This is a genomic window from Microvirga puerhi (assembly GCF_020089865.1).
Lineage (GTDB): Bacteria > Pseudomonadota > Alphaproteobacteria > Rhizobiales > Beijerinckiaceae > Microvirga > Microvirga puerhi.
Genome location: NZ_JAIRBM010000002.1, coordinates 1 through 57,671, shown reverse-complemented (window position 1 = coordinate 57,671; position 57,671 = coordinate 1). Strand labels below are relative to the sequence as shown.

Sequence of the window (57,671 nt, the reverse complement as noted above, 5' to 3'; positions counted from 1 at the left end):
ATCGTTCGGAAACACGGCCTTCGCCCAGGCGGGCGTGGCCGCGGACACGATGGTCCAGTTGGTGTCGAAGCCGGCGATCAGGTTCAGGGCCGGCATATAGGCCTTCGAGCGCGCCCGGTTGGCGCGGGAGACCTTTTCCGGATCCTGCTGCGCCAGAAGCGAGGGATCCTCACCGACGATCGCCAGGCGGGCAGCCCCGTTCTTGAAGGCCGAAGCCATGCCCTCGTAGAGCCAGGCGGAGGCGGCATCGAACGTCTCCTCGTGACCGTAGCGGAACCGCATGAGCGTCGCTTCCTCGTCCGAGAAGAGGGTCGTGACCAGCGAGGCACCGGCCTTGTAAGCATGCTCCGTAATCCGCCGCGCGAGGGCGACCGTCTCCAGAGGCGCCGTCATGACGACCTCCTGGCCCGGCTTCAAGCCGAGGCCGACCCGCACGGCCACCTCGGCCAGCCGGTCGAGGCGCTGCTCATGAGTCGTGGCTTCGGACGGGTTCCGGAATTGATCGTTCATGACCTGCCTCTTGGAATGCAATTTGGAATGGAATTTTCCCGGCGCAAGCTACACCCCCTGGCCCGGCGTGCAACCCTTTAAGGGCCGTCCTCGCCACGGGGCGCCTGCGTGACGACGTCCCTGTCCAGCGCGACGCTTTTGACGATGGCGTAGACCACAACGCCCGGCGCTAGGCCAAGGTCCTCGACCGACTTGCGGGTGACACGGGCCATGAGCCCCTGACCTCCACAATCGAGGCTCACGTCGACACCCGGCCCGCCCGACGCCGTCAGAGCAGTGATACGACAGGGCAGAACATTCAAGGCGCTCATCGCGTGGGGCTGTTCGAGGGAGAGGATCACGTCGCGCGCGCGGATGCGCACCCGCAACGGACAACCGGCAGGCAGCGCCAGGCGCGGAACCGTCAACGGACCCGCACGCGTTTCGAGAAGCGTGAGCGCAAACGCATCCTCATGACGCAGCACGCGTGTTTCGAGGAGAGCACCGGCTTCGGCGATGTCATGGTGCGGAAAGAGATCGCTGCGACGCAAGATTTCCGCGGCCTGCCCGGACGCCGCCACGCGGCCCTCTGAGAGCACCACCACCGACGTCGCAAGGCGCGCGATTTCCGGCACCGAATGGCTGACGAGCACGATGGGGACACGCCCGTCGTCGCGCAGCCGCTCGATATAGGGATAGATTTCCGCTTTCCTCTCCTCGTCCAGCGACGCGAGCGGCTCGTCCATGAGGAGCAGGAGCGGATCGGCCAGAAGCGCCCGGCCGATGGCGACCCTCTGCTTCTCGCCACCGGACAAGGTGGGAGGCCTGCGGGACAGGAGATGCTCGATGCCGAGCAGCGCCACCATGCGGTCGAAATCGGCGCGCCTGTCCTTCCGGGGCGTGAACCAGCGGCCGAAGAGAAGGTTCTGCCGCGCGGTCAGGTGGGGGAACAGACGCCCTTCCTGGAAGACGTAGCCGATCCGGCGACGATGGATCGGAACATCAATGCCTTGCCCGGCATCGAACAGCACGCGGCCATTCACCGAGATCCGCCCTTCCGAAGGGCGGACGAGACCGCCGATGGCATTGACCAGCGTCGTCTTTCCGGCACCGGAGCGTCCGAACAGCGCGGTCAGACGCCCTTCCGAATGGAACTGGGCATGAAGCGTGAAGCTCCCCTGACGATGCTTGATGTCGACGTCGAGGGTCATCCGACCGACAGCCTCCGCCGGACGCGCCGTGCCAGCCACTCAGAACCCCAGAGGGCCGCAAGCGACAGGAGGACGGAGACGAGGGTGAGACGAAGTGCGCCGCTCTCCCCGCCCGGGACCTGCGTGAAGGTGTAGATGGCCGACGGCAGGGTCTGCGTCTCACCGGGGATGTTGGACACGAAGGTGATTGTCGCGCCGAACTCACCCATCGCCTTGGCGAAGCTAAGCACCATGCCAGCGAGAATGCCGGGCAGGATCAGGGGGAGGGTCACGAGCAGGAAGACAAAGATCGGATGAGCGCCCAGCGTCTCCCCTGCTCGCTCGAGCTTGCGATCCACCGCCTCGATGGACAGCCGGATGGCGCGGACCAGGAGGGGAAAACCCATGATGGCGCAGGCCAGCGCCGCGCCGGTCCAGCGGAAGGAGAACACGATGCCGAAATGCTCCGCCAGAAATGCACCGACCGGCCCGCGGCGACCGAAGGTCAGCAGAAGAACATAACCCACCGCCACCGGCGGAAGAATCAGGGGGAGATGAACGACGGCGTCGAGAAGGTGACGTCCCCAAAAGCGTCCGCGGGCCAGCAGCATCGCAACGGCGATCCCTGGCACAACGCTACCAACCATCGCGGTCGTGGCGACCTTCAGGCTTAAGGTAACCGCTGACCACTCTTCAGGGGAAAGCCACTCGCTCAAGAACCCGAGACCGGCTTATCGATGATGGAGAACCCTTGCTGCTCGAAGAAGCGCTTCGCCTTCGCAGAACGCAGGAAATCGAGGAAGCCTCTTGCATCCGGGTTCGTGGAGGCTTTGGTCAGAGCGATGGGATAGGCAATCGGCGGATGGCTTCCTTCGGGAAAGGTCGCAACGATCCTGACGCTCGGATCGGACGCTGCATCCGTGCGGTAGACGATACCGAGCGGCGCCTCGCCCCGCGCCACAAGAACCAGCGCAGCGCGGACGTTATCGACCTGCGCGATGCGATCCTTGACACTGTCCCAGAGACCCAACTTCTCCAGCGCCGCCTTGCCGTATTTTCCAGCCGGAACGGCCTCCACCTGACCCATCGCCAGGCGCCCATCCTTCAAGGCACCGACGAGATCGGCGTTTGGACCAAGAGTGAGGTCGCGGGCATCGTCCTTAGGGGCGACGAGCACGAGGGCGTTGCCGAGAAGGGTAATGCGCGACCGCGGCTCGATCAGGTTCTTCGAGGCGGCATAGTCCATCCAGTCGAGATCCGCCGAGAAGAAGAGATCGGCTGGCGCTCCCGCTTCGATCTGCTTGGCCAGAACATTGCTGCCGGCATAGGAAATGACCGCCTTCTTTCCCGTCTCGCGCTGCCAGGCGCCAGCGGCATTGTCCAAGGAGTTCTTGAGGCTCGCGGCCGCAAAAACCACGACGCTTCTCTCCTGCGCGACCATCGGAAGCGAGGCGCTGAGCAGGACCGCGGCGGCGATCAGCACAGACCGCAGAAAGCCTGTTCCGGTGTCGAAAGCGCGTTTCATGAGGTCCATCCTATCGCCGAAGGTCCGCCCATATCCTAACGGAGCGGTCCACGGGGCTTCAAGCGGCGCGACGGGGGGAACGGGGCTGCGGTGCGATCTTCCTGTAGAGGGATCGGATGAGGCGGTATCCCAGCAGGGCGAGGACGATGGCCGTATAGACCAGCGGCTCCGGCGGCCAGGACTTCACGACCAGCAGGAAATGGAGCACCGCGCCGATGGCCGCGACGTAGACGAGACGGTGTATCTTCGCCCAGACCTGCCCGCCGAGCCGGCGGATCGCGGCATTGTTCGACGTCGCTGCCAGTGGGATCAGAATGATGAAGGTCGCCATACCGATCGTGATGTAGGGCCGCTTCACGATATCCGCCCAGATCGCTGCGAAATCCAAACCCTGATCGAGGACGAGATAAGTCGTGAGATGCAGGACTGCGTAATAAAAGCAGAGCAGGCCCAGCGCACGCCGATAGCGCAGCAGATTGACGTTGAGGATCTGGCGCAGGGGCGTGACGGCGAGCGTCGCCACCAGGAAGCGCAGGGCCCATAACCCCAGCGACTGCTCCAGGTAGCGCATGGGATCGGCGCCGAGATTGTCGTTGATGCCATGGTAGAACAGCCACGCCGCCGGAATGAGGCCGACGAGGTAGAGGGCGATCTTCGGCACCTGGGGAACGGCAAAGCCGCTCTTCGCCGCTCCGCGCGGGCTGCGGGCGTCCATCAGTAGAACTTCCGGAGGTCCATGCCGGAATAGAGCTGCGCCACCTGCTCGGCATAGCCGTTGAAGAGAAGCGTCGGCCGGCGCTTCACGAAGAGCCCGCCCTCCCCGATCCGCCGCTCGGTCGCCTGGCTCCAGCGCGGGTGATCGACGTTCGGATTCACGTTAGCGTAGAAGCCATATTCGTCCGAAGCCTGCTTATTCCAGGACGTTACAGGCTGCTTTTCGACAAAGCTGATCCGCGTGATCGATTTGATGCCCTTGAAGCCGTATTTCCACGGCACGACGAGGCGAATGGGAGCGCCGTTCTGGTTCTGCAGCCGCTCTCCGTAGAGACCGACGGCAAGAATAGCGAGCGGGTTCATCGCTTCGTCCAGGCGCAATCCCTCCACGTAGGGCCAGTCGAGAACCGGGAACATGGATTGCAGGCCCGGCATCTCCTCCGGCCGATAGGCCGTCTCGAAGGCCACGTATTTCGCGTTTCCGAGCGGCTCGACGCGCTTGATCAGGTCCGCCAGAGGGAAACCGTCCCAGGGGATCACCATGGACCAGCCCTCGACGCAGCGCATCCGATAGATCCGCTCCTCGAGGGTCGAGGACTTGATGAGATCCTCGACCGAGAACTCCCCGGGCTTGCCGACGAGGCCATCGACCTTCACGGTCCAGGGAGATGTCTTGAGGGTCTTGGCGTAGGTCGCAGGAGCGCCCTTGTCGACGCCGAATTCATAATAATTATTGTAGCTCGTAACGTCCTGGAGACTTGTGAGCTTCTCGTCCGTCGACAACGGGCTCTTCACCGTTTCCAAGGTCGCCGCCTGTCCCCTTCCGGAAAGGCCGGCCGCCAGCGCGAGGCCTGCGGCCCCGCCGAGAAGCTGGCGCCTATTGAGATAGACACTCCGAGGGGTGATCTCGGAGGGCAGGATGTCTGCGGGACGACGGATCAACACGACGGCACCTCGCTCGAAACCGAGTTAACATGGGTACACCCGAGCACGCCCAAGATGCTCTCACGTTTGCGTTATAGTGTCCTTTATCCCTCGGATTACCGCAGCATCACCGTTCTGTTCCCTAGCGTCAAAGGCCTGCGACGCGCTGCCCGCGCTCGTCGAAAAGATGCACCTGCCGGGCGACCGGCTGCAGCGCGACGGCCTCCCCCGGCCTGAGGGCGACCCGGTCCCGCACGACGATTGTCAGGTTCCCGCCCTCCGCCTTGGCGATCACGGTCGTGTCCGATCCCGTCGGCTCGACTACGGCAACCTCGGCCGGAATTGCACCGGGGGTTCCGGCCGGGACAATCTGCAGGTGCTCCGGGCGAACCCCGTAGGTCGCCTTCGATCCGGCCGGCAGCGCCGGCTGGCCGTCGAGGGACAGCACCGCGCCGCTGGGCAGGCGCAGCCCACCGTCCGTCAGGACACCATCGAGGAAGTTCATGGCCGGCGAGCCGATGAAGCCGGCAACGAACCTGTTTGCCGGGCGGTCGTAGAGCTCGAGCGGGGCCCCGATCTGCTCTACGATCCCGTCATGCATCACCACGATCTTGTCGGCCATGGTCATCGCCTCGATCTGGTCGTGGGTGACGTAGACCGTCGTGGTCTTCAGGCGCTGGTGAAGCTCCTTGATCTCGGCGCGCATCTGCACCCTGAGCTTGGCGTCGAGATTGGAGAGCGGCTCGTCGAACAGGAACACCTGCGGATCGCGTACGATAGCGCGGCCCATGGCGACACGCTGGCGCTGGCCGCCGGAGAGCTGGCGCGGATAACGGTCGAGCAACGGCAGGAGGCCGAGGGAGGCGGCGGCATCCTGAACGCGCTTCGTCTTCTCGGCCTGGGGCGTGCCCTTGAGCTTGAGCGAGAAGGCCATGTTGTCGGCGACCGTCATATGCGGATAGAGGGCATAGTTCTGGAACACCATGGCGATGTCGCGATCCTTCGGCGGAACGTCGTTCACGACTCGCGGACCGATGCGGATTTCCCCATCGGTGATGTCCTCCAGGCCGGCGATCATTCGAAGCAAAGTCGACTTTCCGCAGCCTGAAGGCCCGACGAGGATGACGAACTCGCCGTCGTCAATGTCAACGTCGACACCTTTGATGATGGCAACGGACCCGAAGGACTTCCGGATGTTGCGGATCGATACATTAGCCATGTTTCACTCCGTGACAGATCTGCGCCTTCTCACGGGGCGCTGGTGTTTTCCTCATACGCCCATGGCTGTGTTGCCTGAACGAACTTTTTCGTGATTTCGCGCGGATTGGTGATCGCCGTTCCGACCACCACCGCATGCGCGCCCCGCTCGAAGGCTGCCGCAACCAAGTCCGGTGTGTCGAAACGCCCCTCGGCCACCACGGGAACGGACACTGCCGCAACGAGGGCGGAGATCAGCTCGAAGTCCGGCCCCTTGCCATTCGTGGCGGCCGTCTCATCCGTGTAGCCGGACAGGGTGGTCGCCACATAGGTGGCCCCGAACGCCGCAGCGGCCTTTCCTTCCTCGAACGTCGAAACATCCGCGAAGACCTCCCGTCCGAGCTCCTTACGGATACGGCCGATGAGGTTTTCGACGGGCCCGCCGTTGCGGCGGCGCGGCGTAGCGTCGAGCCCGATGATATCGGCGCCCGCGTGGGCGATGCGCACGGCGCTCTCGAAGTCGGGCGTGATGTAGACCGGGAATTGGTCGTCGAAGACCTTGTCGATCCCGATGATCGGCATGGTCGTCAGCGCGCGGATGGCAGCAACGTCGTCCTTGCCGTTGGCGCGGAGCCCCTTCGCGCCGCCAGCCATCGCGGCACGGGCCATCGCTGACATGAAGATCGGTCCATGAAGCGGATTATCGGCGCGGGCCTGGCAGGAAACGACGAGCGCGCCCTTGGGGATATGCATGGTCGATCTCCTATTTCACGGCGCCGGCCGTCATACCCTGGATGAACTGGCGGGACAGCGCAATGTAAAGAAGCGTGATAGGAGCGGCCGCGATGGTGAGGCCCGCGAACAACATGCCCCAATCGGTGGTGTATTCACCCATGAAACTGGTCAGACCTTGCGGCAGTGTCTTTGCCGAGTCCGACTGGATGAACACGAGGGGAAAGAAGAAGTCGTTCCAGATCGGCACCGCGTTCTGGATCGCCGCGATCGCCATGGGCGGCCGCGCCAGGGGCAACATGACGGACCACATGATGCGCGGTTCCGATGCTCCGTCGATCCGCGCTGCGTCTTCCAGCTCGGCAGGAAGAGAGCGGAGGAATCCCGCCATGATGAACACCGCCGAAGGCAGTCCGATCGCCGTATAGGTGACGATCAGGGCCCAGCGGCTGTCGAGAAGATTGAGATCACGCAGCAAGATGAACAGCGGAATGACCGCGAGCTTCAGGGGCAGCATGAGCCCGGCGAGGAAGAACAGCAGCACGAAGGTGTTCGTCCGAGACTCGTAGCGTGCCACGGCGTAGCCGGCCATAGTGCCGAGCGCCAGGATGAGAATGATCGACGCGCCGGTGACGATGATCGAGTTCACGAAGTAGGTCGGCATCGACGTTTCGCCGAGCACCCGCGCGAAGTTCTGCACCTGCGTGAAGTCGGGCAGAGCGAAGGGATGCTCGAAGATCTCGCCGGTCGTCTTGAACGCCGAGAACACCATCACTACCACAGGGTAGAGCATGATGAAGGAGTTCAGGATCAGGATGATCTGAGCGAGAAACGCGAACGAGATGGGCTGTCGCTGTTCGGTCTGGGTCATGGCGGTCAAAACTGGATCTCGCGGCGGCGCAGCCACAGGGTCAGCATCGAGGCGAAGACCACGATGAAGAGGAACAGAAGCGTGGCGAGGGCCGAGCCCTGGCCGAAGTTCTGGATGCTGGCGCTCTGATTGCCGAAGGCCGTGCGGTAGAAAACGAGGCCCAGCACGTCGGTCGTGCCATAGGGCGACCCGTCGAGGCCCACCATCACGTAAGGAATTTCAAACCAGTTGAAGGCGCCGATAAAGAGAAGCGTGAACAGGATCGTCGTGCTCGGCGCCACGAGCGGCCAGATGACATTCTTCAAAAGCTGCCATTCGCTCGTGCCGTCGAGGCGTGCCGCCTCAATGATCTCGGACGGAATGCGCTGCATGCCCGCAAGATAGACGAGGGTCGGAAAGCCGACGAAGTGCCAGGCATTCGCCAGGATAAGGGCGCCAAGGGCGGTGGACGCGTCGCCAAGCCAGGGCTTGGCGAGGGAATCGAGACCCACCGTGAAAAGCGCCTGGTTCACGATGCCGAAATTCGGATTGAGAAAAAGCTTCCAGAGAAAGCCGACGATGATCGTCGACAGCACGACGGGAACGAAGACCGCCACGCGGTGGAAACGGAAGCCGAACGGCTCTTTGTAGAGCAGCCAGGCGAGGAAGAACCCACCGCCGTTCTGGATGATCATCAAGGCCACGAGCGCATAGACGTTGTGGAGGAACGCGTTCCACACCACCGGGCCCATGATCGGTCCGATCAGGACTTCCTTGAAATTGGCGAGGCCAACGAACTCACCCCGCGCCAGACCGCGCCACTCATAGAACGCGTAAGCGAAAGCCGAGAGGATCGGATACACCACGAACAGGGACATGAAGACGATCGGCGGGATGACGAGAAATGCCACCCAGCTGCGATGCTTCAGCGTTCGGGCCTGTTTCGGTGAGACGGGCATGAGCGAAAACTCTAACGGAAAAGGCGGCGGGCTTCCGGCCCGCCGCCATGATCGATCTTACTTCTGGAAAGGCTTGTAGTAGGTCGCAATGCCCTTGTTGATCTCGGCAGCGGCCTGCTCAGGGGTCTGCTGGCCGGCGAGCATCTTCTGCACGTTCGACTGCAGAAGAACCGATCCGCTCGGCTCCTGATAGCGGAAGTGCACAAGCATCAGGTACGACATGGAATGGTCGGCGAGCTTCGCCACATCCTGCGTGATCGGGTCTTCGATCTTGATGCCTTTGATCGGCGAGAGGTTCTTCAGCGTGTTGGTGAAGGCCGTGCCGTATTCGGGCGTCGCGAGGAAGCGCACGAATTTGACAGCCGCGTCCTTCTTCTCGGTCTTGGCATTCACCGCGTAACCGCCGTCATAGTAGGTCGCGATGAGCGCCTCGTCGCCGGCCTTCAGCACCGGAGCCGGGAAGACGCCGAGATCGAGGGTCGGGTTCTGACTCTTGAAGTTCGCCACCTCGTAGGAACCGCCGGCGAACATCGCCGCGCGGCCCGCCACGAAGAGCTGCTGCGAGGACGGATAATCGACGCCCGTGAAGTTCGGCGCGAAGTACTGGCTCACCTCCTTCAGCTTGGCGAGCGCATTCACGAAGCGCGGATCCGTGAAATTCGCCTTGCCGGAGACGATGTCCGCCTCGAACTGCTTGCCGATCATCGAGGACAGCAGGCCACCGACGATCGTCTCGTTCTGCCAGGCGGTCGCGGTGCCGTTCGAGAACGGATTGATGTTCTTTGCCTTCAGGGCCTGGCACAGAGCGATCAGCTCGTCCCAGGTCTTCGGCAGATTGAGGCCCGCGTCCTTGAGGATCTTCTTGTTGTAGACCACGAGCTGGGCCTGCATCGCGAAGGGTACCGCATAGACCTTGCCGTCGGAGCGCAGCGTCTCAGCGGCGAGCGCGGAATCCGGGAAGTTCGCCAGCTCCGGCACATTCTGCTTGTCGAGGGCGAGCAGGTAACCCGGCGTCGCGATCGCCTCGAGGTTGCCATAGGCACGCGCCTGGATCACGTCGGGGCCGCGGCCAGCCGCAAGCGCCGTGGACAGGATCGTCTGATAGTTCTCCGGCGCATAGGTCTCGAACTTGACCGAGATGTCCGGCTCCTTCTCCTGAAACTTCTTGATGACGTCCTGGTAGAAGGCCTTGTCCTCCTGACGCCAGCTCCAGAAAGTCAGCTCGGTCTTGGCCATGGCGGCCCCGGCCGAGAGAAGGTAGCCGCCCATGGCGACGCCCATCAGCATACGTCTCGTCAGATTCATCGTGAGTCCCCTCATTGTTGAGCTCTCCTCCTTTAACACCGAAAAACTCGCCGTTTGAGGTCCATCTTTCGGAATTCCATCGGCTCAGGCCTCCGCAACGACCACAAGGGCGGTCGCGTCGTCATGAGTCTTTACGCGCCGAAACAGCCGGCCGGCCTCGTCGCCGCGCTCGCGTTCGCGAAGTTCCTGCAGCAGCGCGCTGCCCCTGCCAGCCGCCATCGCATCATAGAGAGAGGCGTCCGTATAGGCGCCGAACACGTCCACCAGCCGCATGAAACCGTCGGTTGCGAGCACCACTGGCGCCCCGGCCGCGATCTCGGCCGAGAAATGCAGCTCCCGCCCGTTCCAGGACCGCCGCGGGTTCACGACCCAGTATCCATCGGGCTGGTTGAGTTTCGCGCGGTTTTCAAGAATTTGGCGCCTGACCGCCTCCGGTGGCTGACCCGTCCGCGTATCTCCGTCTCCCAGTGCCGCCAGGGTACGCCGCTCGAACGGCTTTGCCCTCTCATCCGTCCAGCGGAGAATGCCGCCCTGTGAGGGGACGAGCGCCACGACGTCGCCCAGAAAGAAGCCGTCCAGCCGAACGATCCCCGATCTCGCCGACGCGGCGGCCATGACCAGTCCGAGGCAAGCCGACGGCCCAACGGATTCTTCAGCGCCACCGACGCTATCGAATGCGCGGGCGATCTCACCTTCGAGTTCTTTGAGAAGCATTGCAGGGTCGCGCCCCGCCTCGCTCAGAGCGCTCAGCTTGGCTCCAAGCAACTCCGCGAGCCACGCCGCATCGCTTTCGGCGGACGTAATTTGTCCGTCGGAGACGCCCGTCGCGCCGTCCACGATCCAGGCATAGGGCCCGTGCAGACCACTGCCGTCCTCGTTGACACGAGAACCGGGCAGCGATTGCCGGAAAAGGGACCGGAAGTGGATATGAAGACCAGTTTCGCTCACGCTTCCACTGGTCTCATATTGGTCGCTTCCTGTCCATAGTGGTCTTATGGCCTATTCACATTCCAGGAGCATCGCTCCTGCATCTTTCGGCTTAGGCCGCGTCTTCGGTCAGGGCGTCCACCGCCGTCCATTCGTGGGTGATCTCGGCGACGGCTCCGAGCATGATCGACGCGGAACAATATTTCTCCTTCGAAAGAGCAATGGCGCGCTCCACCTTTGCCGGAGCCAGATTCTTGCCCGTCACCCGATAGACCAGGTGGATCTTGGTAAAGACCTTCGGATCCGTCTCCGCCCGCTCCGCCTCGACCTCCACCACGCAATCAGTCACGGATTCCCGTCCACGCCTGAGGATCTGGACCACGTCGAAGGCCGTGCAGCCTCCAAGGCCGATGAGGAGCATTTCCATGGGCCTGATGCCGAGATTGCGCCCGCCATATTCCGGTGCACCGTCCATGACGACGGCATGCCCGCTGCCGGATTCTCCCACGAAGGTCATTCCATCGATCAGTTTCACTCTTGCCTTCATGACTCTTCCTTATGCTGTCAGCCTTTCGCGTGTCGTCTTATAGGCCAGCCGCTTGTGAAACCAGAAGTGTTTCCGCGGCGGCGAAACGAGCCTCTCCGACTCCGATCAGCCCTTGCTTGACAGGTCTGGATGGACTGCCCAGTCTCAGCCCGGGCCACGCCATTTCGCCCACCCAGCCGCATTCTTCCAGGATTCCCCCATCGTGTTGTCTTCCATCCATGCCGGCCGTCCGTTCCTCAAGATGCACGGGCTGGGCAATGACTTCGTTGTGGTCGATGCTCGCACCGCGCCCTTTCGTCCCTCGACCGACGCGATTCGCTTTATCTGCGACCGTCATGTGGGCATCGGCGGCGACCAGTTGCTGGTGATAGAGCCTCCGACCGTCGAAGGCGCCCATAGTCGGATGCGGATCTACAACGTGGATGGAACGGAAGCTCCGACATGTCTGAACGCCACGCGATGCGTCGTCTGGTTGCTCCTTCAGGAAGGTGAAAACGGCAGTCTTGTCCTCGAAACGCTCGGCGGCCTTATCGAAGGCCTCCAGCCCGCGGAGAGCCAGATAGCGCTTCGTCTCGGCGCCCCGCGATGGAACTGGGAGGCTATTCCGCTGGCGGCGGCGTGCGAGACCCTGTTTCTCGACCTTGAATCTGGACCGCTCGCGAAGCCCACCGCGGTGAATGTCGGAAACCCGCATCTCGTGTGCTTCGTCGAGAGCCGCGACGCTGTCGATGTCCCGCGCTGGGCGCCGGCTCTCCAGAACGCCCCTCTCGTACCGGAGGGGGCCAATATCGGCGTGGCCGAGCTCGTCGCCCCCGATCGCCTGCGGCTCGTCGTCTGGGAAAGGCCCGGCATCCTGACGCAGGCGTGCGGGAGCGGGGCCTGCGCGGCCGTCCTGGCCGCGCGCCGCCGCGGCCTTACGTCGGAAGATCGCATCACCGTGGAGATGCCGGGCGGCGTCCTGGAGGTGGAGGTCCACGATGACGAGCGTCTCGTCCTCACGGGTCCGGTTGCGGTAGCCTTTGCTGGATACCTGCCTCTGACCCTGCCGCAAACCGTATCGGTGAAGGTTGCGGGTTGATCTTGGCTGAAAACGATTACAGACAGGGCCGAGGATAGGAGCTCAACCGTGAAAACGATTACACGCGTCGGCATCGCGACCCGCTATAGCGATCTCGTGATCAAGGACGACATCGCCTATTTCTCCGGCTACGTACCGGAGACGAGCGTGGGCCGGTCCGTCACGGAGCAGACCCAGGACGTGCTCGACCAGATTGCGCAGTCCCTGACGGAGATCGGCAGCGACAAGACCAAAGTTCTTTTCGCCACGATCTGGCTTGCAGACATCGCCGGCTACGATGAAATGAATGCGGTCTGGGACGGTTGGGTCGCGCCTGGCCACACGCCGGCACGCGCCTGTGTAGAGTCGAGACTCGCCGATCCCGACTATGCTCTCGAAATTCAGGTGACGGCCGCCCTTTAAGCGGAACCGTCCGGTCTCAGAGCAAAGAGGTTCCTGTCCAGGAGGGCGGGTCGCTGGCGGGGAAGGACTCGAGATCCGCCTCCTCCACAATCTCGTCCGCCCGGCTCCGGGTTTCGTCCGAAACGGTCGCAAATTCCGTGTGACCAAATCCCTTTCGGTAGTCGAGAACGGAGAACACCTCCGGAGTGATCCGGTAAATAGCTACTCCCTCAAGTCCTTCGGTCGCGTACTGGGTAAGTTGCGGAAACTTGAGGACCAGCATGCGGCACGCCTCTCGAATCAAGGTCGGGTCGGCGAGAAGTTCGGCCCGCCCGGCCAGGGATAACCCGCGAATGTCGTCCCAGCTCTGATAAGGAAGGTTCACGGTGGCGGAAACCCTGCCATCGAAAGCGATGTTCTGCGCTTTCTGCGATTGGGCCGCGCATCCGAAATACAAGGCCAGCCCATTGCTGGCGAACGAGACGGTCGTAGCCTGGGGATAGCCGTCCTCGCGGATCGTCGCGAGGGTCATGTGCTTGGCGCGATTGAAGATGTCGAGGATCTGCCGCTTCAATGTTTCGTCCATGATAATGCGCCTCCGATCCTGTGATGCTCAATATCCGATCGCGTGCCGCCGCCCTCCAAAGCAACACCATTTCACATCAACGCAACTCGGTTCCTTTTGCCGACCGTAGTCTCCGAGGCCGGTTTCCTCTTCCAAATTACGAATTCTCAAAAAAATTGAAGCGCGAAATCGTTGCAAAATAAAGAGAAAACTTGATGTAATAAAATCCACTCTACAGCCGGAGAGCAGACAGATTCGATGTTCTGAGCGAAAAATTCAAACAACGCACAACATGGAGGTCAAGATGACCAACGACTTCGATATGATCGGCGCTCTGACGAGCTTCTCCGTCGGCACTCTGGATGGTCGTGACGCAATGATGGTGATCGAGATCGCCGCGACGCCGGACGAATTCGCCCGCGGCATCCGCCATCAGATGCCCGTCGCCATGACCGCCGACCGTGCACGGGAACTCGGCGAGGCTCTGCTGCTAGCTGCCGAAGCCGCTCTGATGGGCGATACGCCGACCGGTGCTCTGAACTGAGGCGGATCGCGTAAGGCTTCCATCAGAGATCATGCGCCACACCGATGACTGCCATTCGACGCTCGTATCCCTGTTATCCTGCCGTCCGATCCGCTTCAGCCCGGATGGCATGCCGCGTGCTCGGACATCCTCCGTCGCCTCAGGGCTTTTTGGACGCCGGCAGACCGTCCTCCTGCTCTTTTTTCTCCCCGGTTCGGCAGTCGACCCCCATTCCAGCCGGCATGACCAGGGAATGTTGATCACCGATACCTGAGACCTCACGAAGGATCTTGATCTCGACGAGTGCAGCGAACTGACTGACATCCCGGATCGGCTGCATGAACGCTCCCATTCCGCCGATTACGCAATCTCGATAGTAGATATCGAGAATGTCCATATCCCACGCAGCCTCCGGATCCTTGATCATGACAGGAAGGCCGTTGATGGTGACGCCCGACGCGGCGATCTGATCGCGAGCGTCCGTGACGGGACGCCCATCGTTATTGGTCCCATCCCCCGAAACATCGATCACTTGACGAACGGTTTCCGGCTCAATCTCGCGCAGAAGTCTTGCACTGAAGTCCAGCGCCGCGGAAATAGAGGTCGTCGTTCCACGCCGTGTCGGCTGGAAGGACAGTTTCTGAGAGAAGGAACTCGCAGAATCCGGCCCATCGATGACAGTCCAAGGCACAACGATGATCTGATCGTCCATGGAGGACCATTCCACATATGTTACGGCGATCCTCCCGAGCGCGCCCCGCTGGATGGCCTTATGCACGAGGGGAGATCGAAAGGCCTCGACGAAACCATCGCGTTGCAGCTTCTGCTCATGCGGATCCATGGACGACGAGACATCCACGGCAATCACGAGAGCGAGGTCGAGCTTGGGCTCTGCGTTGGCGGGACTGACGATGAAAGGGATACCCAGGAATAGACATAGACGCAGAGACCGGGGCAAATGAAGCATTGCCGCCTCCGTTCAGGATGAGCCCCAGCCTCATCGGGCATAATCGATAAATTTGCCCGGACAGTGACTTGAACGGAATCGGGTGCGGCGGGTTCCAGTCTGATAGGTGCGCTTCCGAGGGCGGTTTTGAGGACCGCCCTTATCTCACTTCGTGAATTACATGAAACCGCCCCCTATGCCGGCTTGACCATTCAAGGCAACAAGACAGCTGAGAGATCCGCGGGCTCACAAGTCTAGTTCGAGCAATACCGGCTGATGATCCGAGGCTTGAGATTCCTGGTTATAGGTCACGGAGCGAACACGGGACCCAAGATCCTCGGTCACGAAGATAAAGTCACAGCAATGAGGTGGGCCGTTCGTCTGTTCATAGATACAGAATGAGTACGGATGCGCCGTCTGCCCGTTCAGAACCTGCCAAGAATCGAGCAAGGCCGGAGCCTCGTTTTCGAAAGCCTCGGAAATACGCTGCTTGGTGGCGTTCTCGGGACGCATGTTGAAGTCGCCCGTCAGAACGGCAGATGAGGTCACCGGAAAGCGCACATACGTGCCATCGCCGTTCTCCCGCGGGACAAGGGTACGCTCATGCGCGGTACGGTGAGCATCCCGAATGCCATCAACCTGAGCACGCCGCAGCTTGTCGGAAGAATACTCCAGATGAGTCGTCATGACCCGCAAGGGGCCGGATTTCGTCTCCACGGTCGCCTCGAGGACAAGTCGCGGCATATTGCGGGTCGGCGCAGCCTCCCAGGGGAGCGTATAGCGCAGGATCTGGGTGACAGGCAGGCGCGAGACAATCATGTTGCCGAACCGCCGCCGCCCTCCTGCGTCGTCCGGGATGTCGAGGGCGACGCCTTCGACCGCCGTATAGCCTGGCAGCAGCGCGGCGATCTCGGCGAATTGATTGGAACCGTCGTTGCCTTTGAGGTTTCCGAAGTTGTCCGATACTTCCTGGAGACACATGACATCGAAATCGGCGATGCCGCGCGCCTCGTCGACAAGACGTCGGAGATCGACGCGCCCGTCGATCCCGAGTCCCCACTGGATGTTCCAGGTGATGATGCGGAGCATGAAGAAACCCGTCTTGAGCTATTGGCCGACCTTGCTCAGGACATCGGCCTTCAGGAAGCGCTCGATGACGATCATGAACAGAACGGAAGGCACGAGAAGAATGAGAGCCGTGATGGAGGCGATTTGGTAATTGCCGCCCATGCTCGCGTTGTAGAGGAGCAGCGGCAGCGTTGTCACCTGCGGCACGCCGACGAAGAAGGTGCCGGTGAACTCGTCGAGGGATTCCAGGAAGACGAAGATCGCACTGGCCATGATGCCTGGGGCCGCCAGCGGCAATGTGATCGTGAAGAACGTGCGCAGCGGCGACGCGCCGATATTGCGCGCCGCCAGTTCGAGATCCTTGTCGACCGCTGCGAAAGCGGCAGCCGCGATCCAGACCGAATAGACAAGTCCATGCGCGGCATGGACCAGCACGACTCCGGGAATCGTTCCCGTCAATCCGATGCTATAGAAGACACGCGCCACGTTGATGTAGATCGCCACCGACGGAAAGGCCTGCGGAAGTAGGAACAGGATCATCAACGCCGTCCGCCAAGGCAGCTTGAGGCGCGCCAGCGCGTAACCCGCCGGCACAGACACGCACAGGGCGACGACGACCGTCAGGCACGCAATCGCGACGCTCGTCACAAGCGACGACATGGCATCGCCAGTGGGCCTAAACACCACCTCCCAGTAGCGCAGGCCGTAGGAAACCGGCAGCTTGAAGGGTGCATACCACCGCTCTGCTACCGACCAGAGGACAAGATTTGCCAATGGTCCGAACAGAAGAAACGCGAAAACAACGAGAGCGAGCGTCTTGAACACCAGCGAACCGCCGACCCACATCGCGGTCGTCGATCTCGATGGCGCCGCCTGCTGGTGGGTCTGGCCCAGCGATTTGAGCGGCAGCGGGCCGACGGGTCCGGGGGATAACTCCATCTTCCCGCTCATATCTGCGCCTCTCGCTTCACGTTATGGCGCAGATAGATCCACGCGACCGTGCCTGCGATGACATAGGAGATCACACCGAGTGCGTTGGCAGTCGCATAGTCGCCATAAGAATTGATCCTGAACGCCATATCGACGGTCAGCATGGTGGGCTGTGAGCCTGCGACCATCATGGGTACCGAGAGAACGGAGAGCATCGTAACAAAAGAAAGGACGAGGCCGACGAGCAAGGTCTGTGCCACTTGGGGCAGAACCAGTTCGATCAGCACGCGCAGGCGCGACGCTCCGAGATTCCTGCCCGCTTCGATGGTGGCCCGATCAATGGACGCCATGGCGCCTGCCAGCATCAGGGTAACGAATGGGACTTGCTTCCACACGAACGTGATGATGATGCCGCGCCAATCCAGGAAGCTCGTGGCCTGGATGGGCTCCATCAGGCCTAGCGCCACCAGGGAATTGTTCATCAAACCGTTCTTGGCGAGGAACGTGCGCATGCATTGCGCCGCGACGATGAAGGGGATGAACAGCGGCCAGCGATAAAGGCTGCGCAGGATGGCGACCAACCACGGTGTCTCGCTGAGCGTCAGGATTCCCGCGATCGCGATGGAGCACAGCGCCGTCAGCAGCGTCGAGACGATGACGATGAAGAGCGTGAACAGGATATCCGTCGAGTAAAGCTCATAAGCTTTCTGAAACGCCGCGAAAGACAACTCGCCACCGGGGCCTGTGACCGCGGAGGACAGCGAGAAGCCGAGAGGATAAAGGAACAGGACACCGATCATCGCCAGAGCTGGAGCGATGAGCAGAAGGCCGAAGAACGAAGGTCTCGCCATGATTGGAACGCGTCCCGATCTCGCTGAGGAGCCGGTCTGAAAAACAAAGGAAGATGAGCGGCCGAGTGAACCGGCCGCTCTCTTGAAAGGCGCCTAGTTCGCGACCTTCTTCTCGTAGGTTTCGAGAATGTCGTTGAAATAGGGACCGATCGGGAACGGCTTGCCGTTCGCCGCGAGAGCATCCGGGGGAATGTCGGCGAAGAGCTGGTTCCACACGGCCTGATCGAGCTTGCCTTCGAGATTCTTGGCGTCGATGCCAGGATACCAGTTGAAGCGCTTTACGATTCCCTCCGCCTGGACATCGGGACTTGTGGCAAGGGCCACGAACTCTGCAGCCAGCTTGTTCTGGGCGGTCTTCTCAGGGATAGCGTAATACATCGGCTGGCCGGGCATGCCGGGCGACACGAGCTTCAGGCGCATGTTCGGCGGGAGCTTGCCTTCGGCCTTCCAGCTATAGAACATGTCGACCCAGACAGGCCCCATGGCGATTTCGCCGCGGTTGAGCATGTCGAGAGTGCCGGCGTTTCCGGGCGTGATCACGACGTTCTTGTTGAACTCCTTGAGATCCGCCATGGCCTTGTCCCAGGACGCCTTCGTCGCGGCGTCATAGGGGCCCTTCTCCAGCTTCGCCTCGTCGCCGGCGAAAGCCGCGACCCAGCCGGTCACGAAAGCAACGCCGGACATGCCGCCCTTGATGCCGTTGTAGCCGAACTGCTTCGGGTTCTTCTTTACCCAGTCGCGAAGCTCCACATAGCTGTTCGGAGGCTCCTTGATGAGATCGGGATTGTAGGCGATCGCTGTCTGGGAGTGGAACATCGGCATGACGTAGCCGGAGACATCGGTCCCAAGGGAATTCGTCGCCGTGTCGCGGGTCACAAGCTTGCCGGTCGGCAGCTCGTCACGGTACTTCTTCAGGAGCTTCTCCTGCACCATGGTGCCTGCGGCCTTCTGGTGGATGACCACCACGTCGAAATCCGCCGGGGCGCTCGCCTTGTTCTGCGCTTCCAGCTTCTCATAGATCTTCTGCGATCCACCGTCCCCAGGGCCGGTGCCGACAGCCACGACCTTCACGCCGGGATGCTGCTTTTCGAAGAGCGGACCGAGATAGTCCTTGATGTAGTCGACCATGTTCTGGTCGCCGGCCGTCGCGACGTTGAGCGTCTGCGCACTGGCCGTGCTGGTCATGAGAAGTGCCGCAAAACCCGCGGCATAGAAAGCCTTACGCATGGATTCCTCCCTTGGCGTAGTCACTGGGAAACAGGTGCAACGACGCCACCGGCAGCCGGAGGCCGACGGGGCGATCGACGTCGTGGTAACGGTCGTCCGTCACGGTAAAATGACGGTCGTCGATGGCGACCACGTACCTGTAGTGCCCGCCGGGATACGTTCTCTGCGTAATTCTTCCCGGCAGAACGATAGAGCCTTCGATCCGGGCATCGGGTGCGTCGAGCGACGCAACGTCATCCCGGAAATAGGCGGTAACGGCGCCGGTCGGAACTGGACCGGAGAAAGGAACCGATCGACCGTCCCTCGTCCAAATTTCACGCTCCTGGCCCGTGGCCCGGATATCGAGCTCGATTGTGTTCTCGGCGCCCATGAAGCTGGCGACGAACGGTGAACTCGGCTGGTCGTAGACCTCTTTGGGCGATCCCATCTGAGCGATTCGCCCTGCATCCATCACCACGATCCGGTCGGCCATCGTCATGGCCTCCTCGCGATCATGGGTCACGTGGATCGCTGTGAAGCCCAGCCGCGCCTGAAGCGCCTTGATCTCCGAGCGCAGTTGGATGCGGACCTTCGCATCGAGATTGGAGAGAGGCTCGTCGAGGAGCAGGATCTCCGGCTCGATGGCGAGCGCCCGGCCGAGGGCCACGCGTTGGCGCTGTCCGCCCGACAGGTTCGTCACCTTCCGGTCTTCAAGGCCGGATAGGTTCAGCATCTTCAGGATGGCGGCGACGCGGCTCCGGATCTCATCCTTCGAGACACCCCGCAGCCTCAGCCCATAGCCGACATTGCCGAGCACGGTCATGTGCGGCCAGAGGGCATAGGACTGGAACATCATGGCCATGCCCCGCTTTTCGGGCGGGACATCGACCACATCCCGGCCGAACAGCCGGATGGCGCCGCCCGAGGCCTTCTGAAAACCGGCGACGGTTCGCAGGAGCGTGGTTTTCCCACAGCCGGACGAGCCGAGAATGGCGATGAACTCTCCGGGGGCGACGGAAAGGCTGACACCGTGCAACACCTGCTGGCTGCCGTAACTCACTTGCAGGCGGTCGATATCGATTGCGGGCAAGACGGAATTGTCCACAGTCCCTGTTTCCTCCCTGATGGCGCTTTTCGCGTCTCTTATGGGAGCAGACAATCACATTTGGATGACGGTGAAAAGCCTGCGATTCGAAAGGGATCGTCCTTTTAGCCGGCTAGGTCTCAAGTCCAATGGTCAAGATTTCTGCCGGCTCAGCTTTGGAAACGGCACTGTTTCCCGGCCACGCCCTTCAGACGACCTTGCCTTTCGCATCGACCGACCACAGAGCAGGCTCCGTCCCCGGCTGGCAGACGGCGAGACGCCCGTAGAGATTGACGACCGGGCACGCATGGTTGGGCAGGACCAGAAGCCTGGTCCCCAGTGGCAGTGCCCTCCCCGACCGGCGGACGAAACCGTGCTCCTCGGAAAGGCGCACGACCGGAAGCAGGGTCTCGCGGTTGCCGAGGGCATCGAAGGGGGCGGCAAGGCCGAAGCCCGAACCGCCGGAACTATGCGCTCCCAGATCGGAGGTCAGCGCTTTCGATCCAGCATCGATAATGTAGTACTCGTCGTTCGCGCTTACGATCGTCGCGATAACACCCAAGGCGATGTCGCCCAGCGACGCCACGCCGAGTCGGAGAGCCGTCAGATCGAAGAAGACGTAGTTCCCTGGTCTGATTTCATGGATCCCGGAAAAATCGTCCGCCGAGAAGACCGTCGGTGTCGACCCTACGGAGATCCTTGCATCCGGAAAACCGAAGCGGCTCATCCGTTCCTTTGCACGAAGCATGAGTCTCTGCTCATCACGTGCGACGTCTCGGATCTCTTCTCGCCCGTTGCGTGCGTAGGCGTGACCGGCATGCGACAGGAGACCATCGAACACGAGCGATGAGCATGCTCGAAGATCAGAAGCAAGATCTTCCAAGTCCCCGGACTCTGCAGCCACACCGCAGCGGTGAAGGCCGACATCGATCTTGATGCGGACCGGGACGCTCCGCCCGACGATCTGCGCTGCCTTGTCCAGCGCAGCGAGCCCCTGCCGGCTGTCCGCGATGAACGTAACGGAAGCCCGCGTGTGATCCGCTGCCTGGAGAAGGGAGACGATGCGGTCGGGATCAATGACCGGATACGCTACCAGAATGTCTTTGAAGCCCGCATGTACGAAGACTTCTGCTTCGCTGGGCTTCGACGCAGTCAGACCCTCGGCGCCGTGCTCCCTTTGCAGGGCAGCCAACTCCACGGACTTATGCGTCTTCACGTGGGGACGCAGCTTGACCCCGGCTTCAGCAGCGATGGCCGCGGCGCGTCGTATGTTCCGAAGAAGGCGCTCCCGCTGGACAAGGACAAAGGGCGTCCTCAGGTCTGGCAGATCCACAAAATCCGTCACATTCATCTGTTCTGCTACTCCTCTCCGGACCATCTATACATGGCAGACGGCTCGAACCAGAGCAGTCGCGGATCAAAGTTTTCTACCGCAGAGGATGAATCGATCGTGAAGCCAGGTGCGCAGCCAATCGTGCGGCCCGGCTATACGACGTTGTGCTTGATTGATCCGCCGATAGCTTGACCGCCTGACATCGGTGAAACCCGCCTGTTCCGCGAGAACCTTGAGCGTTTCAAACTTCAAGCCATCGCGGAACGGCAATTGTTCCAAAATTGCCGTATGCTGCTGAGACAGAGACGGATCTCGATGGAGATTGGGTCCGGTGAACTTCTCCAGCAGAGTCATGGCCCGCTTAGCCAAGCGTCCCCGCAACGGCTGATTGACGAAGTCACCGTCGAAGATCAGAACCCGACCACCGGGCCGCAGCACACGATACCAATCGTGGAGCGCGGCCTCCGGATCCGTGAGCGTCCAGACCAAGTGACGACAGACGACGGCATCGTAGCTTTCGTCAGGCTCTTTGGTGCTCTCCGCATCGCCAAGGATGAATCGCGCACGCGGATTGCCCTTGTGCTTGGCGCGCGAACGCTCGACCATGGCTTCGGAAAAATCGATACCGGTCACCCGGTGGCCAAGAGACAGAAGAACGCCCGTGACTTCGCCCGTGCCGGAAGCGAGTTCGAGCACGTCCAGAGGGTCCGCACCAAAATGCGAGCGGATCTCCCCAGCCCAGGCGTCGTGCTCTAGCCCTTTGGGGATTCGGTGCCCGAACGCAAGATCGAAGGTTTCGGCACGCTTCGACCAATAGCTACGAATGTCCTCCTTGAGGGACCAGTTGGAAGCAGAGTGCATGGAGCTAGTCATTCGGCGGCTCGCAGAGAAGAAAGATAAGGTTCGACGAGAAGCGATCCTCGCGAGGATCGTTCGAGATGGATCCCGACGCGATAGGCGTCGGAGGTTGCCTGCGTCTGCAGGACTTCCTCCGGATCGCCCTCCTCCGCGATGCACCCATCCTTGAGGACAAGGAGGCGATCGGCAAAGCGCGCCGCGAGAGAGAGATCGTGCAACGCCACGATCGTGATCATGGATCGTTCGCGTGTGACCCGCTGGACAATCTGCAGGACTTCGAGCTGGCGACGAACGTCGAGAGCGCTTGTCGGCTCGTCGAGCAGGAGAACGTCCGGCTCGCGCACCAGAGCCTGGGCAATCCCGACGAGCTGTCGCTGCCCGCCCGACAGGGTACCGATATGCCGCTGACTTAAGCCGTCAAGATCGAGGCTTCCGAGGACAGTTTGCACGAGCCGCAAATCGCAAAGTCCTGCGCGCAGGTCCATTCCACCCGTAAGGCTCTTGCGGGCAAGCAGCACGACCTCGAACACGGTCAGGGCAGCGCGAGCGGAGAGATCCTGCGCCAAGTGGAAAACCCTGCGGCTCCGCTCCCGATCCTTGAGCACCGCCAGATCCTGACTGTCGAGCAGGATGCGCCCTCCCAGGGGCCGGGCAGCCCCGGAGAAGCAGCGGAACAACGTCGACTTGCCGGATCCATTGGGTCCTACGAGCGCCGTTAAAGCGCCGCGCTCCAGAGGACCCGCCGCAAGCCGATGAAGCACCGGATGGGGGCCATAGGCGAAGTTCAAGTCGTCGATCGTGAGAGACACGGCTTCAGGCTCCCCGGCTTCGGATCGAAAGGATGAGACTGATGAAGAATGGAACGCCGATCAGGCTCGTGATCATGCCGATCGGGTAGATGATCCCCGGCGTAACCGCCTTGGACAGCGTCGAGGCAAGCGACAAGATGATCGCGCTCATCACTGCGGATACGGGCAGGAAGAAACGCTGATCCTCGCCGATCACCAGGCGAGCAATATGCGGTCCCACGAGTCCGACGAAACCGATGGCTCCGACGAACGCCACAGAAATGGCGGCGAGGAGAGACACAAGCGCCAGAATCTCAAGGCGGAGGCGATCGACCTTGACCCCCATGCTTTCCGCACGCTCGTCACCGAGGCGCAGGGATGTCAATGCCCAGCCCCGCGCCAGCATCCATGGCAACGCGATGCCGAGAGCAACGACACAGATCCCGATCTTCTCGAAACTGGCGCGGCCGAGGCTTCCCATCATCCAGAAGACGATCTGCTGCAGCTGAGTCTCGTTGGAGCGGTACTGGATCAGGGCGAGAAGCGCGTTGCATGTGAACAGCAGCGCAATTCCGACAAGCACCATCGTCTCTGCGCTGACGCCCCGCAACTTGGTGAGGCCGAATAAGGCGAGCGACGCCATGAGGGCAAAGACGAAGGCGTTCATGGTAACGGCCAGCGTACCTCCGACCGGGAGCAGGACCCAGCCGAACGCGATGGCAAGCGATGCGCCTACGCTCGCCGCGGCCGACACGCCGAGGGTGAATGGATCCGCCAGCGGATTGTTGAGGATCGTCTGCATGGCAGCGCCTGCGAGCCCGAGCATGGCGCCGACGAGCACGGCCATCAGAGCGATGGGCAACCGCAGATCAAAGACCACGAGGCGAAGGCGCGCATCGATCCCGGAAGAATCGAACAGCGCCCCGACGACCTGGCGCATCGTGGCTGGCCCTGGCCCCACGGAAAGATCCATGAAGAAGGCCAGGATCAGGACGCTCAATCCGAGTGCGACAAGCCCGAGCCGCCGGCGCGCTGTGCGCCGGTAGCCCGCGACTGCCGTGAGCGTGATGCTTGTCATTTCATGACGGCCCAGAACACGCCGGACGGGGTGACCGGCAGGAACTTGCTGTGGAGTTCTTCCCAGGTCGCCTGCGGGTCGACGTCCTTGAAACGCTCGGGGTGAAGCACCTTCGCCATCGCCTGAACGGCCACGAAGGAGTACGGGGAGTTGTAGAATTGGTGATAGAGTCCCATCACATGCTTTTCCCGCACGGCCCGGAGAAGCGGCAAGCCCGGACGTTCCATCAAGGCCTTGAGCCGAGCCTGAACCTTCTCGTCCGTCGCTTCATAGCCCATAGGAACAGCGGTGCTGCTCGGCATCGACTCGGACCAGTTCGCACCGGTCAAGAAGAAGAAGTCAGGATCGTCGGCAACGACCTTCTCGATATTCACATCGCCCCCGCTCGTGGAGCTGAAGAAACGGCTTCCCCAGTTGCGACCGCCCGCATCCTCGACAAACTTGCCGAAGTTGGTGGCGCCCCAGGTGGAGCAGCAATTGTTCGGATTGTAGCCAGCAGCGCGCTCCATGAAGACGAGTGGGCGGTCCTTCTCCTTGAGATTGCCGACCCGCGTGTAAATGAGGCGCATCTGGCGCAGATAGAAGTCGGCGAAGGCCAGGGCCTCCTTCTCACGATCCATGATGCGCCCAAGGACGATCAGGCTCGGCAGCGTGTTCTGGCTCGGGTCTTCACGCCAGTCGATGAATACGACGGGGATACCGACTTTCTCGAGCTTGCCGATGACGCCGGTCTCCTGCGCCTTGAAGTAGTTGCCCAGATCGAGGATGACCACGTCGGCGTCGAGCGCGACGACCTTCTCGACGCTAAAGTCGCTCGTATAAGGATTGCCGAAATCGGCGATCTGGTCCGCCTGCGGAAACTTGCCGCGGTATTTGCGCCACGCGTCGGGATCGTTGACCTTGAGATCATCACGCCAGCCGACGACACGCTTGAAAGGATTGTCCTTGTCGAGAACCGCGAGGCCATAGAGCTGACGCCCCTCCCCGAGGATCATCCGCTGAACGCCCCGTTTCACCCACACCGTGCGGCCCGCCAGATCGGTCACCTCCACGGAGTCGGCGGGCGCTTGCGCATGCGTCTCCTGCGCTGTCAGGACGGACGCCAGGAAGCAGAAGACTGCGACCAAGGCGAGGAGTGTAGAATGATAGAATGGTCCGGCGAACCGGCCGTTCCATCGTTGCGAAGTCGACATCGTTTGCCCTCATCGGCCCAGGGGTCAAGGCCCCGCGTTAAGGATTGACGCCTGATGGCATCGCCGAAGCGCTAATGTCGGCAAACGAAAAAAGCAATTAAAAATCAATAACTTAGAACTTTTAAAATCTGCACCTACATTTGAACGTTTCTGAAAAAGCGACAACTTCCAAGTATCTTCAAGGAGATGTCGGAACCGGTCTTTAGGCGATGCCCCTGTTCGAGGAGCTATCATACGTTTGGGCACAGTCTACCATGTCGGAGCCGAGGCGCAGCTCGTATGGCGATGTTGCGCGACTGTCTCTCCTGTGGAGAACGGATCCACATGTTGACAGCGCCGCGATGGACCATACCATATCTAGTGAAGGTTCTTCCGAGTCGCCAGCACTCGGAAGCTAAGAGGGAACTCGGTGTAAAGCCGAGGCTGCCCCCGCAACTGTAAGCGGCAAGCTTCTGTCGACGAAACCACTGGCGCATCAGCGCTGGGAAGGGCGACAGCGGCCTCGACCCGTGAGCCAGGAGACCTGCCTTCACATCTACGATCATCACGGGCGGGGTGCCCCGTTGGATCGCGTTCCGCACGACGGATGCATCTGACGCGTCCCTCGTTCCGGCTTGCGCTCCTTCGGCCCATGCCCCCTACAGCAAGGGGTTGCCGAATGTCTCTCTCCATTCAACATGATCACGCAGCGTCATCGCGACAGGCGTTACAAACAGGTCTTACAGCGAATGAATACCGGCTCATCAGACGAGACGGCAGCGTCACACCGTTCGATCAGAACAAGATTGCAATTGCGCTGACGAAAGCCTTCCTCGCTGTCGAGGGATCATCGGCCGCAGCCTCCCGGCGGATCCACGAAACGGTTGCTGAGCTGACGGATCAAATCGTATCCGCCCTCTTACGTCGTGCAGAACCGGGACGCGTGTTCCATATCGAGGACGTCCAGGATCAGGTGGAACTGGCCCTCATGCGAGCCGAGCACCAGAAGGTGGCGCGGGCCTACGTCCTCTATCGCGAGGAGCGCGCCCGCGAGCGGCAGAGAGCGCAGACCGATGCTCCCTCACCAGCTCCGGCACTCACGATCCTTGAGAATGACGGCCGGACTAAGCCGTTGGATATCCGTGCACTCAGGCAGACCCTCGCCACCGCGTGTGCAGATCTTCCCGGTGTCGAAACTGAGCCGGTCCTGCAGGAGACTCTTCGCAACCTCTATGACGGGATTGGCGCCGACGACTTTGCTCTCGCACAGATCATGGCAGCCCGCACCCTGATCGAGCAGGAGCCGAACTATGCTTTCGTGAGCGCGCGTCTTCTCCTCGGGAAATTGAAGCGAGAGGCTCACGCTTTTATAGGCTTTCCGGGAGAAACACCCTCCTATGCCGAGTATTTTCCGACCTACATCAAAGCTGGCATTGAAGCCGGCCTGCTCGATCCGGAACTCGCACGCTTCGATCTGGAGCGGATTGCGCAGGCATTAAAGCCGGAGCGGGACGATCTCTTTCAGTTCCTGGGTTTGCAGACACTCTACGACCGCTACTTCCTGCACCATGACGACGTCCGTTTCGAGTTGCCGCAGGCGTTCTTCATGCGCGTTGCCATGGGCCTGGCGATCCGCGAGGTCGACCGAGAGGCGCATGCCATCGCCTTCTACGATCTCCTCTCATCCTTCGACTTCATGTGTTCCACGCCGACGCTCTTCAACGCCGGAACACCACGCCCACAATTGTCCTCCTGCTTCCTCACCTCGGTTCCCGACGATCTCGACGGGATCTTCAAATCCATCAAGGACAACGCCCTGTTGTCCAAATATGCCGGCGGTCTCGGCAATTCCTGGACCCGGGTGCGTGGCCTTGGGGCGCATATCCAGGGGACGAACGGCAAGTCGCAGGGCGTCGTCCCGTTTCTGAAGGTCGCGAATGATACGGCAATCGCCGTAAATCAGGGCGGCAAGCGCAAGGGCGCCGTCTGCGCCTATCTGGAAACCTGGCACATTGATATCGAGGAGTTCCTCGACCTGCGCAAGAATACGGGCGACGACCGCCGACGCACGCACGACATGAATACCGCGCACTGGATCCCGGACCTCTTTATGGAGCGCGTTGCGCAGGATGCGGACTGGATGCTGTTTTCTCCGGACGAGGTGCCTCAGCTTCATGACCTCTATGGTACTGCGTTCGCCGACGCCTATCGAGCGACAGAGGAGAAAGCGGCGCGTGGCGAAATCAGAATCTGGAAGACGCTCAAAGCCGTCGACCTTTGGCGCCGCATGCTGACCATGCTGTTCGAGACCGGGCATCCCTGGATCACCTTCAAAGACCCCTGCAACATCCGGTCCCCCCAAGGCCACGTGGGCGTGGTCCATTCCTCCAATCTCTGCACCGAAATCACTCTCAACACTTCGGACGAGGAGGTCGCCGTCTGCAATCTCGGATCGGTGAACCTCGCACGCCACGTCACGCCCCAGGGACTCGACCATGAGCGGCTTGCGCGCACGGTCAGAACGGCGATGCGCATGCTGGACAATGTCATCGACGTGAATTTTTACACGATTCCGGAAGCGCGACGCTCCAATCTCCGGCATCGTCCCGTGGGCCTCGGGCTCATGGGGTTTCAGGATGCACTCTATACTCTTCGCCTCCCGTTCCAATCGGAAGCCGCGGTCGCCTTCGCGGACGAGAGCATGGAGGCGATCAGTTTCCATGCCATTGCCTCATCCTGCGATCTCGCCGCCGAGCGCGGCCGTTATCCCTCCTTCGACGGATCGCTCTGGTCCCGTGGCATCCTCCCGATCGACTCCCTGGAGCTATTGGCGCAGGCCCGTGGGAGCCTCGACGTCGACCGTTCCTCTAGGCTCGACTGGACCGCTCTCCGTGAGCGCGTGAGGACCATCGGAATGCGCAACTCGAATGTGATGGCGATCGCGCCCACGGCGACGATCTCGAACATCTGCGGCGTATCTCAGTCCATCGAACCGAACTTCCGCAATCTATACGTGAAGGCGAACATGTCGGGCGATTTCACGATCATCAATCCGTCCCTCGTGCGGGACTTGAAGGAGCGCGGGCTCTGGGATGAGGTCTTGATCTCCGATCTGAAATATTTCGACGGCGCCCTGAGCCGGATCGACCGCGTCCCGGACGACCTTAAGTTCCTCTACTCCACGGCGTTCGAAATCGAGCCGGCCTGGCTCATCGAATCTGCAGCACGGCGCCAGAAGTGGATCGACCAGGCGCAGTCGCTCAATCTCTATATCGTCTCTCCCAACGGCCGGAAGCTCGATGCCATGTACAGACTTGCATGGCTGCGTGGCCTCAAGACCACCTACTACCTGCGTTCCACATCCGCGACCCACGTGGAGAAATCGACATTGCGCGGAACTGACGGAGCGCTCAATGCGGTGCAGTTGGCGCCGGCGCAAGCACAACCGCAGGTCAACGCCTGCGTCATAGACGACCCGACCTGCGAAGCCTGCCAATAGACCTCAAGCGGTTATCTCTCGCTCAACTCCCTGCTCGTTCTACGGAACGAGCCCTAATCTTCATGACAAGGATATTTCCATGCTCAACTGGCACGATCAGCAGAGGTCCCCCCGTGCTCCTTTGCGTCCTGAAAGCACCACTGGCCTCGGTGAGATCGACCGGGGCGGCCGAAGGGTCACGGTCGACGAAAAGGCAATGGTCAACTGCCGTGCCGACGTGAACCAGCTTCTACCTCTCAAGTACAAATGGGCTTGGGAGAAATACATTGCCGCCTGCAACAATCACTGGATGCCGACCGAGGTATCCATGCAGGCCGATATCGCTCTCTGGAAGTCGAGGGATGGACTGACCGAGGACGAACGACGAATGATCAAGCGGAATCTTGGGTTCTTCGCCGCATCGGAGTCTCTCGTCGCCAATAACATCGTGCTTGCCATCTACCGGCATCTGACAAACCCGGAGTGCAGACAATATCTGCTCAGGCAGGCCTTCGAGGAGGCGGTCCACACGCACACGTTCCAATACATTGTCGAGAGTCTCGGCCTCGAGGAGGGCGAACTGTTCAACATGTACCGCGAGGTGCCATCGATCACCGACAAGGCGGCCTGGGCGCTCCGGCACACCATGCATCTAGATGATCCCTCCTTCAGCACCGGTACGACGGAGAGAGATCAGGACTTTCTACGCGACCTCGTCGCCTTCTACGTCATCTTTGAAGGCATGTGGTTCTATACGGGCTTTGCGCAGATCCTTGCTCTGGGCCGCCGGAACAAGATGGTCGGCATTGCGGAGCAATATCAATACATTCTTCGCGATGAAAGCATGCACCTCAACTTCGGCATCGACGTGATCAATCAGATCAAAGTCGAGAATCCCCATCTCTGGACTGCCGCCTTTCAGGACGAGTTGCGTGGCCTGCTGAAGGAAGCGGCAGACCTCGAATCTGCCTACGGACGCGATACCATGCCTCGCGGGCTCCTCGGGTTGAATGCAACATTGTGCGAGCAATACATGCACTTCATTGCCAATCGCCGCTGTGCTCAGTTAGGACTGGAGCCGGTCTTCCCGCCGACGGAAAATCCCTTTCCATGGATGTCGGAAGCCATGGATCTGAAGAAGGAGAAAAACTTCTTCGAGACCCGCGTCATCGATTACCAGAACGGCGGATCGCTGGCCTGGGACTGAGGATCGCTCCGGCTTTCATGTTCTCTTCTGGTGCTCATAGGATGCGGGAATCCCGCATCCTTACTGCGCCGGACGCACTTCCACAGGTATGCGGACAAGGTCGCGGTCCCAGGTTACCTTGCAGCTCGTCAGCTGATACCGCGTGAGATACAGGTAGCCCTTGTGGCCGAAGTCCTCGAACGAGAATGTCCTGGCATCGGGATCGATCAGGCTTGGGTAGAAGAAAGCCTCCGTCTCGTCGCAGGATTTGTCCCACAGGAGCTGGACCTCCGTCACCAGGGACGGTCGCGTCCAATTGACGAGATCTGACGATGCCGATGAATAGATCCCTTCGATCTCCCGCCCATCAGGTCCACGGCGCTTGTCGCCGAAGACCGCCACGACCGTATTCGTATCGCGGATCTTCACAATGCCGCCGACCAGTCGCCCGATGACGTTCGGGGCGACGGGTGCACAAACATGGCTGCCTGGGTCGACTTGGCCGTTTCGGAACGGATCGATGAAGGTGACGGTGAAGTCCTTGCCATCCCAGGCGCGCCAGGATGCAGGATCATCGAGGTTATTCGTGCGGATGAGGCAATTTCCCCTGCGCTGGTCGCGATATCCATCCGCGAAGATGAAGGCATAATACCAGTCGTCCCGCTCGATGATGTTGCTTGGATTGGCGTAACCGACGCGGGAATTTCGATCTGTAGGGAAACCATACGGCAAGGTTGCAACAACTGGTGGAGAGGCTTTCGCTTGCGGCTTGAAGTGGCGTCCACCATCCTCGGAGACCAGTCCGGTAATCGTGTTCAGAAGACAGGCACTATACCGGCCGGCCGGACACTGGCCGGGCGTGCGCTCACCGCGCAACTCGGTATGTGCTAGGGCATAGACTGTTCGCCCATCACGCGTATAGACGCCTCCGATCCAGCTGAGATCATCGAAATCGGCAAGCCGCGCCGATCCGCGCCCTTGGTAGAGCATGCCGCAGTCGGGGCGAACCGCATCGAGATTCGGTCCCACGAGGGCGCGGTTACCGTTGTGGCTGATGGTCAACCGGACCTCGCCGTCAGCATTCTTGAACGCACGCGCGGAGGCATCGGGAACATTGCTTTTGGCACATGCGTCCCGTGACCAGTCGAACACCGTCTCCACGGGTCCGGTCGGCAAGACGGTGAGGTTCCGGCGCTCGGCCGTTTCGGCCAGAGCGCCGGTCCACAGGACACTTCCCGCCAGGAGAGAGATGGCGGGAAGCGTCAGCAGTCTTCTGAAGGTTTCCGCCACTAGGCGACCTTCTGCACCGGCTCCGCCACCGGCTTCTGCATCACATCGGCCATCTTGTTATCGACCCCGTTCTCGACAAGGAACTGTCGCATCTCGCGATAGGTATGGTGATATGCTCGGTTGAACTTGTCGAACAGTGACTGGTCCCAATATTCTTCGATGTTGAAATCCTTGCCGGAGAAGACATCGAAGCTGGGGATCTGGAAGGTCTCGGCAAACTCGACTGTCCGGCTATCATAGGTGAAGTAGATCGACGGCGTTCCGTTCGAGAGCGCCATCAGATTACCGTGGAGACGATAGCCGAGGACAAGATCCTTCTGCTGCACCAGATCCTCATAATCGGCTACGACATCCGAATAGAAGAGCCTCTCGCGGTGGAGCTTCTCCATCGTCTCATCCATGTACCAGTCGGACACCCACTTGTTAGCGCGAAGCGCCGCAAACGCTTCTTCCTTCTGCTCCTGGGTTCCGAAGACGATCTTCTTCTCTTCCACTTCGCCCTGAGCCATCAGGACCACATCGAAGCGCTGGGCAAGGTCCTTAACGAAATCGCGATGGAACGTGAGGTAACGCTTGATGTCCTGCGCATAGGCCGGAGACACCTCCCGCCGCATGGTAACGCCGACATAGCGAACCTTGTCGAGGGCAGGAAGCTGAATCGCCATGTCGGGATTATTCCGGCGGAACGCCGTCGGGCACCCGACAATGCGGACATTGCGAATGCCGATGTCCCAAAGCACCTGCGCAGAGTAGGTACCGCGAACGCCGATCGAGGTCGTCGAATCCGCCATCATCCGGAGAACCGTCTTGGTTTCTTCCGAAAGTTCGATCTTGCCCTTCACCGGGGCCTGGGCGCCGATTCCAAAGGCGATGACCGGAATCTTCAAGCGCTTCAGAACCTCGATCGTCTGGCTCCAGCGCATATCCTTATGGACGTAGTTCGACCCGCGAAGGAACACATAATCGTACTCTTCGTTGAGCCTATCGATATCGTCCAGATTCGGATTGGCGATTGGCAGAACACCGAGCTTGTCGAAATTCAGAAGTTTCAGGGAGGAATCGAAGACGAAGGCGTCGCCGATATTGTGATAGTGGTTGATGTGGTTCTGGATATCCTTATAGCGATACCAGCGAACGTTGTCGTGATCGTAAACCTCTCCTGAGGGAATCATCACTAGGGCGCGTGCCATATTCTCTCTCCTTCTGGCTGCAATTTAAGTGCTGAATGAATATCAGGCCGACCGTGCGGCCGGCGTAACGTCGCGGTTGGTGGCAATCGTGTAATAGAGATCGAGGTGCTTCTGCGCAGACATGCGGTAATCGATCGGCTTCTGGATTCCTGTGCGAAGTTGATCCCATAGATCCGGCTTGGTCAGAGCCTCCGTCATGCGATCAATGAGATCCTCGGACGAGCCCGCCCTGAAATGAAGCCCATTGACGCCATCTGTGATCTTCTCGGCCATGCCGCCGATATTGCTGCAGATCATCGGTCGACCATGGAAGAACGATTCCTGGATGACGATCGGCGAGTTCTCCCACCAGATCGATGGGATGATCGTCCAATCGATGGACTGCATGAGACGGGGCATCTCGACATTCTGATAGGCACCATAGAACCGCGCACGCGGCCCGGCCTGCTCGATAAGCTTCCCGATCTTCTGCTGGTAGGCCTCCGGCTGACGTTCGAGATTGCCTCCGAAAATCATCAGCTGCGCATCATCACCCCACACAGCCTCCGGAATCCGGGCGACAGCATCCAGGAGAACATCGACACCCTTGAAGGATGTGATCTGTCCAAAATACGCGAAGCGTGCGCGACGGGTGCCTGGAGCAAGGACGCGTGGCGGTGCCGGTTCGGCGATATCAAGGCCGTTCTCGATGACCGTGAACCTCGAGCGGTCAAGCCCCCAATCCACATACCGGTCGACAAGAAAGTGGCTTGGCGAGACGAAATGATCGGCCAACTCCAGCAGACCGCGTACGAAATTCTCGCGTCGCAGGAACCGCGCGGGCGAGATGTCCGGGAAGCACGCATTGCAGTCTGCCGGTGAGGCCTGACGGCACAGATTGTTGTTGCGGGTCTTTACCATCTGACCATGGTGGTGGCAGATCGATAGGAATTCGTGGAAGGTGACGACGATCACCGCATCCGGCAATGCCTTGCGCACAGCATAGAGGCATTCCAGTCCGAGCCCGATGAAGTGATGGAAGTGAATCACGTCGGGCTTCAGATCGAGCACTACCCGCATGAAGTCTCGCTCGATTTCCTCCGTGTTGCGATTGGAGAGGAAGAAATGATCATAGTCGTCTGCGTGGTAAAGAATTTCCCCTTCCTTCTGACGAAGGCTGAGAAGCGCAGTTCTTCCGTGACGCACCACGGGATGACCTACGCGAGCCAGGAAGCGCGAGTTAACCTCCTCCAGGGCATTCAGGCCCTTGTGGAGGTTGTAGGATGCCACCTCTGCCCCTCCGAGCGAAAAGCTCGGATGGCCATGAGAGACGACAAGAACGCGCAAAGGATGGTAAGTCATTCGACCCCTCTCATATTGGCAACAAGAAGAGACCAGCGCTTGTCGAAGCTCCAGCGATCAACATGCTGGACCAGCCGTTGCCATGGAAGACTGGCTTGAACGGACTCGCCGTCTGCCGCGATCATTTCGACATCAGGCAACCAGACGGATGGCGTTCCAGCCAGTTTGAGCTTGAGACACAGATCGCGCGCCTTTTCCTTGACGCTCAGGTAATTTTGGCTGAATCCGCCGATGTCGTGGAAAGCGGACCGCGAGAGAATGCAGCATGCAGTCGATCCGGCCATGACTTCCGCGGGCTCTGCATCACGAACCACATCGCAGGGATATCCGAGATAACTGTCGACCAGCCGACGTCCCTTCGGATCGAGCTTCGTTCCGGCGAAACAAATAGAGTTGTCTTCGAACACAATCGTCGGGCTGACGAGGGCCTTGCCGCCGCGTTTGCGATACGCTCTCTCGAGAACGGAAAGCCAACCGCGGCGACGGGGCAGGACACCCGACGAGAGGAAAACAAGCGTTGAGACATTCGTAGCCTGGACAGCTGCTTCCAGCGCGTCACAGGTATCCTGGACCCCGTCGGCGCCCACGAGCCGAACCCCGAGACCATAGAAGCTTGCGAGCCGCTGTACCTCTGCCGCGATCCGGGAGAAGAGCTCCATGGGGACGCAGATCAGAATCGGGATCTGATGCATCTCGGGATCGAGGGCCAAGAGCGAAAGCGTAATGAGGACGTCCTCGGCATCGCGACCGCCGCCGAGGACAAGACCCAGCTCAGCTGTACTTTCGTCATAGCCGTAGTCGCGTTTCTCAACGGCCCGGGGTTTGGGATGTTCAAAGGCCTGGATCATCGGGCCGAGATGCCCTTCGATCGCCATGCTTGTGGCTGCAGAACGGGGATCAAGCGCGGTCATGATCCTGTCGAGAGCGCGACGCGACGTAGCCCGCACGGACTTGAGCGGATAGAACGCCGACGTTTCATCGCCCACCTTGATCTCGAAGTAGACCGGTTCCTGGTTCTGACTGGAGAGCTCAGTGACAAAGGCCAGAAATCCGTGATCGTGCCGGTGGGGGTCGACGCTGTGACCAAAGGCAGGATCCTGCTGGAAGGCAGTCGTCACGTCGGGCCGCGACAGCCGCGTCCAATCGACCTCGATCCTGCTGGATTGCCGGCCTGCATGGAGAATGACTTCGCTCACCGCCTGCTCCGGATCGAGCATCCAGCCGCTGACCAGCATTCCGCCCTTCGGCAGTTCCAAAACCATGTCCATTCCGATGCGGACTGGCTCCTTCAAGGCAGAGACCGTGTCGCGTCCATCGAAACGTGCGCCCATCTTCTTGAGCACAGACAATGTCTCGACGCTGGCCTCCATCCGAGGGAGGACGTCGCGGACATGGGCTGGGATATCGATGGGGGGCAGATGGACCCGCTTGTCATAGATCTCCAGCGCGCGCCAGCCTTGCGGCCCACGGAAAAACAGGCGCTGCATTCGGTCGAGCTCGACTTGAACCTCACCAGCGTCAAAGATTCCGACGAATCCGTAACCTCGCTCGCCCAGGTCTTCTCGCTGTACCTTCGCCGCCAAGAACTCGCCAGTGACGAGGCCCTCATGCGAGACGATCAGACGCGATTTATCGATGGGCAGTTCGCTGGACCAACCCTGAAGGAGGATTTCTCCGGTATCGAGCATCCCCATGACCTCGACGAAGCCGTCCGTCCGAGCTGTCGCGGTCAACATCGACAGAGCCGCGGCGACGCGACCGGGCTCTGCCCTACCGCTCACGAGAGCTTGCGCCACGCCATCAGCGACGCGTGGGAACTCCCCTTCGGCATCCACGGAGACGATGTTCATGAAGCTCATCAACGGCAGTGCCCGCCTGATGAGCGTATAGCGCGCCGGCTGTCCCTTTCGGCGCATGACGATGGAACGGATCCGGACGCGTCCCGCAACCTTGACCGGAATTATGGCAACAAAACCGACGCTGGCCTCCGGAGCCGCATTGCGCCTCCAGGTCACGACGTTCGCCGTCATCGATAGCGCGGGATCTCCGTTGAGCAGCACCGGCACCGCGCCTGACATGGAATCCGTGACACCGCTGACGAGCAGCAGGTCCTCTCCCACCGGAGACGCAATCACCGTCTCGCCGTCGGTCGGAAGACTCATCTGATCGGCGAGAAAGGCACCGCCCCCAGAATATTCGGAACGCGGCGCCTGCGGGAAATCCTGTTGCGGTGCATGACGTACGGCAATGGTCATCCTTACCTCTATCGTAAAGCGATCACGAGGGTGGACACGGCGCTGATAGCGGAGAGACCAGCAAGCATCATTAGGACAGCGATGGCGCGCCGTATCGGACGGTCGGCGGCCGTGGTGAGATCCTTGATGCGATCGTCGAAGCCCGCGATCATTTTGTCGAAACGCATGTGGAAAATTTCGACATCCGCGATTCTCTGAGCAAGCTCGCCGTGGTTGGATCGCACCACATCGAGCGCTGCGCCGATACCATCCTCTTTTGAGGACATCTTCTCCACCTGCTCTGCCGTCTCGCGCATGGCTTCGGCGGCCTCGCGCAACATGATCTGCGATCGATGTTGCGCAGCAATGAGAACTTCCAGCTGCTGCAGCACCCTGTTGAGCGGGGCGCTGATAACTGCTTCGGCCGCTCGCTCGTCCCGGCTTGGAGCCGGGAGAACGATCTCCTCTCCGGTCTTGCGCGACACTGCGACGACCTCAAGATCGCCTAGCTCCTGGCTCACCGTTTCAGGAAGCTCAACCTCGAACGCATAGGCGCCATCGCCGATGCCGTTGCGTCGCAGATCGATACGAGGGCGATCGGCGGTGGCGGAGGCAACTGTGCGTCCCCGAAGGAGAACGCGAACGAGGCAGCGCTCTTCGGGACGATTGCGATCCCACACCCAGCCGTAGAGACGGCGGCTCTCTACCGCGTCCAGCCGCCCCTGAATCTGACTTGAGGGGATCATATTTCCCTGGACGGGGGACTTCTTGACTTCTGCAATGCTCATCGGATCACCGCTCCCTGTGTCAGGCGGCCTGCGCCGAGGCGCCGGCACCACGATAGAGTTCGAGGTGTTGATCGACTGTCGCCGACATGGTTGGGGGCTGTCGAATGCCATCGACAAGGCTTGCCCAAAGACCGGGCTCTTCGACGGCCCGCTTCATTGCTCGCGCAAGCGCTATCGGATCGTTCGGACGGACGTGAAGTCCATTGATACCGTCATGCACGGCTTCGGCCATGCCGCCGATCCCGCTTGTGATGACGGGTCGACGATGATGGAAAGCCTCTTGGATCACAAGGGGAGCGTTCTCCCACCAGATCGAAGGCATGACGACCCAATCCACGTTCGCCATGAGATCCGGAATGTCTTGCCTCCGATAGGGACCAAGCCGAACAACGTGGCCGCCGTTCCGATCGATGAGCGTTTCGATCTCATCGATAAACTCCTCGGACTGAAAGGGTGCTCCGCCGTGGAGGCGAAGTTCAAAATCGTCCAAACCCTCAGCGACAAGCTGCTGGACCGCCTTCAGCAGAACAGGCGCCCCCTTCCACGGATTGAGATTTCCGAAATATCCGAAAACGGAGCGCCGCGCGTCGGAGGTTGACCGATGCGCAGCGACCTCCGCATTGGGACGCCCGTTCGTCACAACTTCGATCAGGCTCTCCGGCAAGCCCCATGCTACGAAGCGTTCCTTGATGAATCGGCTTGGCGCAATGAAATGATCGACTTGCGAGAGAAGCGTCTTGATATGCCGCTCCCGCAGCAGAAACCGATCCGCTGAGACATCCGGGAAGCAGGCGCCACAGCGGTTCGGCGAAGCGCGATCACAGCGCTCCTTCCCCTTCGTCCGCATCATGAGGCCATCGTGCGCACAGATCGCATAGTAGTCGTGGAGGGTCATGACGATCCGAGCCTGCGGCAGCGTGCGGCGCACGATCGCGATGAATTCAACTCCCAAGAGCAGCACGTGATGGATATGAACGACGTCAGGGCGAAATTCCTGAAGCAGCGCGACGATCGGAGGGACGATCCCGTAGGTGTCAGTCTGGCTCAAATAGAAGTGATCGAAATGACCGCTCCAGAGCACAACCTCGTCCGGCGCATCTGTCACGGTTTGAAAATTCGTGCCTGGACGAGGTTCCCGATGGACCCGATTTGTCGCAGCGAGGAACAGAGCCTTCACGTCCGATCGCGAGCGGAGTTCACGAAAGAGATCGTGGGCGAAGATTTCCGTTCCGCCGGGATGAAGATCCGGATGATTGTGTGCGACCACGAGAACGCGCATGGTCAGGCAGCCTTTCCGGGCGACGTCGCGATGACGACATCCTGATAATGCATGCTGTCGATACCGCGCCAATGCCCCAGGCTGACGCATTCGATCTGAAGGCCAGCTTCACGAACGGCCTGTTCGACGAGGTTCCGGTCGAACCCAATGGCGGCCAGCGGCGCATCAGGAGCGCCGTACCAGGTTCCTGGATCTTTTCCAGGTACGAATTTCGGCCGTGCGTTCTCCCGCTCAAGATCGCCGTCCAGGACCAAGAACGTGGTCATGAACAATCGTCCAACCGGGGATAGCAGCCGCCTGATCTCTCTTGAGTATGCCGCAATCTCTGCAATCGGCAGATGCGTTGCAACCGAGACCATGGCGATGAAATCGAAACTTGCATCGGAGAACGGCAGCACAACTTCGTGTCCGCCGAGAGCCCCACCCGGGTTATAGAGTTCATGAGCCAGGTCGATCTGACAGAATCTGAAGTGCGGGTATACCGACGTGATGTTCTGGACGCACCACTCGATCCCATCCTTTACAGGATCGACCCCCTCATAACGTGAGGCCTCTCCATCCAGGTATTGCGTCAGAGGGACAGCCATACGACCGATCCCGCATCCGACATCCAGCACGCGATGTGACGGCTTAAGTCCTCCAAGGCGCACGAAATGCCCGAGATACTCAGCACCGATGGCACGATAGTCCCCATCTCCGACAAAAACATTCTCTGGTGTCGGCGCAGGGAGGAAACGATTGCGCTCGACCGTCTCCATGATCACCGAGAGGCGCTGCTCCTCCTGAGTCGAGAGCAACGGTTGATGGACTGCGACGCGGTTGCCGACCTGCGCATTCATGCTGCCTTGCTCCTTGTTCTTCCGACCCGGCTATGTGTGCTCATGATGCGCGTCATCATCGCTTCCCAGCGGGAGGCGTGAAGCGCACAATTGTATTGCCATGCTACGCCCTTCATGTAGTCGAGATTCAGGGACATGGACTTGCGCTCGAGATGATAAAGCTCGACCTCGGGAGTGTAGAGGATCTTCTGATCGGCAGCATTGATCTTGAGGCACAGGTCGCTGTCCTCATAATCACCGATTACATAATCCTCGGAGAAACCTCCAATTTTTTCGAACAGATCGCGCGAGGTGACGAGACATGCACCCGTTACGGCAGGAACGAGGCGCTCTTCCGTGGCCGGTGCATAATGGCGCGGCATGCCTTTGAAATAATGATGATTGAGCCAGCGGCCGTGGTGATCCTTTTCGAAGAACATCCCAGCGTGTTGCAGCGAACCATCCTCAAATAGGAGCTTCGGCCCGACAGCGCCGATTCGCTTGCGCCTGTCGAGACGCAGGGTCAGCTCCGCAAGCCAGTTCCTGGACACAGGAATGATGTCGGAGTTGACGAGAGCGAGAACCTCTCCGCGCGCCAGGGACGCTCCGACGTTACAGGCGCGAGCGTAGCCGCTGTTTCGATCCATGATTGCGAGAAGCAGGGGCAGCTCATAGACAAGATGCAAACCTTGCAGCAGATGTTCGACTTCTGCGGCCTGCTCAGGCGAATCCAAGACATAAATGAGTTCGGCATTCTTCCGGAACCAGGGATCAGTCGCGAAAGCTGCAATCTGGAATCGCAGGAAATCCAGCGCCTTGTAAAGCGGAATGATCACCGATACGCGCGGCCTCGGCAGGGCCTCACCAATCTGTCGAAGCTTCGGCTGGCTCTCCTGAACCAGAACGCGGCGGTGCAGATCGCCGATGACGGGGCTCAAAATCTCTGCCAGCAGAGGCTCATCGACATGCTGAGGCGGGACGGCTCTGAGCGCCGCGGCCCGCGCTTCAGCTGCGTCGAAGGGCTGGGGCGCGGGTACGAGAGGATGATAGGCACCGGATTTCAGCAGTAGTCGAAAGCGCGGCTGAAGAATTGGAGTGTCGCCGCCGTTCGACGGCGCGAGAGCGGCAAATCCCGTTGCATTCAGACGCCCTCCCCCACCCAGCGCCTCTATTGTGATCGGATATTGGCGAACACCGTCCGTCAGCTCATGCACGGTTCCGTCACGCCCCACGGCGGCGATCCCGGCGACAAGGTTCAGGGGGTCACGAAGCCAGCCAGCGACAAGAGTTCCGGCGGACGTGGACAGAGCACAAGTGATTTCGGCAGCAAGTCCCGCCGGCCCCGTGCTGACCCGCTGTCGCTCGAGCGGGGCGCCGAGCTGCGCCTCAACCGAAGCGGAGCGACCTTTCTCCGTCAGCTGCGAAAGCTCGATCAACAGATGCTCGCGCAATCCGGCCGCACGCTTCGTATGATCCCGCAACCAGCTGGTCAGGTTAGGGGCTCTCTTCTCGGGGTAGGTCAGAACCCTGGCCTGCAGGCCATCGGCACCGGCAAAAACCAACCAAGCTGCTTGCTCGTTCTCTGCATTTCCCTCAGCAAGAAAATGGAGAACCGCTCGCCCCTTGCCAACGGATGCACGGTGCGGCTGCCCTTTCAGGCGTTCGATACCCCGCGACCCGATGCGATAGACGGCATTAATTCTGTCAAAGGAGTCCGGAAAGGGGGTCTGTACGAGAATAAGATCGTCAATACCCCGTGCAGCGACGAGCGCTGGTTGCGGCGACGGATTCGATAGGCGGAGGAGAGCGACCACGTGACGGACGAACAGGCTGTTGCGCTGAAGACGAAAGAGCCCACTCCAAAGATTGATCAATGTGGAAGCAAGAATAGCAATCGCCTGCTCCGCCAAATCGCCCAAGAGCCCCCGAACGTCGAGAGGTGGCACGGGAGTTTCCGTGGACAGATTGAGTTCTGCGCTCGAACCAAGCGTTCCCGTTGTCAAGCCAATCTGAAGATTCATCTGATCCGGTCGCCGGAGCGCCCAGAGAAGTCGGGTTCCACCATCCTTGCGCTCAAGGCGCAACGAGGCCGTCGGTGAGATAACGACGCCATCGGCGATCGAAAGCGAAGCGGGAGCCCGCACGGTTTCAGGGACGTCCCAGATGATCAGAACGACGCCGCTGCCGAGAAGAGCCACCTGCGGCTGACAAATGCCCTCAGTAACTGAAGCTGGCTCTGATAAATCAAGCAACGCCATGCCGTGTCGGATCCTTGCGCAGAAGGCGCTGCAGCCAGAAGCTGCAGCGCCGTATTTGTATCAGTGGACGGAGAAGTAATCGTTCGGGTTGTTCTGGACGTCGTCTGCGTTGACGTTGACCAGCGTGACCGAGTCGCCGTTGCCGAGATCGACAAACGTATTGCTGCCGATCTGATGGACACGGCCCGCAAGATCTTCCGCAGAGGCGATATCGGTGCCGTTGATCCCCTTGGAGATTTGCAACAGATCCTCGCCGACCTTGAAGTCCAGAACGACGTCGTTTCCTCCGCCGCTGGAGAACATGAAGACGTCGTGACCCGAACCACCGTGAAGGATGTCGTCGCCAGCGCCACCCTGCAGGATGTCATCGCCCGAGCCGCCGCGAAGCACATCATCGCCGGCACCACCCTGAAGCAGATCGTTGCCGGAACCGCCCTCAAGAATGTCGTTGCCGTCGCCGCCTTGCAGGATGTCGTTGCCGTTGCCGCCACGGAGATAATCGTCGCCAGCGCCGCCCTGCAGAATGTCGTCGCCATTGCCGCCAAAGAGAACGTCGTCGCCAGCGCCCCCTTGAAGGATGTCGTTGCCATTACCGCCGAACAGAATGTCGTGACCGTTTCCGCCGAACAGAGCGTCGTCACCTTCGCCGCCGAACAGGCGATCGTCTCCATCTCCGCCGAAGAGCGCATCAGCGCCGCCTCCGCCGAAGATGAGATCATCCCCTCCATTGCCGAAAATGACGTCCGGCGAGTGGGTACCATGTAGCGTGTCGTTATAGGCACCGCCCTCGAGAGTTGCCATACCTGTCTCCTTGCTGTTTGGACCGCGGAAGCCACGGTCCGCCAGATGAAAAGGTGGAATCGAAACGGGCGAACTTGCCTTCGAAGACATCAGAGCCCGACAGCGTCCGAAGCGCCAACGCCCGTTCGCCGCAGCGCAACAATGCTGAAGAGGCACCTCTTTGTAAAGTCCAAATATCAATAAAAATGGCTATTCCTTTAGTAAAAATGCCTATTAGTTATGTATTTGTTTTGTTTAAAAAGTACATTCAAAGTATTTTCTATTTAGATCGAAATTCGAAATACCTCAACGAATAAGCCCTGGCCCTAGGCAGAACAGGGACTTTTGTCACGCCGCCATGCCGCGGCGCAGCATGACGGCGTGCGAAACGTGCCGATACGGTGGCGCGGAATCTCGCACTGCCATCGTGCCAACGGAGCGGGATTACCGTGCTGTCGTTACGGTTATTCTTCGCGGAAGGCGCGATTGAAGCTGTCGGTGATAGGCGCCAGCAAGTAGTCAATGGCGCGACGAGGCTTGTTGATCACCAATATTTCGGCGGGCATGCCTGGATAAAGCTTGATCGTATCGTTCTTCGCTAAGCTTTCCTGCGCAATCGACGCCCGCACCACATAGAACGCGGCGTCGTTTCGCTCATCAAGCTGCTGATCGGCGGAGAGATATGTCAATGTCCCCGCGAGAGGAGCTGTCGAGCGATTGTTGTAGGCTGTGAGCCTCACTTGCACCGGCGCCCCGACGCGAACAGAATCAATGTCGCGCAAGCCAACTTTCGCCTCGATGATCAGGGGCTCCTGCTCGGGAACGATATCAAGAATAGGCTGGCCCGGCGCAATGACCCCGCCAGGCGTCCGAGTCCGGATATTGGTGACGATGCCATTTTGCGGAGATACGATTTCGACGCGATGCAAGACATCTCCCGCAGCCGTCATGCGCTCGATCGTATCTGCCAGTTCAAGCTGAGCTGCCTGCAAATCCGCGGCGACCTGTTGCTGAAAGTCGTTCTCGATGGAAAGGATCTCAAGTTCGGCGGCGGCTTTGGCCTGTTCAGCTTTAGCCTTGCGTGACACGAGCTCCGCAGCACGGCCGATCAATTCGCTTTCTCGGGTTTGCAACTCGGTCAGCCGTGGCCTCGGCGCATAGCCCTTTTCGACTAGCGTCGCCACGGCATTGAGTTCACGACCGAGCAGTTCTGATTGTCGTGTGTTCGCCTCGGCTTGGGCATCAACAGCCTTCAGCTCGGCCACCTGCTGCTCCACTGTCTTACGCTGGATATCGACCTTGCGGGCGAACATTTCGCGGCGGGACAAAAAGACATTCCGCTCCGCTCGGACGACCTCTGCAGCAATTGGACTCGACGAGGTCGTTACCGTATCGGGAAAGACCAGTTCGGACCCGCGGGTCTGCTCGGCACGGAGGCGAACAAGGCGCGCCTCAAGCCCGATACGCTTGGCACGCAACTGCTCCAGCTCCGCTTTCGCGCGGGTGTCGTCAAGACGCACGAGCGGCTGGCCCGCCTGGACGAGATCACCTTCCTGGATCAGCAGCGACTTGAGAATTCCGCCTTCCAGATGGCTGATGGTCTTGCGCTTCGAGTCGACGATGACCGTCCCGCTGGCGACGGCAGCGCTGTCCAGATGCGCGGCAAAGGCCCAACCCATGAAGCCTCCGATGCCTACGATCACAGCGACCATGCCGGCGACAAAAGGCGTTCGGAGAGACGGGCCGCCGCGGTCCTCATGCTCCATTCGTTCGACCCAGTTTTGCTTCAACTCCACCTTATTGACGATTGGCGAGGGCCGCTTCTGAACCAGGATCTCAGTGCTTGCCACGAGGTGCCTCCCCCTGAATTGCCCGCACGGTCTTTCCAGGAACGGTCCTGGCGGCGTTTTCGTCGCGGTCGTTGATACCGATGACGTCTGCACGCGGCCCGAACTGGGCAATGCGTCCGTCCTGCAGAACGAGAAGCTTGTCGACGACCTGCATGATCGAAGGGCGGTGTGCAATGAGAATGACGATGGCCCCGTCTGCGCGGGCGGCTTCAATAGCCCGGATGAGTGCTCGCTCTCCTTCGGTGTCCAGATTTGCGTTGGGCTCGTCGAGGACGATTAGGCGGGGATGGCCATAGAGTGCGCGCGCCAAGCCGATTCGTTGCCGCTGACCGCCGGAGAGAACGAAGTTACTGTCGCCGAGGCGCGTGTCGTATCCCAGGGGGAAGCGCCCGATCATGGTGTGTACGTCGGCAAGCCGAGCAGCGTCGAGAACCAAGCGGGCATCTGCTTGCTGCATGCGCGCGATGTTCTCGCGAATCGTACCTTCGAGCAGCGAGACGGACTGCGGCAGGTATCCCACCATCTCACCGAACGATTCCCGCTCCCAGAGGAAGACGTTGTGCCCGTCCAAATAGATGCCGCCGGTCGTCGGCTTAAACACGCCGACCAGCAGCCGTGCGAGCGTTGATTTTCCTGCCGCCGAGGGCCCGACGATCCCGAGGACCTCGCCGGGCGACAAGGAGAAGGATATTCCCTTCAAAATCGGAACATCGGATCCCGGAGCCGCATAGACCAGGCGGTCGATCGTAAGATCTCCGGACGTACGCGGCGTAGGCTGCGTTTCCCGACGCGGCATCTCCTTCTCCAGGAGGTCACAGACGCGCTTCCAAGCTGCTGAAGCAAGGACCCACTGCCGCCAGCCGTCCACCATCGAATCAAAAGGCAGGAGCAGACGTCCCATGATGATGCTGGACGCAACCATCGAACCCGGGCTCACCTCCTGTCTGATCACAAGGATGGCGCCTGTCGACATGACGGCAATCTGCATCATGTAACGGCAGGTGCGTGTTATCGATGACATGGCCCGCCCTCTCTTCGTGGCGGTATCCAACAGGTCCTGAGCCAGGATCTGGGCTCCACGCCACCGCCGCGCCAGGGCCGGAAGCATTCCCATCGCTTCGATCGCTTCTGCGTGCCGCAGACTCGCGCTCATGTCGCTGATCCCGCGGATCGCGGCCTCATTGGCCCGCTTCAGAGCGCGGCGTGTCAACAGATCCGAGACCAAGCTGAGCACGACGATCACCGTCGCCGAGATCAGTGCCACCAATCCGTAGAGTGGGTGCAAGGAAAACAGCACGGCCAGGAAGATCGGACACCAAATCGCTTCCAGCGGAATACTGATGGCGCTGCCGGTCAGGAACGACCGCAGATCGTTGATATCGCGAATCGCCTGGCCTGCTTGAACGCTTCCTTTTTGAACGGAGGCAGAAACAGCTGCCTGCAAAACGGGAAGATTGAGGCGGCGGAGCAAAAGGCTGCCCATCACCTGAAAAGTAAGAGCGCGGATATAATCGAGAATGCCGAACAGGATCAGCGAGATGCCCGCAATGATGATCAGCATCGTAAGCGTGTCGAGGCTCTGGCTGTTCACGACGCGGTCGTGCACCTGCAGCATGAAGAGAGGGACCGTCAGTTGCAGCAGGTTGATGAACGCGCTTAGGAGCCCCGCGTAAACGAGGCCCGTAAGGAACGCCTTGCGGCCACGGTGTAACAGATCCGCGGCCTCCGAAGAGACAGTCGCTTTGCTCATGCGAACCATTCCTGCAGTGATTTGTTCGACAAAAATATGACGAGGAGAGTAATCAATGATCCCATCGAAGGGATTATTTCCGATTGCTTTACACGTTTGTAAATCTCTGTACCATGATACGAGGAAGTAGCGGAATGTCACCCTAGAATAAGCATTCCCTTTATAACGCAACAAAACACTACAACTCATAAGTTTAGGGAAAACGTCTTAGAAATAGTTCGAAATTCGAACTAATCACTAGCGCGTGACAGGAGAAGGTATGGAGCACAAATTCAACAAAGAGGCGGAATTCTTCCGGGAGGTGCCGACCGGCGGACTTTCCCGTCTGCCTCCCATTCCGCAACCCTCGCGGGCACCGGCAGAGAGTACGCCGATCTCAGACGATTCCGCAGGCGTTTCCCATCTCGATCTCGTTCGCGTCGTCGAGCGCGTGCACAGGCGCTACCTCGACCTGTTCCGACTCGATCTCGGGCGTCTGGGAATCGATGACCTTAGCCCTTCTCAAGTGATGATGCTGTTCACGATCGGCGCTGACGAGTTGACCGTTCGCGATCTCATCGATCGCGGCTACTACCTCGGCTCCAATGCCTCCTATAACCTCAAGCGGTTGGTCGAAGGCGGATATGTGGATCGCAGCGCCTCCGAGCGGGACCGTCGCTCGGCCCGCATCCGACTCTCGGACAAAGGTCGCAAGCTCTGTGACGATGTGCGGAAAATGGACGAGACCTACCATCGGCTCGTCGCACGCAACGCGGAAGAGAAGCGCGATCTCGAGACCGCGTTCAAGACGCTGCAACGCTTGGAGCATGCTTGGACAAGCGCTCTGCGCTATGGGGAAGGCAAAATCACCTAAACAATGCCCCTCGCGTTTTTACGTCCCAGCATTTAAACTTCTTCTCTATTCACGGCCTGTCGCACCCCCCTCGACGAGGCTGATCTGTCACGGGTTTTATTATGGCCAGGTTTCTCGTCACCGGCGGTGCCGGTTATGTCGGCAGCCACACCGTTCTCGCACTTGTGGAACGGGGAGATGATGTTGTCGTGCTCGACGATCTGTCTCAAGGGCATCGGGGTGCGGTACCCCCGGGGGTCGAGCTTATCGTCGAGGACATCGCAAATACTCGGCGCCTGCAGGAGATTTTCGCCTCCTGGCATTTCGATGGCGTACTCCATTTCGCGGCCCGCTCCCTTGTCGGAGAGAGCATGCGCGAGCCACTCCTCTATCTGTCCGAGAATGTGAGCAACACGCTTCGGGTGGCCGAGGCCGCGATCAAGTCGGGTTGTAAGCGTTTCGTCCTGTCATCGACGGCGGCACTGTTCGGCATGCCGGACCGGATTCCGATCGACGAAGATTCCAAGCTCTTTCCCTTATCGCCCTATGGCGAGTCCAAGCTGATGGCCGAGAAGGGCTTGGAATGGGCACACAAGATCCACGGCCTGCACTGGTCCGCACTCCGATATTTCAATGCGGCAGGCGCGGACCCGAAAGGACGCCTGGGCGAGGACCATGATCCCGAGACCCACCTCATTCCACTGGCTATCAATGCCGCGCTCGGGATTGGCTCTGAATTGACCGTGTTTGGCGACAAGTACGACACGATCGATGGAACGGCCGTCCGCGACTATGTCCACGTCACCGACCTCGCCGATGCGCATTGTCGAATCCTCGACCGCCTGGAGGCGGGTCATGGTGGCTGCTACAATGTCGGGAATGGCACCGGCTATTCTGTCCGCCAAGTCATCGATGCGGTGGAGCGCGTTTCAGGACGCCCTGTTCCGCATCGGATTGGGCCGCCTCGTGCCGGAGACCCTCCGGTACTTGTTGCATCCAATGAGCGCTTGCGCCGAGATACAGGCTGGTCGCCGCGCTACGCCTCTCTTGACGATATCGTGAGCACCGCGTGGGCTTGGCGCTCGTCGCATCCCAATGGTTTCGATGATGCGCGCGAGAAGGGCAGCCCACCGGAAGGTGCGGCGGCGCCCCTCGCCCAAGCAGGCTGAAAGCTTGGGCGATCAGTTAGGCATGGGCCTATCACGGTCTGACGAATAGCCTTTCACCGCATGCCGTTCAGTTCGGCTATAATGTCGGAGAGCATCGGCACGTAACTGTCGCCGTGCCCCATCCCGACTGCAGTCGCAAAGCTGTTTCGCACAGTAGCGCCCATGGGATTGGCGAGCCCTACGGACTGGGCGAAGGAGGCCAGATAGGTCATGTCCTTCAGCCCATTCCGAAGCGTGAATTTGTGCGCGGATGGATCACGGTCGAGGACCCATTTGAAGTACGTCTGATAGAAGCCACAATCCATTCTTCCGCCGCGGATCACGCTGTCGAAGAGTTGCGACGCGATGCCTGCCTTCGCACCAAGCGCCAGTGCCTCGGCATAGAGGGACGCATAGCCCATCGATAGGAAGTTGTTGAGAAGCTTCATGGTGTGGCCGGTTCCCGTCGGCCCTGTGTGAATCACCCGTGAGGCGAAGGCATCAAGGACGGGACGAATTCTCTCTACGGTCTCCGAGCTTCCGCCGACCATGACATCCAAAGTACCCGCCTGAGCATCGGCCGGAGTACGCCCAAGGGGCGCATCGATGAGCGTGCTACCAGCGTAGGAAAGTTCAGCTGCGAGCTTCGTAGTGACGGATGGGTCGGACGTCGAGCAGTCGATGATCAGAAGCGGCTTATTTGCGGACATCAACCCATTCGGGCCCTGAATATTGGCCTGCACCTCGGGCGACCCAGTCACGCAGAGGATGACAACGTCCGACAGCTCCGCAAGCTGCCGTGGATTTGACGCCTCGACAGCGCCACGTGACTTCAAATCCTCCACGGGCTTCCGGTTGCGATGCCCTAGAATGGTCAGCGGCCATCCTTTCTCGACAAGATTTTTGGCCATGCCGTGGCCCATGTGACCGACGCCGATGAAACCAATATGTTCCTTTGTCACATCCCCCTCCTTCATTCCCCATTCCGACAATTGGGCCATGCGAATGAAAATAGGCCGCCAAGCGCGACTGCCAGGTTTGACAGAGCGCGATAAATTGCAAAGCTCCATCTGAGCGTACTCCAACCAGGCGGGAGCGGTGGCATGCCTACCTATCTAGGCGTCGATATAGGGACCTCCGCTATCAAAGCAGTCATCGTCAACGAAACGCAGGCTGTGCTGGCAGAGGCCCATATGCCTCTCGACATTTCACGCCGGCAGGAATCCTGGTCCGAGCAAGATCCAGAAGCGTGGTGGGTGGCTGTGCAAGGGGTCGCTGCCGAGCTTCGAAGCCAAGTTCCAGAAGTCTGGTCGCAGATAGAAGGCATCGGACTTTCGGGTCAGATGCATGGCGCGGTCTTGTTGGATTCCCAAGACCGCCCCTTGCGGCCCGCCATCCTTTGGAACGATGGGCGCTCCTTTCGAGAGGCCGAGCAACTTGGTGCAAAATACCCTCACCTCTCCGAGGCCCTCGGTGTCATTCCCATGCCCGGCTTCACGGCCCCGAAGCTTCTTTGGCTGGCAAGGCACGAGCGACAGATTTTCGAAGCCGTCAGAACCGTTCTTCTCCCCAAGGACTACATTCGCCTGAAATTGTCCGGAGATCGCATCACCGACATGTCGGATGCTGCCGGAACCTGGTGGTTGGACGAGGCTGCCAGAGATTGGTCGGACGAGGCTCTGAGCGTCACTGGCCTTGACCGGCGTCAGATGCCGCTCCTTGTGGAAGGATCCCAGCCATCCGGGACGTTGCGGTCGGACTTCGCAAAGGCCTGGGGCCTTCGCTCAAATGTCGTCGTGGCAGGAGGGGCTGGAGATGCTGCTGCAGGCGCCGTCGGCCTCGGAGCTATTCAGGAAGGCTCGGCCTTCATCTCCCTCGGCACGTCAGGGCAGTTCTTTACAACGACGGAGACATTCAGGCCTGCGCCTGAGGCACTGATTCATGCCTTCTGCCATGCTGTTCCCCAACGCTGGTTTCAGATGGCTGCCATGTTGAACGGCGCGAGCTGCCTCGCCTGGCTATCCGGTTTGCTAAAGACGGAGATCGATGTCCTCCTTAGAGAGGCGGAGGCCCACTACCAGGGTCCGGCACAGACTCTGTTCCTGCCATATCTGACAGGCGAGAGAACGCCCCACAACGATCCGCACGCTCGCGGGGTGTTCTTCAATCTGTCCCCTGAGACAACGCCGAGTGATTTGACCCTGGCTGTTCTTGAGGGTGTGGCCTTCAGTTTTGCCGATGCCAAAGATTGTCTCGTTCAGGCAGGTGCCCATCTCACCGAAGTGGGGATCATCGGCGGGGGATCCCGCAGCATCTTCTGGACAAAAATCCTGTCCAACATCCTCGATCTCCCGCTTTTGCGCTTTCGCGGAGGCGACAAGGGTCCCGCGTTCGGCGCAGCACGGCTCGCCATTCTGGCGACGGCACAGGCTTCTCCGGATATCATATGCGGCGCTCCGCCCGTCCTTGACCGGATCGAGCCAGACCCCAATCTGGTCGAACGCTATCGTCCAAGGATCGAGGCGTTCCGTAGATTATATGGAAGTCTAAAGCCGGAATTCTCCATGGCAGCCGGGGGTGACAATTGACAGGATGAGGCCGAGCGATAGTATTTCTTATTCCTGAAAAAATAATCGCTCGAAATTCGAAGTCGGGCCGTCAGGGAGGAACGCCATGTGTCCAGGTAGCGGGAGCATCGGCCGGATACCGACTCCAACGGCCCCTGCGAGGTTTGGCCTCTGGGTAAAGGCTGACCGGCATCCCGAAGGAGCGCGTCCATGACAGGATCGTCTCCGATCCTTGAAATGACGAACATCTCGAAAACCTTTCCGGGCGTGAAGGCACTCAAGGATGTCTCGCTCACCGTTTACCCGGGCGAGATCCATGCGCTCATGGGTGAGAATGGTGCCGGGAAATCCACCCTGATGAAAATCCTGTCGGGGGCGTATCATGCCGATGCGGGCGGCGAGATCAGGATCGATGGAAAGCCGATTGTCATCAGCGCGCCCTTAGCCGCCATTCATCATGGCATCTCCACCATCTATCAGGAGCTGTCGCTAGCGCCGAACCTGACTGTTGCGGAGAACATGCTGCTGGGCCGGGAGTATCACAACGGCCCCGTTATTGATCGGCGCTCGATGGCGCGAGCCTGTCGCTCCGTACTTGACAGGCTTGGCGTCTCATTCAAGCCGACCACGCGTCTCAGTGAACTGTCGATGGCCGAAAGGCAATTGGTCGAAATCGCGCGTGCCCTTATCGCGAATTCCCGTATTCTCGTCATGGACGAGCCGACGACATCTTTGTCCTCCCGAGAGACCGATGCTCTTTTCGCCCTTATCCGCCAACTTCGCGCGGAAGGCTTGGCCATCATCTACATCAGCCACCGTATGGCCGAGGTCTACGAATTGGCCGACCGGGTCTCCGTGCTGCGCGACGGTACTTATGCGGGAACCTTGCAACGCGACGAGATTTCCGCAGAACGCCTCGTCAGGATGATGGTCGGCCGAGACCTCTCTTCTTTCTACAAGAAGGAGCACAATGCCAAAGGAAGCCGCGGCCCCGTGATTTTCTCGATCCGAAACATGCGGGACAAACAGCGGGTCCACAACTGCTCCTTCGATCTGCACCATGGAGAAGTCCTCGGCATTGCCGGGCTCGTCGGGGCGGGACGAACCGAACTGGCGCGACTTATCTACGGCGCAGATTCGAGACTCGGGGGTGAAATTGTCCTTGATGGCCGTCGTCTCTCGATCGAAACGCCACAGGATGCTATCGACGCGGGCGTCGTATATCTGACTGAAGATCGTAAGCATCTCGGCCTGTTCCTTGATCTCACCGTGCGTGAGAACGTGAACTTGAGCGTGCTGGGACGTGACGCGTTTCCTGGTGGTGTTCTCAACTTAAGAGCCGCAAGGGCGCGTGCCGTTGCGGCGATTAGATCCCTGGCGATCCGCGTGACAGGCGACATCGTGCCGGTCGGCAGTCTATCGGGCGGCAATCAGCAGAAGGTCCTGCTGTCCAGACTTCTGGAGACCAAGCCGCGCATCCTGATTCTCGACGAGCCGACGCGCGGTGTGGATATCGGCGCGAAATCCGAGATCTATCGCCTGATCGACGATCTTGCGCGTAACGGTGTCGGAGTCATTGTAATTTCAAGCGAGCTGCCGGAGATAGTCGGGATCTGCGATCGCGTACTGGTCATGCGTGAAGGGCGGATTGCCGGAGAAGTAGGCGGCGTTGGACACCCTCCGATCTCACAGGAAAACATCGTGGCCATCGCGACAGGTGTGAGGGAAGCTGCAGCATGACGACTCCCAATGAAACCGGCGCTTCCTTTCAGGAAAGCGGAGGCGTGAGCAGCGATACCGGTGAGGGCCGCCAACGTCGTCTGGCTTGGCGCTCTACCCTGCAAGCTATTGGAATGCTGCCTGTTCTCATTATTCTCGGCGCTGTTTTTGAGCTGATGTCAGGGCGCTTTCTGAGCTTTCAGAACCTGTCGATCGTCGCGCAGCAGGCATCGATCAACATCGTACTGGCAGCCGGCATGACCTTCGTGATTCTGACCGGCGGCATCGACCTGTCGGTGGGCTCGATCCTTGCCGCTGCTGCGATGGTTGCCATTATCGCGTCGAAGATCCCCGATTGGGGGTTGCTCGGTATTCCAGCAGCTCTGCTCACCGGTTTGGTCCTCGGCGTCATCAACGGTGCACTCATCGCCTTCGCGCGGCTTCCGCCCTTTATCGTGACCCTGGGCTCACTGACGGCCGTTCGAGGATTTGCCCGTCTTCTCGGCGGAGACACGACCCAATTCAATCCGCAGCTTCCCTTTGCATTCATCGGCAACGGAAACCTCTTTGGGATTCCGTGGCTCGTCATCATCGCACTTGTGGTCGTGCTCGTGTCATGGTTCGTCCTGCGACGGACGGTCCTTGGCGTACACATCTACGCCGTCGGTGGAAACCCTGATGCCGCAAGGCTTACAGGGATCAAAGTCTGGGCTGTTCTTCTTTTCGTTTATTCGGTCTCCGGACTCGCCAGTGGGCTTGGCGGCGTTATGTCGGCCGCACGTCTTTATGCAGCGAATGGCCTGCAACTCGGGCAATCCTATGAGCTCGATGCCATTGCCGCAGTCATCCTCGGCGGCACGAGCTTCGTCGGCGGCATCGGGTCGATCTGGGGCACACTGATCGGTGCGTTGATCATTGCCATCCTGTCCAACGGACTTATTCTCGTCGGAGTATCCGACATCTGGCAATTCATTATCAAGGGGTTCGTGATCATCGGGGCCGTAGCACTTGATCGCTATCGTCTCAAAGGGTCGGCGCGAACCTGAGTGGAATACCAGCATCGGCAATCAGATGCTGGTTCGGGCGAAGGTCGAGGTTTGCCTCGACAGATCGCATTCACAAGGAGGAAACGATGATAATGTCCCGGCTAACCTGCAGCCTTGTGGCACTGGCCGCCCTGGCCAGTCCCGTCATGGCTAAGGATCTTACGAGCGTCGGCATCTCGGTCGGATCGCTCGGGAATCCCTTCTTCGTCGCTACCATCAAGGGCATCGAAGACAAGGCCAAGTCTATTAACCCGAATGTGAAGATCACCTCCGTTTCGTCGGACTACGACTTGAACAAGCAGTTCACCCAAGTCGACAACTTCATCGCCTCCGGCGTGGATGTTCTGATGATCAACGCAGTCGACCCCGTGGCCGTCGAGCCTTCGGTGAAGCGGGCGCAGGCCGCCGGCGTGGTCGTCGCAGCATTCGACGTGGCTGCCGCCGGGGCGGACGTCACGGTCATGACCGACAATGTCAAGGCAGGCGAGATCGCTTGCCAATACATCGTCGATCATCTCAAGGGCAAAGGCGATGTTCTGATCATCAACGGCCCGCAGGTTTCCTCGGTGACTGACCGGGTCAAGGGCTGCAAGGCCGTGTTCGACAAAAATTCCGGCATCAAAGTCCTCTCCGACAATCAGGACGCGAAGGGCTCACGCGAGGGCGGATTCGCGGTGGCGCAGAGCCTGCTGACCCGTTTCCCCAAGGTTGACGCGATCTTCGCGATCAACGATCCGACGGCGATCGGTGCCAACCTCGCCGCGAAGCAGCTGAACCGAAGCGAGTTCATCATCACGGCTGTCGATGGCGCGCCTGATATCGAGGTCGAACTGAAATCGGGCAATTCGCTGATCAAGGCATCGGCATCCCAGGATCCCTATGTGATGGCCGGACAATCTCTGGAATTGGCCGCGGGCATTCTGAACGGCAAGAAGCCCGAGAAGAATGTGATCCTCCTCGAGCCAAAACTCATCACTTCGGAGAACGTGGCCCAGTACAAAGGCTGGACGGCCGCGCGCTAACCGACTGAAATTGACGGCCATGCCGCAGGATGTGGCTGTCAGTTTCTCCCTAGGAGGGCATAGATGCTGAGGGAACTACGGGAACAGGTCCTGGAAGCTAATCTGGAAGTGGTTCGCCGTGGGCTTGTTCTTTATACCTTCGGCAATGTCAGCGGCATCAGCCGCACAGATGGACTCGTCGTCATCAAGCCCAGTGGGGTCCCCTACGAGCGGATGAAAGCGGATGATCTTGTGATCACGGATCTCGACGGCCGTCAGGTATGGGGCGAGCTTCGCCCATCCTCCGATCTCGCAACCCACCTTCATCTCTACAGGTCCTTTTCGGAAATCGGAGGCGTCGTCCATACGCATTCTGAGTTCGCTACATCGTGGGCCCAAGCCCGACGCGAGATCCCTCCTCTTGGAACAACGCATGCCGACTACTTCTACGGTCCTGTTCCCGTCACGCGCAAACTGACCACGGCCGAGATCGAGGGCAACTATGTTCACGCTACCGGCGTCGCCATCGTCGAGTGTTTTGGCAATCGTGACCCGCTCGAAGCGCCGGCCGCACTCGTAGCCGATCATGGACCTTTCTGCTGGGGCCGGTCGCCCGACGAGGCGGTTCACAATGCAGTCGTGCTGGAAAGCATCGCCCGCATGGCGACCTATACCGTCGCTCTTCGGCCGGACACGTCAGGCGTCTCTCAAGCGCTCATGGATCGACATTACTTCCGAAAGCACGGCAAGACTGCAACCTATGGACAATCATAACGTCGGGCTCCGCATCCCGACCGCGCTCTGCACCCGGAGAGGCTAGAATGGCCATCGTCGCTGGCGTCGATTTCGGCACGCTCAGTGTGCGCGTCACCTTGGTCGACGACCAGTCGGGACCAATCGGATTCGGCACAGCCGAATATCCCCTCCATCGAAAGCGGGGCGATCCTGACTATGCAACGCAATCCCATGCAGATCACATGGATGCGCTAACGGCAGCGATGCGGAAGGCTCTTACCTCGGCAGGCCTCGACGGTCACGAGGTCGCGGCCCTTGCGATCGATACGACCGGTTCAAGTGTCGTGATGGTTGGCGAGAACCTAGAGCCCCTCGATGATTATTATCTCTGGTGCGATCACCGCGCCAAGGAGGAAGCCGAGCAAATCACGCGATTGGCGCATCAGGAAGGACTCGAAGCGATCCGCTGGTGTGGAGGCGTCTATTCCCACGAATGGGGCTTCGCAAAGGTCCTCCATTGGCTGCGACACAATCCAGATAAGCGAGATCGGTTCGTCACGGCCCTTGAGCACTGCGACATGATCGCGGCCACCCTGACGGGAGCAAGCGATCCTCGCAGCGTTAAGCGCAGTGTTTGCGCCATGGGCCATAAGTGGATGTGGAATCCGCGCTGGAGTGGCCTCCCCTCTCAAGCGTTTCTCAGCAAGGTCGACCCGCTGTTCGATGGTATTCGAGACAAGCTCGCCGGAGTTTATGCGACCTCAGATACAATTGCCGGCCATCTTACCGAGCCTTGGGCGGAGCGTCTGGGATTGCGCCCTGGAATTCCCATCCCGGTCGGTGCGTTCGACGCACATTGGGATGCGATCGGGGCAGGATGCCGCGTCGGCGATGCCGTGAACGTCGTCGGAACCTCGACCTGCATCATCGCGATGGCACCGGAGGTCGACCTCATCCAGGGCGTATGCGGCATCGTTCCTGGAAGCGTGGCCCCATCTCTGGTCGGCATCGAGGCCGGATTATCCGCGACGGGCGATATCTTCGAGGCCATCGCCCGGCGCGCGAATACGAGGATCGGAGCCCTGTCCGAAGGGCTCGATCGCTACCGGGCAGGAGAAACCGGACTCCTCCGACTTACCTGGGACAATGGCGACAGGACCGTTCTGGTCCGGGCCGACCTCAGCGGCATGACTCTCGGCTGGAACCTGATGCACACCGCTCAGGACGAACTGTTCGCCGCCATCGAGGGGACAGCCTTTCACACGCGCATCATCCTCGAGCGTATGATGCAGGGTGGCGTGCCGGTGGAGCGCGTCATCAATGCTGGCGGCATCCCTCAGAACAGCCCGGTCCTGAATCAAGTTTATGCCAATGTTCTCGGCCGACCTGTCCTCGTCCCTGATGCATTGCCCACGGGACTCGGGTCGAGCATCTTCGCGAGCCTGGCGGCAGGCACCTATCCCGATCTCGAGCGTGCGCAGGATGCGATCTGCCGCCCGTTCCAGGTCTTTCATCCGGACCCCACGACGCAAGTCGTCTACGACCAGCTCTTCAGCCTCTACCGCACGCTCTATTTCGGCTTTGGTGGAAAGGGAGAGCTGCTCTCCCTCAGCCACGTCCTTCCCGAACTAAAACGCCTTGCTCGGCAAGCTTCCTAAACGGATTGCAATTCAATCGTGTATTGAGCCTGCGGCATCTTCCCCTTCACCGGGAAGATGTCCACAATCGCTGCTCACCGCTCAAGCTCTACCCGCCTCAGATCGGAGTTGCCTTATGCAGATGCCCGTGCCCGTCCTTCCCCCCAGCGGCCCGAGCTGGCGCAAGCGACAGGCCCACCGGCAATGGCTTGCCGATCAAGCCTCGGACCTGTTCGAATTCTTTCAGGCTCGGAGCGTCAACCCGAAGGGCGGCTTCCTCGATTTGGATAAGGCCGGACAGCCGATCGACGGTAACCCCGTCCGCCAGATCCACAGCACGACGCGCATGGTCCATTGCTTCGCCATCGGCCATCTGCTGGGCCGGCCGGGTAGCGCCGAGATCGTCGACCACGGAATGACATATCTCTGGAAGCATCATCGGGACCCTCAGAACGGCGGATATGTCTGGTCTCTGGATGGTGAGCGCTACAGGGACGATACAAAGCAGGCCTACGGTCACGCTTTTGTGCTGCTGGCGGCCTCCAGCGCCAAGGTCGTGGGCCATCCTTTGGCAGACAGGCTTCTGGACGATGTGACTCAGGTTCTGGACCAGCATTTCTGGGAGGACGAGCATGGTGCCGTAGCGGAAGAATTCGCCCGCGACTGGTCTCCGGTCTCCCGCTACCGGGGCCAGAATTCAAATATGCATCTGACCGAAGCACTGATGGCCGCGTTCGAAGCGACAGGGGACAAAACGTACCTATCTAAGGCGGAGCGCATTGCGAACCTGATCATCGGCCGACATGCCACCGAACTAGGCTATCGCGTCGCCGAGCACTTCGATGAGAACTGGCAGCTGGACAAGGAGTATCGTGGTTCGGATGTCTTCCGCCCCTCAGGAGCCACGCCAGGACACTGGCTTGAATGGAGCAGATTGCTGCTCCAGCTTTGGGTCCTCGGAGACAAACGTCATGCTTGGATGCCGGAGGCCGCAAGCGCGCTGTTCAGACAATCGATAGAGCTCGGCTGGGATCGAAAGAACGGCGGCCTCTTCTATACTCTGGACTGGGACAACCGGCCTGTCTTGCGCCAGAAGCTCTGGTGGCCCTGCGCGGAAGCCATCGGGGCTGCATCGTTCTTGCTAGACCATCGCCCAACGGATTTCCATGAAGAGTGGTATCGGCATGTCTGGGACTTCGTTGCGAGTCACATGGTCGATCATCAGCACAAGGGCTGGCACCCAGAACTGTCCGAGACGTTGGCGCCGGCTTCAACCCTCTTTACCGGCAAGCCCGATCTCTATCATGCGCTTCAGGCCTGCCTCATTCCTCTATACCCGTCGATGGGAAGCCTGACCCGCGTCATTGCCGAGGCAAACCGAGAGATCCGCGCTTAGATGTGAGATCTGAGGAGGTTGTTCATCCCGTCTGAGGGCCTGAAGGTGGTCGTTGCCACACGATTCACCCGATGGACCTGAGGAATGAACAACCCGCATCAGAATGCCCGCACGACCCGGCTGGGTCG

51 protein-coding genes and 1 riboswitch (1 of these 52 running past the window's edge) are annotated in these 57,671 nt (G+C 60.1%); of the genes, 14 read left to right on the top strand and 37 right to left on the bottom strand.

Features of this window, described 5'->3' with window-relative positions; all coding sequences use genetic code 11:
• The 13 genes from K9B37_RS02625 to K9B37_RS02565 form a co-directional block, all read right to left on the bottom strand.
• A protein-coding gene (locus tag K9B37_RS02625) for an aminopeptidase (protein WP_224311252.1) crosses the window boundary here: on the bottom strand, window positions 1-510 show its 5' end (the start). Its footprint begins 756 nt before the window's first position; the window shows 510 of its 1,266 coding nt (coding positions 1-510); its start codon is at window positions 508-510; the stop codon falls past the left edge of the window.
• A 77-nt stretch (window positions 511-587) separates the two neighbouring features.
• The gene (gene modC, locus K9B37_RS02620) at window positions 588-1,700 is read right to left on the bottom strand and encodes a molybdenum ABC transporter ATP-binding protein (RefSeq protein ID WP_224311251.1); all 1,113 of its coding nucleotides are present in this window, start codon (window positions 1,698-1,700) and stop codon (window positions 588-590) included.
• Window positions 1,697-2,395, bottom strand: a complete 699-nt coding sequence (modB, locus tag K9B37_RS02615; protein WP_224311250.1) for a molybdate ABC transporter permease subunit — start codon at window positions 2,393-2,395, stop codon at window positions 1,697-1,699. Before modB ends, modC begins: the two co-directional genes overlap by 4 nt.
• Window positions 2,392-3,213 carry a molybdate ABC transporter substrate-binding protein gene (gene modA, locus K9B37_RS02610; protein ID WP_439651668.1) on the bottom strand — a complete coding sequence of 274 codons (822 nt, stop codon included), beginning with the start codon at window positions 3,211-3,213 and terminating at the stop codon, window positions 2,392-2,394. The genes modB and modA overlap by 4 nt, the downstream gene beginning before the upstream one ends.
• 49 nt (window positions 3,214-3,262) lie before the next feature.
• On the bottom strand, window positions 3,263-3,919 hold the full coding sequence (gene msrQ / locus K9B37_RS02605; RefSeq protein ID WP_224311248.1) for a protein-methionine-sulfoxide reductase heme-binding subunit MsrQ: 657 nt from the start codon (window positions 3,917-3,919) through the stop codon (window positions 3,263-3,265).
• Window positions 3,919-4,863, bottom strand: a complete 945-nt coding sequence (gene msrP / locus K9B37_RS02600; protein ID WP_224311247.1) for a protein-methionine-sulfoxide reductase catalytic subunit MsrP — start codon at window positions 4,861-4,863, stop codon at window positions 3,919-3,921. Before msrP ends, msrQ begins: the two co-directional genes overlap by 1 nt.
• 127 nt (window positions 4,864-4,990) lie before the next feature.
• Window positions 4,991-6,061 carry an ABC transporter ATP-binding protein gene (locus K9B37_RS02595; protein ID WP_224311246.1) on the bottom strand — a complete coding sequence of 357 codons (1,071 nt, stop codon included), beginning with the start codon at window positions 6,059-6,061 and terminating at the stop codon, window positions 4,991-4,993.
• Window positions 6,062-6,090: 29 nt separating this feature from the next.
• Window positions 6,091-6,792, bottom strand: a complete 702-nt coding sequence (locus tag K9B37_RS02590; RefSeq protein ID WP_224311245.1) for an N-acetylmannosamine-6-phosphate 2-epimerase — start codon at window positions 6,790-6,792, stop codon at window positions 6,091-6,093.
• A gap of 10 nt (window positions 6,793-6,802) precedes the next feature.
• A complete protein-coding gene (locus K9B37_RS02585; protein WP_224311244.1) occupies window positions 6,803-7,642 on the bottom strand; it encodes a carbohydrate ABC transporter permease in 840 nt (279 codons plus the stop codon).
• 5 nt (window positions 7,643-7,647) lie between these two features.
• On the bottom strand, window positions 7,648-8,580 hold the full coding sequence (locus K9B37_RS02580) for a carbohydrate ABC transporter permease (protein WP_224311243.1): 933 nt from the start codon (window positions 8,578-8,580) through the stop codon (window positions 7,648-7,650).
• 57 nt (window positions 8,581-8,637) lie between these two features.
• A complete protein-coding gene (locus K9B37_RS02575) occupies window positions 8,638-9,885 on the bottom strand; it encodes an extracellular solute-binding protein (protein WP_224311242.1) in 1,248 nt (415 codons plus the stop codon).
• 84 nt (window positions 9,886-9,969) lie between these two features.
• On the bottom strand, window positions 9,970-10,833 hold the full coding sequence (locus K9B37_RS02570) for a hypothetical protein (RefSeq protein ID WP_224311241.1): 864 nt from the start codon (window positions 10,831-10,833) through the stop codon (window positions 9,970-9,972).
• A gap of 91 nt (window positions 10,834-10,924) precedes the next feature.
• Window positions 10,925-11,359, bottom strand: a complete 435-nt coding sequence (locus K9B37_RS02565; protein WP_224311240.1) for an OsmC family protein — start codon at window positions 11,357-11,359, stop codon at window positions 10,925-10,927.
• Window positions 11,360-11,561: 202 nt separating this feature from the next.
• Here K9B37_RS02565 and dapF point away from each other — a divergent pair, with 202 nt between their 5' ends.
• Both dapF and K9B37_RS02555 read left to right on the top strand, forming a co-directional pair.
• Window positions 11,562-12,437: a diaminopimelate epimerase gene (dapF, locus tag K9B37_RS02560; protein WP_224311239.1), complete on the top strand. Its 876-nt coding sequence runs from the start codon at window positions 11,562-11,564 to the stop codon at window positions 12,435-12,437.
• Between the two features lie 48 nt (window positions 12,438-12,485).
• A complete protein-coding gene (locus K9B37_RS02555; RefSeq protein ID WP_369414199.1) occupies window positions 12,486-12,839 on the top strand; it encodes a RidA family protein in 354 nt (117 codons plus the stop codon).
• Window positions 12,840-12,855: 16 nt separating this feature from the next.
• Here the strand turns inward: K9B37_RS02555 and K9B37_RS02550 are convergent, their stop codons facing one another.
• On the bottom strand, window positions 12,856-13,404 hold the full coding sequence (locus tag K9B37_RS02550) for a pyridoxamine 5'-phosphate oxidase family protein (RefSeq protein ID WP_224311238.1): 549 nt from the start codon (window positions 13,402-13,404) through the stop codon (window positions 12,856-12,858).
• Between the two features lie 283 nt (window positions 13,405-13,687).
• Between K9B37_RS02550 and K9B37_RS02545 the strand changes: the two genes are divergently transcribed.
• Entirely contained in the window at window positions 13,688-13,927 is a 240-nt protein-coding gene (locus K9B37_RS02545; RefSeq protein WP_224311237.1) for a hypothetical protein, read from the top strand.
• A 139-nt stretch (window positions 13,928-14,066) separates the two neighbouring features.
• Here the strand turns inward: K9B37_RS02545 and K9B37_RS02540 are convergent, their stop codons facing one another.
• The 11 genes from K9B37_RS02540 to K9B37_RS02490 form a co-directional block, all read right to left on the bottom strand.
• The gene (locus tag K9B37_RS02540; protein WP_224311236.1) at window positions 14,067-14,873 is read right to left on the bottom strand and encodes a DUF1194 domain-containing protein; all 807 of its coding nucleotides are present in this window, start codon (window positions 14,871-14,873) and stop codon (window positions 14,067-14,069) included.
• Between the two features lie 225 nt (window positions 14,874-15,098).
• Window positions 15,099-15,941, bottom strand: a complete 843-nt coding sequence (locus tag K9B37_RS02535) for an endonuclease/exonuclease/phosphatase family protein (protein ID WP_224311235.1) — start codon at window positions 15,939-15,941, stop codon at window positions 15,099-15,101.
• Between the two features lie 18 nt (window positions 15,942-15,959).
• Window positions 15,960-16,766, bottom strand: a complete 807-nt coding sequence (locus K9B37_RS02530; protein ID WP_224311563.1) for an ABC transporter permease — start codon at window positions 16,764-16,766, stop codon at window positions 15,960-15,962.
• Between the two features lie 101 nt (window positions 16,767-16,867).
• Window positions 16,868-17,701 (bottom strand): ABC transporter permease, encoded by an 834-nt coding sequence (locus K9B37_RS02525; RefSeq protein ID WP_224311234.1) that lies wholly within the window; start codon window positions 17,699-17,701, stop codon window positions 16,868-16,870.
• 93 nt (window positions 17,702-17,794) lie between these two features.
• Window positions 17,795-18,928: an ABC transporter substrate-binding protein gene (locus K9B37_RS02520; protein WP_224311233.1), complete on the bottom strand. Its 1,134-nt coding sequence runs from the start codon at window positions 18,926-18,928 to the stop codon at window positions 17,795-17,797.
• Window positions 18,921-20,012 carry an ABC transporter ATP-binding protein gene (locus K9B37_RS02515; protein ID WP_224311232.1) on the bottom strand — a complete coding sequence of 364 codons (1,092 nt, stop codon included), beginning with the start codon at window positions 20,010-20,012 and terminating at the stop codon, window positions 18,921-18,923. The genes K9B37_RS02520 and K9B37_RS02515 overlap by 8 nt, the downstream gene beginning before the upstream one ends.
• A gap of 187 nt (window positions 20,013-20,199) precedes the next feature.
• Window positions 20,200-21,342 (bottom strand): alanine racemase, encoded by a 1,143-nt coding sequence (locus tag K9B37_RS02510; RefSeq protein ID WP_224311231.1) that lies wholly within the window; start codon window positions 21,340-21,342, stop codon window positions 20,200-20,202.
• A 66-nt stretch (window positions 21,343-21,408) separates the two neighbouring features.
• Window positions 21,409-22,185: a class I SAM-dependent methyltransferase gene (locus K9B37_RS02505; protein ID WP_224311230.1), complete on the bottom strand. Its 777-nt coding sequence runs from the start codon at window positions 22,183-22,185 to the stop codon at window positions 21,409-21,411.
• Window positions 22,186-22,193: 8 nt separating this feature from the next.
• A complete protein-coding gene (locus tag K9B37_RS02500; RefSeq protein ID WP_224311229.1) occupies window positions 22,194-22,991 on the bottom strand; it encodes an ABC transporter ATP-binding protein in 798 nt (265 codons plus the stop codon).
• Window positions 22,992-22,995: 4 nt separating this feature from the next.
• Window positions 22,996-24,048, bottom strand: coding sequence for a FecCD family ABC transporter permease (locus K9B37_RS02495; RefSeq protein WP_224311228.1), 1,053 nt, complete (start codon window positions 24,046-24,048; stop codon window positions 22,996-22,998).
• Window positions 24,045-25,241 carry an ABC transporter substrate-binding protein gene (locus K9B37_RS02490; protein WP_224311227.1) on the bottom strand — a complete coding sequence of 399 codons (1,197 nt, stop codon included), beginning with the start codon at window positions 25,239-25,241 and terminating at the stop codon, window positions 24,045-24,047. The genes K9B37_RS02495 and K9B37_RS02490 overlap by 4 nt, the downstream gene beginning before the upstream one ends.
• Before the next feature lie 347 nt (window positions 25,242-25,588).
• Window positions 25,589-25,786: riboswitch (cobalamin riboswitch) on the top strand.
• 113 nt (window positions 25,787-25,899) lie between these two features.
• On the opposite strand from K9B37_RS02490, the gene K9B37_RS02485 reads away from it, so the two are divergent.
• The gene (locus K9B37_RS02485; protein WP_224311226.1) at window positions 25,900-28,719 is read left to right on the top strand and encodes a ribonucleoside-diphosphate reductase subunit alpha; all 2,820 of its coding nucleotides are present in this window, start codon (window positions 25,900-25,902) and stop codon (window positions 28,717-28,719) included.
• Window positions 28,720-28,798: 79 nt separating this feature from the next.
• Window positions 28,799-29,905, top strand: coding sequence for a ribonucleotide-diphosphate reductase subunit beta (locus K9B37_RS02480; protein ID WP_224311225.1), 1,107 nt, complete (start codon window positions 28,799-28,801; stop codon window positions 29,903-29,905).
• 60 nt (window positions 29,906-29,965) lie between these two features.
• Here the strand turns inward: K9B37_RS02480 and K9B37_RS02475 are convergent, their stop codons facing one another.
• The 11 genes from K9B37_RS02475 to K9B37_RS02425 form a co-directional block, all read right to left on the bottom strand.
• A complete protein-coding gene (locus K9B37_RS02475; protein ID WP_224311224.1) occupies window positions 29,966-31,174 on the bottom strand; it encodes a hypothetical protein in 1,209 nt (402 codons plus the stop codon).
• Window positions 31,174-32,364 (bottom strand): polysaccharide pyruvyl transferase family protein, encoded by a 1,191-nt coding sequence (locus K9B37_RS02470; protein WP_224311223.1) that lies wholly within the window; start codon window positions 32,362-32,364, stop codon window positions 31,174-31,176. Before K9B37_RS02470 ends, K9B37_RS02475 begins: the two co-directional genes overlap by 1 nt.
• A 42-nt stretch (window positions 32,365-32,406) precedes the next feature.
• Window positions 32,407-33,705, bottom strand: a complete 1,299-nt coding sequence (locus tag K9B37_RS02465; RefSeq protein WP_224311222.1) for a glycosyltransferase family 4 protein — start codon at window positions 33,703-33,705, stop codon at window positions 32,407-32,409.
• Window positions 33,702-35,960, bottom strand: coding sequence for a glycosyltransferase family 2 protein (locus K9B37_RS02460; protein WP_224311221.1), 2,259 nt, complete (start codon window positions 35,958-35,960; stop codon window positions 33,702-33,704). The genes K9B37_RS02465 and K9B37_RS02460 overlap by 4 nt, the downstream gene beginning before the upstream one ends.
• A gap of 8 nt (window positions 35,961-35,968) precedes the next feature.
• On the bottom strand, window positions 35,969-36,727 hold the full coding sequence (locus K9B37_RS02455; RefSeq protein WP_224311220.1) for a hypothetical protein: 759 nt from the start codon (window positions 36,725-36,727) through the stop codon (window positions 35,969-35,971).
• Between the two features lie 19 nt (window positions 36,728-36,746).
• Window positions 36,747-38,012, bottom strand: a complete 1,266-nt coding sequence (locus K9B37_RS02450) for a glycosyltransferase family 4 protein (RefSeq protein ID WP_224311562.1) — start codon at window positions 38,010-38,012, stop codon at window positions 36,747-36,749.
• Entirely contained in the window at window positions 38,009-38,845 is an 837-nt protein-coding gene (locus K9B37_RS02445) for a class I SAM-dependent methyltransferase (protein ID WP_224311219.1), read from the bottom strand. The genes K9B37_RS02450 and K9B37_RS02445 overlap by 4 nt, the downstream gene beginning before the upstream one ends.
• A complete protein-coding gene (locus tag K9B37_RS02440; RefSeq protein WP_224311218.1) occupies window positions 38,842-41,082 on the bottom strand; it encodes a glycosyltransferase in 2,241 nt (746 codons plus the stop codon). Before K9B37_RS02440 ends, K9B37_RS02445 begins: the two co-directional genes overlap by 4 nt.
• 60 nt (window positions 41,083-41,142) lie before the next feature.
• Window positions 41,143-41,883, bottom strand: a complete 741-nt coding sequence (locus K9B37_RS02435; protein WP_224311217.1) for a calcium-binding protein — start codon at window positions 41,881-41,883, stop codon at window positions 41,143-41,145.
• 443 nt (window positions 41,884-42,326) lie between these two features.
• On the bottom strand, window positions 42,327-43,712 hold the full coding sequence (locus K9B37_RS02430) for an HlyD family type I secretion periplasmic adaptor subunit (protein WP_224311216.1): 1,386 nt from the start codon (window positions 43,710-43,712) through the stop codon (window positions 42,327-42,329).
• Complete coding sequence (locus K9B37_RS02425; protein WP_224311215.1) at window positions 43,699-45,462, bottom strand: type I secretion system permease/ATPase; 1,764 nt, start codon at window positions 45,460-45,462, stop codon at window positions 43,699-43,701. Before K9B37_RS02425 ends, K9B37_RS02430 begins: the two co-directional genes overlap by 14 nt.
• Before the next feature lie 259 nt (window positions 45,463-45,721).
• Here K9B37_RS02425 and K9B37_RS02420 point away from each other — a divergent pair, with 259 nt between their 5' ends.
• Together K9B37_RS02420 and galE are read left to right on the top strand one after the other, a co-directional pair.
• Window positions 45,722-46,315, top strand: coding sequence for a MarR family transcriptional regulator (locus K9B37_RS02420; protein ID WP_224311214.1), 594 nt, complete (start codon window positions 45,722-45,724; stop codon window positions 46,313-46,315).
• A 101-nt stretch (window positions 46,316-46,416) separates the two neighbouring features.
• Complete coding sequence (gene galE / locus K9B37_RS02415; RefSeq protein WP_224311213.1) at window positions 46,417-47,463, top strand: UDP-glucose 4-epimerase GalE; 1,047 nt, start codon at window positions 46,417-46,419, stop codon at window positions 47,461-47,463.
• Window positions 47,464-47,516: 53 nt separating this feature from the next.
• On the opposite strand, the gene K9B37_RS02410 is transcribed toward galE, so the two are convergent.
• Window positions 47,517-48,419 carry an NAD(P)-dependent oxidoreductase gene (locus tag K9B37_RS02410; protein ID WP_255616372.1) on the bottom strand — a complete coding sequence of 301 codons (903 nt, stop codon included), beginning with the start codon at window positions 48,417-48,419 and terminating at the stop codon, window positions 47,517-47,519.
• Between the two features lie 126 nt (window positions 48,420-48,545).
• Here K9B37_RS02410 and xylB point away from each other — a divergent pair, with 126 nt between their 5' ends.
• From xylB to K9B37_RS02375, 7 genes are all read left to right on the top strand, one after another.
• Window positions 48,546-50,030: a xylulokinase gene (gene xylB, locus K9B37_RS02405; protein ID WP_224311211.1), complete on the top strand. Its 1,485-nt coding sequence runs from the start codon at window positions 48,546-48,548 to the stop codon at window positions 50,028-50,030.
• Between the two features lie 189 nt (window positions 50,031-50,219).
• The gene (locus tag K9B37_RS02400) at window positions 50,220-51,749 is read left to right on the top strand and encodes a sugar ABC transporter ATP-binding protein (protein WP_224311210.1); all 1,530 of its coding nucleotides are present in this window, start codon (window positions 50,220-50,222) and stop codon (window positions 51,747-51,749) included.
• Window positions 51,746-52,774, top strand: a complete 1,029-nt coding sequence (locus K9B37_RS02395) for an ABC transporter permease subunit (RefSeq protein WP_224311209.1) — start codon at window positions 51,746-51,748, stop codon at window positions 52,772-52,774. The genes K9B37_RS02400 and K9B37_RS02395 overlap by 4 nt, the downstream gene beginning before the upstream one ends.
• An 86-nt stretch (window positions 52,775-52,860) precedes the next feature.
• Window positions 52,861-53,796 carry an ABC transporter substrate-binding protein gene (locus K9B37_RS02390; protein ID WP_224311208.1) on the top strand — a complete coding sequence of 312 codons (936 nt, stop codon included), beginning with the start codon at window positions 52,861-52,863 and terminating at the stop codon, window positions 53,794-53,796.
• Between the two features lie 63 nt (window positions 53,797-53,859).
• Window positions 53,860-54,549, top strand: a complete 690-nt coding sequence (locus tag K9B37_RS02385; protein WP_305072123.1) for an L-ribulose-5-phosphate 4-epimerase — start codon at window positions 53,860-53,862, stop codon at window positions 54,547-54,549.
• 47 nt (window positions 54,550-54,596) lie between these two features.
• A complete protein-coding gene (locus K9B37_RS02380; protein WP_224311207.1) occupies window positions 54,597-56,168 on the top strand; it encodes a ribulokinase in 1,572 nt (523 codons plus the stop codon).
• A gap of 115 nt (window positions 56,169-56,283) precedes the next feature.
• Window positions 56,284-57,543 (top strand): AGE family epimerase/isomerase, encoded by a 1,260-nt coding sequence (locus K9B37_RS02375; protein ID WP_439651667.1) that lies wholly within the window; start codon window positions 56,284-56,286, stop codon window positions 57,541-57,543.
• The last annotated feature ends 128 nt before the right edge of the window (window positions 57,544-57,671 follow it).

Coding starts and splice junctions, on each gene's coding strand:
- K9B37_RS02375 (WP_439651667.1), top strand. CDS start 56,284: ATGCAGATGCCCGTGCCCGTCCTTCCCCCCAGCGGCCCGAGCTGGCGC.
- K9B37_RS02470 (WP_224311223.1), bottom strand. CDS start 32,364: ATGGCACGCGCCCTAGTGATGATTCCCTCAGGAGAGGTTTACGATCAC.
- K9B37_RS02390 (WP_224311208.1), top strand. CDS start 52,861: ATGATAATGTCCCGGCTAACCTGCAGCCTTGTGGCACTGGCCGCCCTG.
- K9B37_RS02530 (WP_224311563.1), bottom strand. CDS start 16,766: ATGTGGGTCGGCGGTTCGCTGGTGTTCAAGACGCTCGCTCTCGTTGTT.
- K9B37_RS02435 (WP_224311217.1), bottom strand. CDS start 41,883: ATGGCAACTCTCGAGGGCGGTGCCTATAACGACACGCTACATGGTACC.
- K9B37_RS02520 (WP_224311233.1), bottom strand. CDS start 18,928: ATGCGTAAGGCTTTCTATGCCGCGGGTTTTGCGGCACTTCTCATGACC.
- K9B37_RS02460 (WP_224311221.1), bottom strand. CDS start 35,960: ATGACCATTGCCGTACGTCATGCACCGCAACAGGATTTCCCGCAGGCG.
- K9B37_RS02465 (WP_224311222.1), bottom strand. CDS start 33,705: ATGACTTACCATCCTTTGCGCGTTCTTGTCGTCTCTCATGGCCATCCG.
- K9B37_RS02590 (WP_224311245.1), bottom strand. CDS start 6,792: ATGCATATCCCCAAGGGCGCGCTCGTCGTTTCCTGCCAGGCCCGCGCC.
- K9B37_RS02585 (WP_224311244.1), bottom strand. CDS start 7,642: ATGACCCAGACCGAACAGCGACAGCCCATCTCGTTCGCGTTTCTCGCT.
- K9B37_RS02510 (WP_224311231.1), bottom strand. CDS start 21,342: ATGAATGTGACGGATTTTGTGGATCTGCCAGACCTGAGGACGCCCTTT.
- K9B37_RS02595 (WP_224311246.1), bottom strand. CDS start 6,061: ATGGCTAATGTATCGATCCGCAACATCCGGAAGTCCTTCGGGTCCGTT.
- K9B37_RS02550 (WP_224311238.1), bottom strand. CDS start 13,404: ATGGACGAAACATTGAAGCGGCAGATCCTCGACATCTTCAATCGCGCC.
- K9B37_RS02540 (WP_224311236.1), bottom strand. CDS start 14,873: ATGCTTCATTTGCCCCGGTCTCTGCGTCTATGTCTATTCCTGGGTATC.
- modC (WP_224311251.1), bottom strand. CDS start 1,700: ATGACCCTCGACGTCGACATCAAGCATCGTCAGGGGAGCTTCACGCTT.
- K9B37_RS02455 (WP_224311220.1), bottom strand. CDS start 36,727: ATGAGCATTGCAGAAGTCAAGAAGTCCCCCGTCCAGGGAAATATGATC.
- modA (WP_439651668.1), bottom strand. CDS start 3,213: ATGGACCTCATGAAACGCGCTTTCGACACCGGAACAGGCTTTCTGCGG.
- K9B37_RS02410 (WP_255616372.1), bottom strand. CDS start 48,419: ATGAAGGAGGGGGATGTGACAAAGGAACATATTGGTTTCATCGGCGTC.
- K9B37_RS02575 (WP_224311242.1), bottom strand. CDS start 9,885: ATGAATCTGACGAGACGTATGCTGATGGGCGTCGCCATGGGCGGCTAC.
- K9B37_RS02490 (WP_224311227.1), bottom strand. CDS start 25,241: ATGTCGACTTCGCAACGATGGAACGGCCGGTTCGCCGGACCATTCTAT.
- K9B37_RS02445 (WP_224311219.1), bottom strand. CDS start 38,845: ATGAATGCGCAGGTCGGCAACCGCGTCGCAGTCCATCAACCGTTGCTC.
- K9B37_RS02525 (WP_224311234.1), bottom strand. CDS start 17,701: ATGGCGAGACCTTCGTTCTTCGGCCTTCTGCTCATCGCTCCAGCTCTG.
- K9B37_RS02485 (WP_224311226.1), top strand. CDS start 25,900: ATGTCTCTCTCCATTCAACATGATCACGCAGCGTCATCGCGACAGGCG.
- msrQ (WP_224311248.1), bottom strand. CDS start 3,919: ATGGACGCCCGCAGCCCGCGCGGAGCGGCGAAGAGCGGCTTTGCCGTT.
- K9B37_RS02380 (WP_224311207.1), top strand. CDS start 54,597: ATGGCCATCGTCGCTGGCGTCGATTTCGGCACGCTCAGTGTGCGCGTC.
- K9B37_RS02400 (WP_224311210.1), top strand. CDS start 50,220: ATGACAGGATCGTCTCCGATCCTTGAAATGACGAACATCTCGAAAACC.
- K9B37_RS02420 (WP_224311214.1), top strand. CDS start 45,722: ATGGAGCACAAATTCAACAAAGAGGCGGAATTCTTCCGGGAGGTGCCG.
- K9B37_RS02495 (WP_224311228.1), bottom strand. CDS start 24,048: ATGACAAGCATCACGCTCACGGCAGTCGCGGGCTACCGGCGCACAGCG.
- K9B37_RS02385 (WP_305072123.1), top strand. CDS start 53,860: ATGCTGAGGGAACTACGGGAACAGGTCCTGGAAGCTAATCTGGAAGTG.
- galE (WP_224311213.1), top strand. CDS start 46,417: ATGGCCAGGTTTCTCGTCACCGGCGGTGCCGGTTATGTCGGCAGCCAC.
- K9B37_RS02580 (WP_224311243.1), bottom strand. CDS start 8,580: ATGCCCGTCTCACCGAAACAGGCCCGAACGCTGAAGCATCGCAGCTGG.
- K9B37_RS02545 (WP_224311237.1), top strand. CDS start 13,688: ATGACCAACGACTTCGATATGATCGGCGCTCTGACGAGCTTCTCCGTC.
- K9B37_RS02425 (WP_224311215.1), bottom strand. CDS start 45,462: ATGAGCAAAGCGACTGTCTCTTCGGAGGCCGCGGATCTGTTACACCGT.
- K9B37_RS02480 (WP_224311225.1), top strand. CDS start 28,799: ATGCTCAACTGGCACGATCAGCAGAGGTCCCCCCGTGCTCCTTTGCGT.
- K9B37_RS02505 (WP_224311230.1), bottom strand. CDS start 22,185: ATGCACTCTGCTTCCAACTGGTCCCTCAAGGAGGACATTCGTAGCTAT.
- K9B37_RS02535 (WP_224311235.1), bottom strand. CDS start 15,941: ATGCTCCGCATCATCACCTGGAACATCCAGTGGGGACTCGGGATCGAC.
- xylB (WP_224311211.1), top strand. CDS start 48,546: ATGCCTACCTATCTAGGCGTCGATATAGGGACCTCCGCTATCAAAGCA.
- K9B37_RS02395 (WP_224311209.1), top strand. CDS start 51,746: ATGACGACTCCCAATGAAACCGGCGCTTCCTTTCAGGAAAGCGGAGGC.
- K9B37_RS02565 (WP_224311240.1), bottom strand. CDS start 11,359: ATGAAGGCAAGAGTGAAACTGATCGATGGAATGACCTTCGTGGGAGAA.
- K9B37_RS02440 (WP_224311218.1), bottom strand. CDS start 41,082: ATGGCGTTGCTTGATTTATCAGAGCCAGCTTCAGTTACTGAGGGCATT.